Below are 57,671 nucleotides of genomic sequence, written 5' to 3'. Positions count from 1 at the left end.
ATGCCAAACAGCAAAAGCCCCTGGTTACCGGTGTCGACCACACTGTGGATGCCTTCGGAAAACATGGCTGAAGAGCCTGTGAATATGGCCGCGCCGAATTTAGTGACGGCGATCAGGAAGTTACCGACCAGCGCCGCGTAAATGACTTTCTTGGAAGCGTGTGATGACATGGTATCCCCTGAAATATCTGTTGTTTTCCGAGTTGTAGCATACTTCGCCGGGGTCACGGAAATAAATAAAAAACCTCATCTACACCAAAGCTTCACAGAAGCATCACAGTGCAATGATAAACATCGGCCTGTGTTAATTTCCAGGAAGTGTATGATGAAATTTTTTAAACTGATTATTGTTGTTTTTTCAATATCCGTTGCCGCTCTGCCCGCCCGGGCGGCCGAGCCTAATGAGCTGAAAACGGAAAATGTGATCCTGATCACCCTTGACGGCGTGCGCTGGGAAGAGGTCTTCCGCGGTGTGGATAAAAAGTTCTTCGACCAGAAGGACTATAACGCCTATCACAAGACCCACGGGGACTTCAAAAAGACCTTTGATCTGGGCAACGCGAATAAAAACCGCGCCGCCGTCTTTCCCTTTTTCTGGTCGGTGATCGCCAAACAGGGCCAGCTCTATGGCAACCGGGACAAGGGCAGCGCCGCCAGCCTCACCAACCCCTATCACTTCTCCTATCCCGGTTATAACGAGATCCTGACCGGCCTTGCCGATCCGCGTATCGACAGCAATGACAAGGTAGAGAACCCCAACGTCAACGTGCTGGAGTGGGTCAACGGCAAGGACGGGTTCAAGGGACTGACCGCCGCCTTCGGCTCCTGGGATGTATTCCCCTATATCCTGAATGAGAAACGCAGCGGTGTGCCGGTTAATGCAGGTTTTGAGCAAATGAACGGCCTGAAGGACAACAAACAGGTCGCGTTCCTCAATGAGCTGCAGAAAGAAGTGCCGAGCCCCTGGGATACGGTGCGGTTTGACGCCTTCACCTTCGGTTTCGCCTTTGAGTATCTGAAGGAGCGCAAGCCGAAAATGCTTTATATCTCCCTCGGGGAGACCGACGATTTTGCCCATGAGGGCTTTTACGACCAGTATATCCTGGCCGCCCGCCGCGCCGATGGCTTCATCGGGGAACTCTGGAACTGGGTGCAGTCCGATCCGCGCTATAAGGACAAGACCACGCTGATCATCACCACCGACCATGGTCGGGGTGAGGCCCTGGAAGCCTGGAAGCACCACGGCCGGTTTGAATATACCGACGAGAATGGCGAGAAGAAACTGAGCGACTTCCCCGGTGACACCGCCATCTGGATGGCCGTGATCGGCCCGGACACCCCGGCTGGTGGAGAAGTGCAGAATACAGAGGAAGTGTATCAGAACCAGATTGCGGCCACGGCAGCAAAGTTCCTGGGTCTCACCTACGTGGACAGCCACCCGGAACTTGAGGCCGGAAAGCCGATCGACAGCATGTTCAAGTAGATTATCTACCCCAACTGAAGAATAAGGCCCGGTCGTTTGCCGGGCCTCTTTTTTTGGGATGATTATTTGAAAGAAAGGCTCGAGAGCAGAATACTGTGCTGCAGGACCCGGGTGCCTTTGTTGTCGCGCACTTCCATGACCACCATGGGATCATCCTGTTCCCAGTCGATATAAATGCCGCCGAAATTCTGCCCGGCGAAGCTTTTATCGTTCCAGCGGTAGACATTGGGGCTGACATTGGGCCAGGTCTCGGTCAGGCCACTGGAGGTCAGGTCCCAGAGCGGGTAAGGCGCACCCTCGGTCTGGCAGCTCAATTCCGCCCAGTGGGTGTCACCACTGATAAAGATCACGCCCTCTGCCTTATGCTTTTCAATCAGATCGATAAGCCGCTTGCGCTCATGGGGAAAGTTGCTCCAGCATTCCCAGCCGGGCTGACTGGAGAGAAACTGCAGGCTGGAGCCGATGATGCGCAGCTTGGCAGGTACCTTGAGCTGTTCCTCAAGCCATTGCCATTGCGCCTCGCCAAGCATGGTTTTTTCTTCTTTCACCGGCAGGTAGGGGCCGAAACCGACCAGATCCCGCTCGCGGTACGCCTCCCGGCTTGTCACGGTGCGCAGGCTATCGCGCATATAACGCAGGTCGGGCAGGATCACCTGGACACGCTGCTCCTCAGGGCCGTACAGCCAGGAGCCGTAAATGCCGTCACCGTCACGGCGGCGCGGGCTGTCCTTGGGCTCATCCCAGAAGTCGAAGAACAGGTCCTTTGACTGATCCCTGAAAGGATATTCTTTTCCGGCGTCATTTTCGCCAAAATCATGATCGTCCCAGATGGCCACTGCCGGGGTCTTTTTCAGCAGCGGGGCAAAGTTCTTTCTCTGCTTGTCATATTTGGCCTTGAGCACGCCCATGTCGCGGCTATCGCCGTAAATATTATCGCCAAGGAAAATGAACAGCTCCGGCTCCAGTTTCAGGATCGGGTCCCAGATCGGCTGGGGTTTGTTCTGATGACAGCAGGAACCGAACAAGATGCGCTGCAGGGGCTTCCCGGCCTCCTCTGCAAGTGCAGTTCCTCCTGTCATCAGCCCGGTGGTGAGAGCCGTGGCGCCTGCCACAGTAGCCGCTGCACCGAGATGGAATTCACGCCTTGTCATATTATTTTTGGTGATATTACTCATGATATCTTCCCCTTGAATGAAAAAAAGGGGAAGCCCGGAAGCTTCCCCCAGTTCAGTTCTGTGATTAGAATTTCATGGTCATGGTCGCCAGTGTCTGGCGTGCCGTACCCAGGAAGTAACCACCCGGTGTACCACCACCGAGATAGTCTTCGTTCAGCAGGTTGCTGACGTTGAGGCGGAAGTCGATGGCCTCCAGTCCCATGGCGCCTTCGAGAGTATATCCTACCCACATGTCAACCATGGTAAAGGAAGGCAGACGATCCAGATTAGCCGTCGGCGTGCCGGCATCGTTGGAGGTAAAGTTACCCCAGCGCTTGCCCACATGCTTTGCGGAAATACCGCCATTGAAGCCCTCTTTATCATAACTCAAAGTACCGACAAGCTGGAATTCCGGCGCCAGGGCTACCTTCACATCCGTACCTTCATATTTTGAATCGTTAAGGGTCAGAGCAGAATAGAGTTTCCAGTTGTCATTGAGTCTGATGTCAACAAAAGCCTCGATCCCTTTGGATTTCACACCGCCAACGTTGGCATAGGTGCACTCATCATCACCGAGATAATCGATACCGCTAACGTTGTTGGAACAGATGGCCTCAATACGGTTATCGAACTTGATGCTGTAACCGGTCAGGCTGAAACGGATCCAGTCGTTGGAATACCGAACACCGAGATCAATGTTGTCGGCGGATTCCGGCTCAACGCTGTCGATTGACGCCTGGATACCGGCATTGCCTGATCCGGCCAGATCGGAAAGATCTTCGATCACACCGTCCTTGATGGCGGCATAGTTCTGGGCAAAGCCACCGAAGACCTCAAGTTCCTCGGTGATGTTGTATACGGCGCCAACCGAGAAAAGAACGTCTGAGTTGCTGCTTTTGCTGAAATCTGCTTCATTGCCGAAGTCATCCTTACGCTCGATATCGACGAAGAATTTCTTCAGACCGGCACTCAAGGTCAGATCACCGATCTTATGAGTGTCCTCGGCATACAGCAAGATGGTGTCGGTGTTGAAGGTGAGGTCATACTGACGCCAGTAAGCGGTTTCCACAAAGGCGTGGGAGGCAAGCGGGTTGATGATCTTATGCCAGTCGCGCCATTCGTCACGCTTTGTGCTTTCCAGCCAGCCGCCGACACGCAGTTCATTGTCTTCAATCAACTGGGCCTGTACTTCGGTGGTGAAACCGAGGCGACGTTTGGCATAGTGGGTGTGACGGTAGGACATGGCCGGTGCACCGTCTATTTCGTTAACAGCCTCGGTGTAGCTGCCGCCGAAGGTGGTACCACTCGGCTGAAGTTCACCAGTGCCGTCCAGAAGAACCATATATGGCGGCGCCCAGTCACCACGACCGTTCTGCTGATGGAAATAAGGCGTAATATGGGCTGAGAAGTTTTCGCCTTCATAGGCGGCCTTAAGGTAAGAAAAGAAGTTTTTCCGCAGAGTAGACCAGGACGGGCGGAAATTCTGGTCAATTGCCGGAATGCCGGTCAGCTGATCAGTCAGACGGTCCCAGTCAGGATTTTCATAGAAAGAATCCAGGCTGATACGCTGATAGTTGTCTTCGTTGGCATCATCATAGGAGATACGGCCAGTCAGGGTCCAGTCCTCAAGCTCGGTGACGAACTTGGCTTCAACATGATCGCGGTAAGTGCCGCCGGCATTGCCGATCCACGCTTCGTTGTCAGTGTGGGAATAGCTGACATAAGCCGTCGTGTTCGTGAAAATTTCGCCAGTGTCGTAGCTAACAAACATACGCTGCGCGTTGTTGTCGCCGTAAGAAAGACCAACACGGAACTGTTCATCTTCCAGCGGAGTGCGGGAAATGAAGTTCATGGTGCCGCCGAGGGCCTCATGGGAGGGAGAGCCTACATCTGCAGTTCCCTGGGAGACTTCTGCGCGTTCCATATTTTCGGCATCCAGGTAACGGTTGGCTTTGGAACCGCCGCCGTAGTTGGAGTTACCGTTCGGCAGGCCGTCAACGGTGGTCCCGATCTGCTGCTGGTCAAGACCAACGGAGAAACCGCGCATGGTGACTGTGGTTGACCAGTCATCTGACCCGAAGATACCGCCTTCGCTCACCAGTACGCCCGGCAGGCTGTCAATCACAGCAAGAACGCTGGAAGCAGGAGCTTTCTGGTCCAGCATAACTTTGTCAGTGGCGTTGTTGGCGAAGGTTGCTTTCTTGCCGGTGACCATAATTTCTTCATATTCTGCGGCATCGTCTTCGTAGACTTCTTCCTCTGCCTGAGCCGTTGCCACGGCCAAAAGCGCAACGGCGCTCACACCCAGCAACATGGATTTTCTTGAAAGCATTCTTGTCATGACTTTTCCTCTCGAACGAACAATGAATGTTTTTTATTGAATAAGCGTTCAGCTTAAAACGCAGGAGGAAAATTAGTCCCGGGCAATGACTCTTTTGTGACGCTTCATTGACGGGAAGATGAAAAATGAAGTTGCTGCGGCTTTCTATATTCGGCTGTGACAAATTTGCCGCACCGCAGCAATTTTTGATCAGGATTTAGCTGGCTTCTTCGCCCTAGAGATGTGAATGGATCATATGATGAACCATGTTGCGGGCCTCGGTCGGATCAGTCGCCTGATGGGACAAAACCGACCTGAGCCAGTAGCCGTCGATGAAGGCAGCAATCAGTTCCGCCAGAATATCCACTCTTTTGTGAACCCCAAGTTGTTTGAGAACATGGCGGGTATTGGACAGCATCCGGCGGGAATAAATATTCTGTATCCTTTGCAGAGAACCCGAAAATGGCACCTGGGCCCAGAAGGCCAGCCAGGCGGTCACCACCTCCGACTGGCTCTGGTCGGGACCGAGAATGGTTTCAATCATGGCTTCCAGCCGTTCTTCCGGGGAACTGGCTTCCCGCAGGTTATCCGCCAGTTCCCGATGCAGGGAAAACAAAAGATGCTGCATGGTGGCTTCCAGAAGACCGTCCTTGCCCCCAAAGTAATGGGAGATGATTCCGACCGACAGGCCGGCAGTCTTGGCGATGCGGCTGACAGTGGTATCCGCATAACCATATTTATTGATGGTTTTGATGGTTGCTTTGATCAGCTGGGCCCGGCGAATGGGCTGCATTCCCACTTTTGGCATTTTGGTCCCGTCAGTTTCTGGCCGCCCTGAAGATGGCGTTCCGTTTTGAAAAGACTATCTGAGAGGCCAGATGAATGGCAAGTATCAAATGGGCAAGCAACAGAAGAAGAAAAAAGCCGTTGTTTCCATGTTCCATCAAAAGACCGCACCAGAAGGGCCCCACAGCCGACCCCAGGCCGTTGACAAGCAACAGGGCCGCACTGGCCGACAAAGCTGCGCCCGTCGTTTTCAGATTGTCATAAGCATCGGTGACACTGAGTGAATAGACAGGGAAGCTGAAGCCACCAATCAGGAAAGCACCGGCCAGCAGTGGCAGAAAACTGCCATCCGGCAGCCAGTAGCCGCCCAGACATATCATGGCACAGGAAAGTGCCAGGAAGAGTTTCAGACGGGTTCTTTCTACCCGGTCACCGAGCCAGGACAAGGGAAACTGAAACACAGCCGCCCCAAAAATAAAGGCCACGCAAAAATAGGCTACCTGCTGGATGGAAAATCCAGCCGTATGGGCAAAAACCGGCGCCATGCCGCAGATACAGCCGATGGATACCCCGATCAGAAATGATCCGGACAGGCTGGTGGTCCTGATTTCCGCAAGATCCGACAATCTGAAAGGCCGAAGGATTACCCCCTTCGGCGGCCGCACCAGAGGATGAGACAGGGAAACCAGGGACAGACCGACAGCGACACAGACAATTCTGAAATAACCGGCCAGGTCTTCCAGACCGACGGACAGGGACACCTGCCCCATGGCAAGGCCCGCGTACCAGCACATCATATACAGGGCGAATAAAAACCCGCGGCTCCTGCGGCGGGACTGCAAATTCAGCCAGCTTTCAATGACCACATAAATGCCGCCCATTGAAAGCCCGTTCAGAACCTGCAGAATGCTCCATTCCACAGGGGATGCACTTTGGCCAAGCAGCCATGCCGTCAACATGACAGCCACGGCATAAAACCGGAAAGTCCAATCGTGACGCAACTGGGAGATGAGGCGGGGCGCCAGAAAAGTCCCGAATAGAAAACCGACATAGAATGACGTCATGACAATCCCGGCCGTCCTGCTGTCGTAACCGGTCACGGAAGTTCTGTAACTCACTACCGTTTCCAGAAGACCGCTGCCGACAAACAGCAACAAACTGGCCAGAAATACCGGCCAGGTCTTTTTCAGATCTCTATGGCAGACAACGTCCATACCTCATCCCGCAACAAAGTCAGCGAACTCCACTCATAATAGCGGACAAGATGACAGTTTGGTTTCAGGGCGGACGTTTTTTGAACGATTATTCAGATAACGCCATTCTCGTCAGGAAATTCCGTCAAGGGCATATTCCCTGAGCCTGTCGGCGGCTTCCCGGGACGCCTTGCGGGCCGCTTCAAGAGCCTTTCGGGCAGCTTTCTTGGCTATTTCTGCTTCCTCGGGAGATGCATTGCTTTGCGCGCGATATTCTTCAAGCGCCTGGTTCGCCGCTTCACGGGCTTCCCGTGCGGCAAGCACAGCATCATCCACCTGGCGGGTGTCAGAAGCCACCGCATGAAGGGGGGCAGTCATACCCGCCGCCGTCAAAAAAATACCTGCAAGCAGTGAAGCTGTTTTCAGTCGAGTCATGTGCCGTAGTTTCCTCTCCAAAGGACAATAAGCGCTCAGGGGCTTGCGCCGCGATTCCGGCCACAATAACCATTCCCGGTTTAACGGCACATGAACAACTACATAGGGTTTTATTTAAAATACAGGCAGATTTTACAGGTTCAAAATTTAAGATTTCTATATTGTTTTCAATATCCTGCGGAAAATTTAGCCTCTTCGCCAGTTGTGGTATTTTTCGACCCACTTCAGGAGCCCTTCAGGCTTGTGTTTTTTCTTCCACTCCCCGGCCACATATTTATTGGCCTCGTTCAGCGTGGGATAGAGATGAATTGTCCCGAGAATCTTGTTGAGCCCGAGTCCATGCTTCATGGCGAGGATAAATTCACCGATCATTTCCGCCGCGCCTGCCCCAACGATGGTGACCCCCAGTATACGGTCCTTGCCGGGCGGGGTGAGGACCTTGACAAACCCCCGGGCCCGGGATTCCGCAATGGCCCGGTCCAGACCCTCAAGCTCGTACCGGGTGACTTCATAGTTCAGGTTCCGGGATTTCGCCTCTTCTTCCGTAAGGCCGACAGTAGCCACCTCCGGATCGGTGAAAACGGCCCGGGGCACCACAGCATAATCGACTGCAAACTTTCGGAAACCGCCAAACAGCGCATTGACCGCCGCATACCAGGCCTGATGAGCCGCCATATGGGTGAATTGCCAGGGACCGACTATATCCCCGCAGGCAAATATGTTGGGATATTTTGTCCGCAGATATTTATCCACCTCCAGGGTGCCCTGTGGCGTGAGCGCCAGTCCCAGGTCGGCTGCATCAAGGCCGTCCAGGCATACCCGGCGTCCTGTGGCCACCAGAAGAGCGTCAAAGGAAAGTTCTTCCCTCACACCCGCTGTCTCCAGATCGGCGCTCTTCCCCTGCGCGCCAGCCCGGAACGCGGTCACTTCAGAGCCTGTCCTGACCTCAATCCCTTCCGCCGTAAAAACATCTGCCACAAGCCCCGCCGCAGCTTCATCCTCCCGTGGCAATATCCGGGAAGCGCCCTCAACAAGCGTCACCTCGCTGCCCAGCCTGCGGAAGGCCTGGGCCAGTTCGCAGCCGACCGGCCCCGCGCCCAGCACCAGAAGCCGCTTCGGCGCTTTCGTCAGAGACCAGACCGTATCGGTTGTCAGGTAACCGCTGTCCTCAATACCCGGAATGACTGGTACAAAGGGTTTCGCACCTGTCGCAATGATAATATTGCAGGCAGTGAGCTTTTTTCCCCCGACCTCCACTTCCCAGGGGCTGATAATCCGCGCCTGCCCGGAAATGCAATTAACCCCGAGCTCCGTATAGCGCTCCACACTGTCATGGGGTTCGATTTTGCCGATCACATCCTGCACACGCTTCATCACCGCCGGAAAATCAACTTCGCCTGAAACATTCTTCAGACCGTATTCCCCGGCATCGGCCAGCATGCGGCTGACACGGGCGGAACCGATCAACGCCTTGCTGGGCACACATCCCGTATTCAGGCAGTCGCCGCCCATCCGGTTTCCCTCTATCAGAGTCACCCGTGCCTTGACCATGGCGGCGATATAGGCACTGACCAGCCCCGCCGCCCCGCCGCCAATCACAATCAGATTATTGTCAAATTTCCGCGGTTTCCGGTATTTTCGATAAAGGCGATAGCGGGTGATCCGGTTCACGATAGCGCGGGCGATCCAGGGAAACAGCCCCAGAAGAAGAAAAGCACCGATCAGGCCGGGCGACAGAATACCGCCGATACTCTCGATTTCGGCAAGACGGGTGCCCGCGTTGACATAGACAAGCGTCCCGGCCAGCATGCCCACCTGGCTGACCCAGTAAAAGGTCCATGTGCGAATCGGGGTCAGAGCCATCACCAGATTGATCACAAAAAAAGGAAACAGAGGCACAAGCCGGAGAGTGAACAGATAAAGGGCGCCATCCCTTTTCATCCCCTCATTGACTTTGTAAAGCGATCGTTCGAACCTGTCCTGCACCCAGTCCCTGAGCAGGAAACGGGCAATCAGGAAAGCAAGTGTCGCCCCGATGGTGCTGGCGAAGGAAACAATCAACAGCCCCGTCCACAGACCGAACAGGGCGCCGCCGACCAGGGTCATAACGGCCGCCCCCGGCAGGGAAAGAGCCGTGACAACCACGTAAATCAGAAAATAAACCAGAACCACCAGCAGAAAATGCTGTTCCCGGAAGCCTTCAATGGTCTCTCGACGGCTTTCGAAAAAGGCGGGATCAAGATACTGGCCCAGGTCAAAAAGGAAGAATGATCCGGCCAGAAGGACAAGCAAAATCGCCAGACCGATTTTTTTTACAGACTTTGCCGTCATTCCTGCCTGCTCCCCTTCCCGCTTCGGGCGCGCTTGCCACGTTCATTGCCCAAAACCTATCAGGCTGGAGGGGAAAGGTCATCTGAATATGACTCAACAGTTTGTGATCTGCCGTTCAGGCGGTGTCGGCCGAGAGGCTGCTGTCGATGACAAGAGACTGGGGAAAAATAATGGAAACCATGGTGCCTTCGCCCGGCTCACTCTCGATCAACAGGGTACCGCCCTGCAGTTCGACAAAGGCGTTCACCAACGGCAGGCCGAGGCCGGTTCCCTGATGTTCGCGGGTCAGATAGGATTCCACCTGACCGAAAGGTTCCATTGCCCTGGCTATATCCTTTTCCGTCATACCGATACCTGTATCTGCGACGGCGATCCTGACACCGCCGGTCGGTAAAACTTTGTTCAGTACCGTGACTTTCCCCCCTTCCGGGGTGAATTTCACCGCATTGGATAGCAGGTTGGTCAATATCTGCTTCGTCAGCCTCTCATCCAGCTTCAGGGATGGGAAATTCCGGTCGATCCGGCAGGAAACGATAAGATTCTTGGCATTGGCTGCTTCCCGGATCATGCGCAGGGATTGATCTGCAATCTCGTCCACCCAGACCTCACCAAGCTGCAGGACATATTTGCCAGCCTCGATCTTTGACAGGTCCAGAATGTCGTTGATGATTTCCAGCAAATGCCTGCCGCTCGAGTTAATATCTTCGGCATATTCATGAACGGTTTCCGGCCTGACATTATGGGATGCCTTTCCCCTGAGTATGTCGGAAAAGCCGATAATGGCATTAAGCGGTGTCCGCAGTTCATGGGACATTTTGGCAATAAAGGCGGTCTTGGCCTTGTTCGCTTCCTTCTCCTTTTCCAGGGAACGCAAGCGGCGTTCATTTTCCTCGATATTATCCATCACACGGTTGAAAATCTCGCCCAGTTCGCCGGCTTCGTCTCCCGGTTCGATATATACCCGCCGGGAAAGATCCGCATTGCCTTCCGCCAGTTCACACATGGCCCGCTGCAGGACGCCGGTACCAAGCGTCGCCCCATGTTCAGACACATTGAGGCCTTCCAGTTCATGCGCGGGCGGCACCCTGAGACCGTTGGGATTGCCCCGGCCTGAAAGCAGGGATTTGAGAATGCGCAAAAATATATAGCTGGTCCCGAATGCCCAGGCAAAACAGATGATGACACCAAGAGCCTGGACCCCGATTTGCTGTAGTCTGGAAGCGGCATGTATCTTATCCGGTGATGCCAGGAAACCGACCATCAACGTCCCCCAGGCCCCGGCAAAGGCATGAACCGAAATCGCCCCGATCACATCGTCCAGTTTCAGTCCTCTTTCCAGATACCGTGCCCCGTAAAAACAGACCAGGCTGCTGCTGGCGCCAATAAACAGGGCATTCCATGTGGTCACCGCATCACAGCCCGCCGTGATACCGACCAGCCCGGCCAGAACACCGTTGATGGTGCGGTCAGGGTGATAAAGTCCTTCGTAAAGACGACCGACAAGCATCTGGGCAATGCCGCCAATGGCGCCCGCCGCCAGTGTGTTCATGATGATATGGGCAAAGGCCGAAGTCCCGGCTGTGGTGGATCCACCATTGAAACCGATCCAGCCGACCCAGAGGATCATGGCCCCCATGGCGGACAGGATGGCGTTATGCCCCTGAATCTGGCGGGGGTTCCCCGCCTCGTCGAATTTTCCGATCCTGGGACCGACAAGCACTATCGCAGCCAGTGCCGACCAGCCACCGATGGAATGCACCACGGATGATCCGGCAAAATCGATGAAGCCAAGCCGGGCAAGCAACGGAGTATTATCAGGCTCAAGAAGGTTCCCCCAGGCCCAGTGGCCGTACACCGGATAGATAAAGGCACCGATAAATATGGCCATCAGCAGGAACACCTCAAGCTTCATCCGTTCGGCCACGGCACCGGACAGCACCGTCACGGCTGTCCCGCAGAAAACCACCTGAAAGATAAAAAAGGTAAAGGTCCAGTCGCTGACCCTGTCGAACATCAGCAGGTCCGGATTAAAACCGAACAATCCCCCCACTGACGAACCGAACATGATCATGAAGCCCACGGCGCCAAACACCAGTGTGGAAAGAATAAAGTCGGTGATGTTTTTCTGGGCCACGTTAATGGAATTCTTGGCCCGCACCATGCCGCTTTCCAGCAGCAGGAACCCGGCCTGCATCATAAAGACGAGACCCGCTGCCGTAATGGTCCAGACATGGTCCAGACTGCTTTGCAAAGCAAACCGACCTGACGGGTCGGCCCAGGAAACAGCCGGAATGAACAACGTTATGAAAGCCGGGAACAGATATGAAATGCGCCTGATTGCCTTAGTCATCACCTTCTCCTGCGCACAGGCGTCCCTCAACCTGCGCCACATATTGATTGTGTGACAAAATACAGGATCAGTTCCTAAAGTTTTATGAACAATCCGGCCTGAATTTATATTAAATAGTTCTTATATATCTGAAGGTTAGCACAGTTGCGAAGGGGTCAGAAATTGTACCTCAGGCCGGCGTAAATGTTGCTGTTATCCTGGAACTGGCCAAAAAATGTATGGGTCTCGGACCCGTAAAACAGGTTGCCGCCGCCTTCCACTTTCATATTGTCGGTAATCTTATAGGAGACATTGAAGCGCAGGTAACCGTCCTTGTCCGATGGGGAATAGAAATTGAACAGGGAAACCGTCATGGTTTGCTGCTTCAGAAGTTTGGTCAGGCGCAGGGTAATCAGGTGACGGTTTTCATCATCCCTGACAGCACCCGGGGGAAGACTTGCCAGGTAAGCGTCATAATCCAGCTTGCGTTCCAGATAATACTGCACGGCGGCCGTAAGCTCTGTGGCGATTTCCTGCTCATATCCGGCCAGGAAGCGGAATTCGCTGTTGCGGATCAGCGGATTGGAACCAGCCCCTTCCGCGCTCCTGTAATAGCCCGCTTCCAGATTGGCGATGCCTTTGGCCACCGGTCCGCGCACACTTGCACCAAAGACCTGAAGTTTCGGGAAGGTTGCATTGCCGGTCAGCATGTTCTGGCCGCCCGGGCTTTTCCAATAACCGTTGTAATAATAAAGGGCCGTCTCGAAGGCGCCGAAAGACCGGTAAAGCCTGAGCGCAAGCTCGTCATCGCTGAACCAGTCATCGGGAAGGTCCGTCCGCACCTCATTTTCCCGGCCACGAAGGTCATTCATTCCCCGGTCAAAAAAGGAAATCCTGTGCCCGTCAATAAAACGGTCATGATCGAAACGGGGCGTATAGATGACATCAAGGTTGAAATTTTCGAAGAAAAAGGCGGTCTTCAGCGCATCGGAGGGGGCTTTCAGATATTCGGTGTCCCGGCCGATGAAAAAGCTGTTCCAGTCCTTGGGAAACAGGTCGTTGATGAAAATCATATCACCGGTGCCCCAGGTCAGGATCTGGCGGCCGGCCTTCACATCCATAAAGTCCAGCGGGCTGAAGGTTACATTGGCTTCGCGCAGGTCAATGAGCCCTTTACCGCTTTCCAGGTTGACGTCATAGTCATCCGCTACCGGATCCAGGATAAAGTCGGTGGTCAGACTGAAGGTAAACATGTCGACCGCTTTTTCCATATCCAGCTGCAGCCGGGTTTCGCCGATGCTGGCAGACTTTTCATGATCGTCTGACTGGGTGCGCACGCCGATACGGCCTTCCAGAAATCCGGTCAGGTCAAAGGGAAGACCTTGTTTGTTCTTTTCTTTTTTGGTTTCTTCCTCTTTTTCCCCGGTTCCCAGGCCAGTCAGGCCTTCGGGCAGCTTTATTTCCTGGGCAGAGACCGCAACAGGCCCCGCCCCCAGCCAGCAGACGAAACCTGCGGTAATAAGTGCGGCGGATGTTTTCATCATTTCACTTTTATTGTTATTTCAGATACTGACGGGGCGCCTTGCGCAGATATCTTTCGGTAAAGATGTCTTCCGGCAGACCCACATCATATTTGACCTCACTATAGCTCATGGTGGTTTTGCCGCCACCGGTATTGTCGCTCATCTGGGAGGCGGTCACTGTAGGATGTCCGTCGACCATTTCCACCTTCAGAGCGGTATAGGTTCGATAGTTGCGGTCATTGTCGTCATAATATTCCGTTTTGATCGGCAGGGACGAGCTTTTGTGAATCCAGTTCTTGTAATAGGCGAACTCGGTCTTGCCCTTGTCCTTGGGTACGCTTTTGATCACATAGAGCTCGTCAGTCTCCTCGACCAGTTCATGGGTGTCTTCGTCAATGCCGCGACCGGAAACATCTTCATAAAAGAAATGGGAGCCGACAAAGCTGGTCCGCTCGTCGCTGGCGGCGATGCGTTTGACCAGATCCAGAGCCGGCAGGTATAGCCAGCGGTCGTCATCCCGATCAATGTTCTTCCAGACCATAAAGGCCATTTTTTTGACATCTGCCGGCTTGTTGAAAAAGACGTAGAATTTTTGTCCGGCATCTGCCTCGCCATCATCCCGGCGCAGGATGACAAACTGGCGTGACCGGCTGCGACCCTGATCGTCAAGAATTTCCATATCCACCATGGCACGTCCGTCAGTACCCTGATAATAGGACGTGTGGTTGGCTTTTTTAACGATTTCCATCACATCCTGGGCCTGTACGGCTCCAGCGATGAAGAATGTCGCGAAAATTACGGCAGCGATAAGTTTTTTCATATCCTGACCTTTCTATTTCTTGAATAACAGATTTTCCATCGACCGGATAAATGCCGGCAGGATGGTCAATGTGGCCACACCGGCCATAACCAGAATGGCGGAAATAAACATTCCGACCGTCTGATAGGGCACCAGCGGCGCCGCCAGCAGTGGCAGGAAGCCGATACCCACCACAATCACGTTGCGGGTAATGGCCCGGGCCGGTTCGCCAAATACCGCCGCAGCGGTGCTCCGCCAGTCCGGATGATCCTTCTTCATCTCCCGGGCGCGGGCCAGGAAGTGAATGGCATAATCCACCGCCAGGCCAAGGCTGAGGGAAGACAGCACCGCCACCGGCATATCGTAATCCTTGCCAATCAGGCCGATAATGCCATAGATCATGCCGATGGTGAACGTAAGCGGTACCATCGCCAGCACACCCCACAGGAAACTGCGGAACAGGAAGACCATCATCACCAGCACGATGACAAAACTGCCGATGAAGGCCTCTGCCATGCCGCTGACCATTTTATCCTGCCAGATCATGTTGATATAGGTAAGACCGAACCATTGCGGTTTGACGTCCAAAGGCGCCGGATTGGCGGCAAAATAATCATCGACGACGGCCACAACCTTTGACATATCGATATTATCGCCGCTTTTCAGCTGCAGCCACATGGTGGCTTTTGTGTAGTCCGGCGTGACAAAATGCCACAAATCCTGAGGCCTATGACCGCTCTGGAAGGTAATCAATGTCTGGGCCACCGCAGCCGGTGTGTCAGGAATGCGGTAAGCTTCCGGATCACCGGCAAACAGTTCCCGGTGCACGGTCTTGACCGCATCGGTAACGGCGCTGCTTTTGCCCACCAGACCGCTTTCCACCAGATGATCCTGCAGGCTGCTGATATATCTCAGCACCTCGGGATTTTTGAAGACTTCGCCTTCATTGGCCAGTCCTTCCACGAAAGTGAGCGCCTCGTCCCAGACATCCCACTCCGCATCTGAAGCATTGTCCAGACCGACTTCAGTCTTTTCCACCAGACCGGCAATAAGCTCTTGCTTGTCTTCGGCCTGTGCGGCCAGACCGTCAACCTGCGGCGCCAGTTTCTGCAGCGGAGCAAGTTCACTGGCAGACAGGCGTGTTTTCAGGTTGGCGGCATAGTTTTCCAGGGTTTCGCTTTCCGTAGCACTCTCCAGCTTGAGATAGGCCATATAGGTGCCGGAGAAACGGGCGTTCAGTTCCTTGTCAGCCACACGGATTTCATGATCCGGCGCAAACCATTTCACCGGATTGTCATTAATCACAATCTGATTGATGCCGTACCAGGACACAAATCCCAGCAATATCAGGCCGCCAATGATCAGCTTGTTATAATTATAGGTCCAGCGCCCCATGCCGGTCAGGAACCGGGCCAGCGGCGCACGGTCGTCGCTTTCCTTGTGGGCCATGCCGAAATCCGCAAAGCTCTCTTCCTTCATCAGCATGATGTAGGCGGGAATGAGCGTCACGGTAAAGAACCAGGCCAGCACCACACCGATAGATACGAAAATCCCGAACACCTGCACCGGCGGGATCGGTGTGAAGGCCAGCGAGGCAAAACCGACCGCCGTGGTCAGCGTGGTGTAAAGCATCGGCTTGGACAGCTCTTCCATCACGTGCCGGATGGTCTTGAGCCGGTCCTTGTACTGGGGATAGCGGTCATAAAAATCCGACAGGATGTGAATGGCATCCAACACCGCAATCGGCATGATGAAAATGGGGATCATGCTGCTCATGATATGGACGGTATTGCCGGTGATCACCAAAAGACCCATTGTTACAATCACCGAGGCCATGGCCACGATCATGGGGGAGATGACCAAACTCAGCTTCTTGAAGAAATACCACAACAGCAGAAAGACCAGCAACATGGCCATGGGCGCGGAAATGGCCATCTGCTTGAACATTTCCACCCCGAACACATCCTGGGCCACCGGCATGCCGGTGATATGATATTCGTCTTCGGATTCATACTGCTTGATATGCTCACGCAGTTTTTCCACCACATTGTAGCTGATGTTCTTGGCAGTAATGGGCAGGTAAATGGCCACCGCCATGCCATCATCGGACACGATCGTGCCGTTGAGCATGGGCAGGTTCTGCGCTTTTTTGCGGATTTTCAGCGCTTCTTCATCGTTGGCGGGCGGCGTGTTCATCAACCATTCAAAGCGCACAGACCCGATCCCGCCGGGCTCGATATTATCCACGGTGGACGGCGCCATCACATCGCCGGCAATCACCCCCTGGGTCTTGCCGTCATCATCGGTCCACTGGATATTCTTCGCGAAAGTGGTCAGATCGTGAATATCAGTCAGGGACTTCTTGTTGAAAACGCCCTGGGGGTGGGTTTTGTTGACCACTCCGACCACAACCATATCGTAAAGTGAGAAATCCTTTTTCTGGGTATTATGGAAAACCCTGACCGGCTCTTCGGGAGACAGCATATTTTCCGGGTCTGTATCGATAGTAAGCGGACTTAACATACTGAAAGAAGACGGCCAGAAGGTGGGCAGAACGACCAGTACAATCATCAAGGCACTGAGCAGGCCCGTCAGCCAGAAGAACGTTTTTGGTGTCTTGCTGGCCTTTTCCGAAAGAACGATCATGGATTTCTCCCTGAGATATGACTTATTGTTATTTACTTGCTACCTGATCAGTTGAAGGCCTGCCCCGGTTTTGCGCCGAATTTTTTCAGAATCATGGCCAGCGGGCAAAATCCCGTAAAAGCCGCCTGAAAAATATTCAGTCCGACAAAAATGGTCAGCCCGATCCAGTAGGGGTGCACATAGTAGGCAAGAGCCACACCCACCAGAACCATAATACCGGCAAACGCCATTACCAATCGATCTATAGACATGATATTTCTCCTGTAATCTTTCTATGTTTCTCTATAACCCATAAAAACTTCAAGCCATTTGATCCCGATCAATTCACAACGAAAAACTGTAAATAACAATCTGGGAACTCACCAATGCAAATTCAAGTGTACGCATTTCCACCCTTCAAGGATACAGTTGACCTGCATCAAAATGATTTTCGGCAGTGTATGGTATGAGTAATACAAATAACAGCTGATTTGTGTTATTAATGAACGGATACGGGTATCCAGGGAAGGCAAAGTCGAAAAGGAAATCACAATGGCAAAAGTACTTATAATTGGCGCAGGCCTTGGCGGCATGCCCGCCGCTTATGAAATCAGGGAAGAGCTCGACAAGACTCACGAAGTTATTCTGATCAATGAAAGTCCAAAGTTCAAATTCGTCCCCTCAAATCCCTGGATCGCTGTCGGCTGGCGTGAGGCGGATGAAGTCAGCTTTGATGCGGAACCCTATCTGGCCAAGAAAAACATCGGCTTCATAGCCGAACGGGTGACAAAAATCGACCCGGACGCCAATCAGATCACCCTCGCCTCGGGCGACAGTATCGATTACGACTATCTGGTCATTACCACCGGCCCGAAACTTGCCTGGGGGAATATCCCCGGCGCCGGTCCGGACGGCTTTACCCAGTCGGTCTGTACGCTGGAACATGCGGAAAAATCCTATGTGAATTTCAAGGAGCTTGTGGAAAATCCGGGCCCTGTCATCGTCGGTGCCTTCCAGGGGGCAAGCTGCTTCGGGCCGGCCTATGAATATGCCCTGATCCTGGACAAGGCGCTGAAAGATCACAAGGTGCGCCACAAGGTGCCGATGACCTATGTCACCAGCGAACCCTATATCGGCCACCTTGGTCTCGGCGGCGTTGGGGATTCCAAGGCCATGCTGGAAAGCGAACTCCGCTCCAAGGATATCAAATGGATCTGCAATGCCAGCGTCAAGGAAGTGCAGGACGGCAAGTTCCAGGTGGAGGAATTCAACCAGAACAAGGAAGTGGAACGCACCCATGAGGTGCCCTTCAAACATGCAATGATGATCCCGCCGTTCTCCGGCGTGGACCCGGTCGCCTCGGTCGAGGGGCTCTGCAATCCCAAGGGCTTCGTGCTGATTGATGAATATCAGCGCAACCCGAAATGGGCCAATATCTATTCCGCCGGGGTCTGCGTGGCCATTCCGCCGGTAGAAGACACGCCCGTGCCGACAGGGACGCCAAAAACCGGCTATATGATTGAGTCCATGGTCACCGCCATTGCCCATAATATCGCCGCAGACCTCAAGGGGGAAAAACCCTACGCCAAAGCCACCTGGAACGCTATCTGCCTTGCTGACATGGGCAATACAGGGATCGCTTTCGTGGCCATGCCGCAGATCCCGCCCCGTAATGTCACCTGGTTCAAGAAAGGCAAATGGGTGCATCTGGCCAAAATCGGTTTCGAAAAATACTTCATGAACAAAATGAAGAGCGGCACCAGCGAACCGATCTATGAAAAATATATTCTGAAGTTATTCGGCATCGAAAAACTGGAAAACTGAGGCGGCACATCTAAACCCCCGGAAAAATTCCGGGGGTTATCTTATCGCACCGTCAGGCGGATCGGAGAAAACAGGGGATCAAACATCCCGAGCAGTTCCTCCAGACGCGTTTCGCTTCCATCCACCTGCAAAACCCCTTGTTCCATAAGTTGCCCGACAGAGGCTCGCCCGGTCAAAAGACCGACAAGTACCAGTCTTGGTGCCCGGACAGTCAACTCAGCTCTGTCCGGGATGGTTTCATGAAACTGGGCCACAGCCCGCCTGATCTCCAGGGCATGCGCCTCCCCCGTGTCCGTCGCGACAAAGGCAAGGGTTGTCTCAAGGTCCAGGGTCTTGTCCGGGGCCAGCCTGGGGCCAAGTCCTTCGATAACCCTGGCCAGCGGCCAAGCCGCAACGATATCGGGGGAGGAAAAATAACCGGCAAATTCCATCAGATGGCCAACCGGGTCAATATCCCCTTCCAGTTCCCGGGCAGAGGTCAGATACCAGTTCCGCCAGTTGCTGTTCATGCTGGCATAGCCCAGATGCCTGAAAGCGGCGGCCTTGAGCAGACGGGCCGCCCTGTCATCGTGATTGGTCCTGACCAGATGGGTGGCAAGCTCCGCCGCCCACTGGACTTCGCCATCTTCATAAGCTGTGCGGGCGACCGCAAGTACCTTGTCCCGTCCTCCCATCAGGGCCACATAGCGGTGTGATGCCTCAACCGACGGCAGCGGGTCCAGGTCAACCGGGTCTCCCTCGAACCAGCCGAGGTAACCCGTATAAATCTGCCGCACCGCATGCTTGACCGTACCGTAATATTCCCGGAGGTAAGGTTTCGAGTTGGCCAGATAGTCAGGAAATACCACTGTCTGCGCCAGTTCGTCAGGCGTCAGCCCCTTGTTCATATGGCGCAGGGTCTGGTCGTGAATAAACTGGATGCCGTCCCGGGTCAGACGCAATACTTCCTCTACCCTGTCCGCACCATATATGGGCTGGCCATGGGACGGGACAAGATGATCCGCTCCAAAAGCCCGCAAGCGGTCAATGCTTTTGTACCATTGCAGGGGATCACGGAATTTGGTCCCGCGCAGGGTATGAATATTGGGCAGGGTCGGGCCCTGTATGGTTTCCCCGGACAGAAGAATCTTTTCTTTCTTCAGATAGACGGAAATCTCGTCCGGCGCCTCGCTCGGCACATGCACCATCTCCATATCCACGCCGGCAATAGTCACCTCAAGCCGGTCAGCGAACACATCGGTGGGATAGATAAATCCGGATATACCTTGGGTGACTTCCGGGCCGATGCCCTCGTTCATGCCTTCCCTGTCTTCCGGAGGCAGACCAATACCGAAGCTGTAACCACTGCGCATGGCCAATATCGGTCCAACCGCCCCGCCCTGATGAATGACATTGCTGACCAGGGTTTCATGGGCGAAAATGCGCACCTTGCCGGAGGCCACCTCCTCCGGCGAGACAATCGCCTTCACGCCGCCCCAGTGATCGGGATGGAAATGAGTATAGACCACCGCCCTGACCGGCTTTTCGGAATGTTTGCGCAGTTCCCGCCAGGCTTCCGCCGCCTCACCGGGGTGGGTGCCGGTATCGACAACAATCACGCCGTCCTCACCCACAATCATAATCACATTGCCGAGACTATAGCCAACGGCGGAAAAGACATTACCGCCAATCTGATAGACCTTTTCCTCAAAATGAGGAGTATGAGCGGCAAGCTCCGGATGAATGGAAATTTCCGGTCTGGCGATTTCCGTCGCGCTGGTGACAGAGGCCGAAAGGCAGGCAAAAATCACATATCCCAGAAAATATGGATGAAAACGGTTCCGAACGGTGCTCAGTGACATGACGCAACTCCCTGTATCTGTTCCCGACCAGGAGGAGTTTACGTCAGCCTTATAATTCCATATAATAATATTAATTCGGTATTTTAATAACTTTTTGGAATATAAATGATCGAGCTTCAGGAACTCCGGCTGGTTACAACTCTTGCAGAGCAAGGCAGTTTCAACCGGGCCGCAGAGACTCTCGGCATGTCCCAGCCCTCCCTGACCAAGAAAATAGCCCGACTGGAAGACAGGCTTGGCGTTACCCTGTTCCATCGTTCACGGCGGGGCGCAACACCGACCGCCTTCGGAAACTTTCTTCTGGAGCGGGGGCAGGCGCTTCTGGGTCAGGGAGAAATGCTTCAGCGGCAGATGACCCTGATGGCCACTATGGAGCTTGGCGAATTGCGTCTTGGCGTCGGCCCGGTGGTCGAACAGAATCTTCTGTCCCTGGTTCTGTCCCGTTTTCTTTCCCGCTACCCCCGTATTTCCATTGATGTGCGGGTGGATTCCGCGGAACGGCTGCTCGGCGACCTGAAAAAGGCGAAGCTCGACATTGCGGTGGGGGCATTCGAAACCGGAGAAAAGCTGGACGACCTGCAAGCAACTCCGCTCGCGGATCAGGACCTGATTTTCGCCGCCAGAGCCGGGCATCCCCTGCTGGCGGAAAGATATCCGGGCACAAAGGTTTCCGTGGGAGAACTTCTGGGCTATCCCCTCGCCGCCCCTAAAATTCCGGACTACATCCAGGACTGGTTTTCCAGGGTCCAGCCGGAAAGCGGCGTCCCGCTGATCCAGGGCGTAAAATGCGAAAACTACGCGGTCCTCCGCGCCATATCCAAAGTCACCGACCACATCACCGGCGGTCCGGCGCATCTGTTCCGGGAGGATTTCGCCCGCGGCGAACTCTGTCCTGTGCCGATGGAAAACAGGACCGAAGTCAGATCTGCAGTCCTGGTCAGGAAAGAGGCCCTGCATTACCCGGTGGTCGGGATACTGACAGAAATTTTTTCCGAGGTTTCCGCAAATCTTGCCATTGAAGAAAATCCGGCCTGCTAGGCTGAACCTTCCAGTCTGGAGAGAAAATTCCGGGTTTCTTCCGCCCCGATCTCGATGATTTCCGCAGCCCGGTCAAAATCCATGGTGCCGCAGATGTTGCGGCTGATTTCAATGGTCGCGTCCGGCGGATAGGCCGCCAGCTTCTGACGGGCGATGGTGCTCTGCATGGTGTCAAAGGCCTGGTTGGCAACGCCCAGCGACCCCAGTTTCTTTTCTTTTCCCTTGTTGCCATCCTCATCGGATTTGAGAAAGGAAATAAACTTGCCGATCTTTTCATGCATCGGGGATTTATTGTCAGGATTTTTGAGTTTTCCTGCCTTTTCCAGCTTGCTGACACTGTCCCGGTCCTTGCGGCCGCCAAGGTGTACGGCAATGGTCATGTCCGTCTTGTCGCGAAAAGTGGGCGCAATGGGTACCGGATTGAGAACACCGCCGTCGATGAGAAACCCCTTGCCATGTTTAACCGGCGTGAAAAACAGCGGCAGCGACATGGAGGCCCGGATGGCATCGAACAGGGGTCCGGAACTGAGCCAGACTTCCCTTTCGTGAGTGATATCCGTGGCAACGGCCGTAAAGCTCACGGGCAGGTCCTCGATCTTTTTGTCACCGACAAGGTCCACAAGGGTATTGATGATCCGGTCGCCCTTGATTAATCCGTTCTTACCCCAGGAGATATCCATCAGTGCCAGAATATCGACCTTGGTAATCGCCCTCACCCATTGCTCGAACTCATGAAGACGTCCGGCGGCAAAAACACCCCCCACCAGAGCGCCTATGGAACAGCCGGATATGGATTTGATCTCGTAATCAGCCTTCTGCAGCTCGTGTATGACGCCGATATGGGCAAGGCCGCGGGCACCGCCGCTGCCGAGCACAAGAGAAACTGTTTTGTGTTTTTTGTTCGTCACTGGTTCCGCCCCCCCTCAATCAGTGCCAGACGCCAAACCAGGTGATCAGCAGACCGGCACCGGCACTGACCATAAGCGGCAGACTGACACGAATACCGATATTCCTGCCGCCGATCACGGCGGCTATGGCACCCTTGATAAGATTGTTACTAACCGCCGCAATGACAATACCGGTCACGGCAATCTGCGAAGACAAGTCGATAAGGCTCATCCGGGACAGGGACAGGGTGATGGCATCCACATCCGCCACCCCGAAAGCAGCCGCCAGGGCAAGGATACCCGCCTCCCCAACCCAGTCGCGGGTTGCCCTGCCCAGGACCATCACTACAGCCAGCAGCAGACCAAACCCGATAGCGGGCCAGAGTTCCAGCGGATTGGTCAACGTGGACACGGGCCCTGCATTGTCGTCTGAATATTTTTGCCAGTAATAGAAGGCAGGAAGATAAGTCAATACCGCCATGACCACAATTGGCAGGAACAGAACCTGAAACAGGGAGATATTTATAATGGAGGCAACAAGCATGATCCGAAGATAGGTCGTGCCGCAGGCCAGCAAAATGCCGGTGCCCAGTACCGGTGACAAGGCAGGAGTACGCCGGGTCATTCGGGAAAAATGCATTGTTACCGCCGTCGAAGAGGCAAGTCCGCCAAAAAGGCCGGTAAAGACAGCACCATGCCGCGCACCGCCTATTTTGATGGCGAAATAACCGACAAAGGAAATAATCGCCACCAACACCACCATCCACCATATGGCATAGGGATTGAGCGCCTGCCACGGACCATATCCCTTGTCGGGCAGCACCGGTAGCATCACCACCGAGATCAGCAACAGCTTGAAAGCCGCCTGTAATTCCACGGCCTCCAGCTTCCCGACCCATTTATGAAGCAGGGGCTTGTGACTGAGGAGCAGCACCGCCACCACAGCGACGGATACGGCAATACTGACATGGGACATGACCGCCAGGGCCCCGAGGATGAAAGTCAACAGACCGGCAACAAGGCTGGTGATCCCGGCATCATTTCCACGATTGAGATTGACCGCATAGACCACCGTGAGGACTGCAGCAACGGCGAAAAACGCCAGACTGATCACCAGTGAGCCAAAATGTCCCGCCACCAGGGCGGAGGCACCGCCTAAAAGTCCGAGCAGTCCGTAGGTCCTGACCCCGGCGATCCGCTGCCCCTCGGCAGCCTCTCGTTTTTCCCAGCCGCGTTCGATACCGATTAACAGACCGATGGCCAGCGCCGCCCCCATCTGGAAAAATACAAGTTGTGCCTCACTCATTGGCAATGATGTGATCCCTTTTTGCCTATTGATTTGAAAATCATAACAGAATTTTTTGACTTTCACGCCGCTTTTTCCATTTCCTGAATGCGGGGCTGACTTTTCCGCTCGCTGTGGCATTATAGGGTCAGTCAGACAATTGTTCGGGAACGGATCATGAGCAAGGACCACAGTGATTATAAATCTACTCTGAAAAAACTTCAGATCGAACTGGTCAAGCTGCAGCGGCATATTATCCAGTATGACCGCAAAATTCTGCTGATTTTCGAAGGCCGTGATGCGGCAGGCAAGGACGGCACCATCAAACGGATCGTCCAGCACCTTAGCCCCCGGGAAACCCGGGTGGTGGCCTTGGGAAAACCCACTGAACGGGACCGCAGTTCCTGGTATTTCCAGCGTTTTGTGGAACATCTGCCCGCGGCCCAGGAAATGGTCCTGATGAACCGCAGCTGGTATAACCGGGCCGGGGTCGAACGGGTGATGGGTTTTTGCAGTAACCAGGAATATGAGGACTTTATGAACTCCGTCGTCACCTTTGAACAGATGCTGGTCCAGTCCGGCATCAAAGTCTTCAAATATTATCTTGATATCTCCAAAGGCGAGCAAAAGAAACGTCTTGAGGACCGCCGGGTCGACCCTCTGAAACAATGGAAAATCAGCCCCATCGATGAAGTGGCCGTGAAACACTGGGAAGAATACAGCCAGGCGCGCAATGACATGTTCGAGCGTACCCACAACCCCATCACTCCCTGGGTTATTGTGCGCTCCGATGATAAAAAGAACGCCCGGCTCAATGTCATCCGCCATCTCATGGCGCATATGGATTGCCCGGACAAGGATATGCATGCAGCCACCCCGGACCCGGAAGTGGTCTTCCCCTATCACCCGGAACTTGTCGTCAGCGGCCGTATCGCGGAATAAAAACAAACAGAGGTAAAGTTGGGTATATTTGAGCGTTATTTAACCGTCTGGATCGGCCTGTGTATCGTCGCCGGGGTTCTTCTGGGCAATCTGGTACCGGGATTATTTACGGTGGTTGCCGGGCTGGAACTGGCCCACGCCAATCTGGTGGTGGCCCTGTTTATCTGGGTCATGATTTATCCCATGATGGTGCAGATCGACTTTTCTGCTGTGAAGGACATCGGTAAAAAGCCCAAGGGCCTGTTCCTGACCGTCATTGTTAACTGGCTTATCAAGCCCTTCACCATGGCCGGGCTCGGCTGGCTGTTTTTCCGCGTCCTGTTTGCCGACTGGGTCGACCCGCAGTCCGCCGGGGAATATATCGCAGGCATGATCCTGCTGGGGGTCGCCCCCTGCACCGCCATGGTCTTTGTCTGGAGCCAGCTGACCAAAGGGGATCCCAACTATACCCTTGTCCAGGTGTCCGTAAACGATACCATCATGGTGTTTGCCTTTGCGCCGATCGCCGCCTTCCTGCTGGGCGTCAGTGATATCGAGGTTCCCTGGGAAACGCTGCTGCTGTCTGTAGTCCTTTATGTGGTGCTGCCCCTGACGGCCGGTATTCTGACCCGCCGGCACCTGGAAGCAAAAGGGAACGGGGAACAGCTCGACCGTTTTGTCCATGTCCTGAAGCCCTGGTCTGTTCTGGGATTGATGGCGACAGTTGTCCTCCTGTTCGGATTCCAGGCCGAAGTCCTGCTGACCCAGCCCCAGACCATCGGCCTGATTGCAATCCCCTTGCTGCTGCAGACCTATGGCATCTTTGCCATTGCCTATGTAGCGGCAAAGATCCTCCGGCTGCCGCATAATATCGCCGCACCCGCGTGCCTGATCGGCACCTCAAACTTTTTTGAACTGGCCGTCGCCGTGGCCATCTCCCTGTTCGGCCTTCATTCCGGCGCCGCGCTGGCGACCGTTGTCGGGGTGCTGGTGGAAGTGCCGGTCATGCTGTCGCTTGTCGCCTTCGCCAACCGCACCCGGCACTGGTTCCCTGCCAGCTGAAATCATCCGCATCGTCAGTCCCCGGCAGGGCTTCAGAACCATCAGTCAACAACCTTTTCTGATTGCATTGAATATTTACAAACACACTCCATAAGATTACCCTTTTAGGAGTTTGAGTTTGCGACAAGTTCCACAGGAGTAGACAGAATATGGCCTGAACTCAAATCACGGGAGAGAAAAAATGGCTGAGAACCCCGGACTTATGTCATCCATTGCCAAATATTTCGATCTGCAGTCGGAAACACAGGAAAAGGACGACCAGACAAAAGCATACGATCTGCACACACTTGCTCCTCCGCCCGGCGGGAGCGCCGAACCACCGGAACCTTCACACTCGCCGATTTTGCCCCAGTATCTGGCCTTTACCTTCGGAATTATTATCGAACCACCGCTCAGGCACTATATCGAAAATGGATTCTGGAAGTTCGACAGCAGTTTGCTCGGTTGGGGTCTGGCGGCCCTGATCCTGGGTATTATCCTGCTTCCTTCGGTCTACAAGTCCTCATTTGATCCCAAAAAACCCGTTGTCATCCAGCTGATTGCCCTGTGCCCGATGGGAATGGGCTGGCAATCCCTGTTCAAAACAGCGACATCACTTGCAGGTGCCGACGGATAACCAGTTCAGGTGAGTACCAGTTCACAATCCTCGGGCGAGGTATAGGGGCTGCAACGCAGCCATGACGTCACATTGCGGGTCAGGCTCGTTGGGCCGACGATGGAAAGATCCTCGTCCTTAAGGGCGCGGCGGTAGGTATCATGCCCAAGCCAGACCTCGCACATGGTGCGGAGTTTTGTCTGGAAAAAGATATCCACATCCCGGCCCGGATCCTTGACACAGACTTCGGTACGGTCGTCATTAACCACAAGCCACCACAGGGGATGTTGCTTCAGGTCGGTAAATTCGAACCTGATCACTGTTTCCCGACCCACCAACTGGGTATAGTCAATGCTGCGCTGGAGATAGAGCATCAGAAGATCAACATCGAAGTCCTCTTCCACAAGATTTTCCTTGGCCCATTGCATACCCCATTCACCCAGGGAAAAAAGTGTTGGCTGCAGGGCCTCGGCGCAGGAGGTGGGAAAATATTCATATCCCCGCTGGCCGGGGATACGTCTTTTGGCCACAAGCCCGTGTTTTTCCAGTTCGGTAAGTCGTTTGGTCAGCAATGCCGGAGAAATCATACCAAGCCCGCGCTGCAGCTCGTTAAAGCGCCTGCCGCCCACGATCAGTTCCCGAAGGATCAGAAGCGTCCAGCGTTCACCCAAAATATCCAGCGCCTTGGCTATGGGACAAAATTGTCCATACCCCATATCAGATACCTCCACAGATTGTATTCTGCCGTTTTCTCCACCCATATTGTATAACTTCAGAATCTATAGTGCAAAGCTTCATTTTGTGTAGTGCTTTACTTCAGATTGCGAAGTATTCGCCCACACCTCCCCACCCTATCTTGCCCTCAACGCCGGCGATCCTGCCGGTAGTACCGAAACCCAGGATTTTTGAAGGAGATTTAAAATGACTATTGATATGCAACAGACTGAAGCTTTTGCCGGTCAGGTGGTTGGCGATGTGGCAGCCGCCCTGTCCGGAGTAATGACCAACCTGGGGCACAAACTGGGACTTTACAAGGCCATGGCCTGGGCCGGCCCGATGAGCTCTGACGAACTGGCGAAAAAAACCGGCCTTCATGAACGTTATGTACGGGAATGGCTCGGCAACCAGGCTGCCGGCGGTTATGTAACCTATAATGAAGTGACGAACAGCTATATCCTGCCCGACGCCCATATTCCGGTACTGGCCGACGAAAACAGCCCTTTGTTTCTGATTCCAGCCCTGGAAGTCGCCGCCTCCCTTTGGCTCGACGAAGACAAAATCCGGAATGTTTTTCATACCGGCGAGGGCATTGCCTGGGGTGAACATCACCACCGGCTGTTCTGCGGCACTGAATCCCTGTTCCGGCCCGGTTATGGCACCTTCCTGACCACAGAATGGATCGGGGCCATCCCGGGGCTCAAGGAAAAGCTTCAAGCCGGCGCCAAAATTGCCGATGTGGGCTGCGGGTACGGCGCCTCCAGCATCCTGATGGCCAGGGACTTCCCCAATAGTACGGTACATGGATTTGACTTCCACACGGAATCCATTGAAACCGCCCGCCTTCGGGCACAGGAAGCGGAAGCCGGCGACAATCTACATTTTTCCGTCGCTGCTGCCAAAAGCTATGAGGATACAGGCTTTGACCTGATTTGTTTTCTTGACTGCCTGCATGACATGGGCGACCCGGTCGGCGCCGCCCGCCATGCCCGCGAAGCCCTGAACCCGGATGGCTCAATCCTGCTGGTGGAACCCGCCGCCGGGGACAGTGTGTCGGAAAATATCAACCCGGTGAGCCGCCTTTATTATGCCGCCTCCACCGCCGTCTGCACCCCCTGTTCCAGGTCGCAGGAAGTGAAGACTGCGCTTGGCGCTCAGGCCGGCCGGAAGAAGCTCGCAGAAATCTTGGGGGAAGCCGGGTTCGGGGAAGTCAACTGCGTCGCCTCCACGCCGTTCAACATTATTCTGGAAGCTCGTGTCGCCTGACCCCTGGGTGACAAAACTGACCGGTTCCGGAAGTTGGAACCGGTCTTTTTATATTCAGATCACAAGGTGATGTCCCGGTCGACAAGCGTGTGGGCGCTAATCTGTTGTTCTACAGCATTGTCACTTTCTTTGTGCTGTTTTTCCTCTGGGACTCCTTTTTAGAACTGGACAGGGAAATGCTGCCCATCATCCCGGGCATGGTCGCCGATGTGAACATCGTGCACGGCAAGAAAACCATTTTGCAATATCTGATCAATCCGGTCCTGAAACTCAGGGAAAACGCCTTCCGCGAGAGGTAGGACCTAACTGCCTACAGCCTGCTTCATATAGGCCTTCAAGGCTTGCTCCACCCTTTCCAGTTGTTCGGGTAGGTTCTCTATCAAACTTTCGTAATCTATGTCTTCACCCTTGCGGGCATTGAGTTCAATCTGTTCCGCTGTATCAGCAACCTCCTCGGCGCCGATCTGCTTGCTGGTTGATTTAAGCGGGTGGGCAATGTCGGCCATTTCCTTCAAATCACCTGCCTCAAGAGCTTCACGAAGACGGATCACATAGTCCCTGCCGTCGACCATATATTTTTCCAGCACCTCAAACAACATGTCCTCCATATAGAACTTAAGCTGTTCAAGACATTTTTCGTCCAGAATAGTCATCGTCTTTCCGTTCTTTTTCCCTGTTCCTGTATTCGGATGAACCGCAAATTCAGACCCGGACAGCCACTTTACCAGCATCTCCTCAAGCGCCGGTTGCATGACCGGCTTGGCAATATAATCATCCATCCCGGCAGCGATGCATTTTTCAGCGTCGCCTTTCATGGCATTGGCGGTAAAGGCAATAATCGGCGTTCTCGTTTTTCCTGTTTCCTGTTCCAGGCTGCGAATGGCGGCTGTCGCCTCATAGCCATCCATTTCCGGCATCTGGCAATCCATGAAAATCAGATCGAAAACATGTTTCCGCGACAGCGTCAGGGCTTCCTTGCCGTTGCCCGCCGGGGTGACATGACAGCCATATTTTTCCAGCATGCTGGCGGCAACCATCTGATTAACCGCGTTATCTTCAACCAGCAGGATCTGCCGTCCCGTCAGGTTCAGATCCGATGAGTTATCACGGCGCCTGCCGTGTTGTGCTTCGTTGATGGTGGCGCTGGTCACCAGCGGCAGTGTTGTGCCGTTTACTTTCGCAGACCAGATCGCACACAGCGCCCGGATGATATCTCCTCCCCTTACCGGCTTGGTCAGAAAACCGGAAAAACCCGCCTGTTGCATCCGTTCATTATCACCCCGGGAGGGAACAGAGGAAATCATCAAGAGCGGCATGTCACAAATTTCCGGCTCGGCCATGATCCTGCGGGTAAGCTCCATTCCGTCCATTTCCGGCATCATGTAATCCAGTACGGCTATCTGATAGGGCTCGCCCTCCCCGGCAGCCTTGCGGAGTTTCTCGAGCGCCATGGTTCCGGAGGAAGCTACATCAACCCTCATCCCGGCGGACACCATATATTCCACGGCAATAATCTGGGCAATCCGGTTGTCGTCAATGACCAGTCCCCTGACACCGGTCATGTCATACTCCAGAACCGGTATTTCCCGGCTTTCCCGGTCCTCGTCAATCCTGAGCTGGATGGTAAACCAGAAAGTGGACCCGACCCCGGGTTTGCTGGTCGCCCCCACTTCCCCTCCCATCAGGTGGGTAAGTTCCTTGCAGATGGCAAGACCTAGACCGGTACCGCCGAATTTGCGGGTGGTGGAATTGTCCGCCTGCAGGAACTTGTTGAAGATATAGTTGATCTTGTCTTCCGGTATACCGATCCCGGTATCTTCCACCCGGCCATAATAGGTGACATATCCATCCCGGACTTCACGGGCCTCCAGACTGATCAGCACATGCCCTTTTTCGGTAAATTTCAGGGCATTGCTGGCCAGGTTCAGCAATATCTGCCGGACCCGTCCCGGATCCCCCATCACAAACCTGGGCGTGTCCGGTGCATATCGGACCAGCACCTCGACCCCCTTTTCCTGCGCCTTAATGGCAAGAAGCTCAACCACTTCCTTGGCCAGAATCTCCATATCAAAGGATATGATTTCCATATCCAGCCTTCCGGCCTCGATTTTGGAGAAGTCGAGGATATCATTCACAACCTGTAAAAGATTGTCGGCGGAACCGGCAACCGTTTTGGCATATTGCCGCTGTTCCTCGTCAAGACCGGTATCGAGCAGAAGATTGGTCATGCCGATAATACCGTTCATCGGGGTACGTATTTCGTGGCTCATATTCGCCAGGAATTCTGACTTCAGACGGGTGGACTCTTCCGCCCTGTCTCTCGAGACCTCCAGTTCTGCCGCATAGGTTCTCAGTTTTTCCTCTGTTGATTTACGGTCGGAAATGTCATGCAGGATGCCGACAAACATCCGGACATCATCGACCATCATCTCATTTACGCCGAGCTCCATATGGATAATGCGTCCGTCCGTATGCAGCGCCTGAACTTCCCGGTTAAAGCCGACAGTTTTGGCATCTTCGGTCCTCAGATAATTCTCAAGATACCCGTCATGGGCGCTGCGGTAGGGTTCCGGCATCATCATGGAGATATTCCTGCCGACCACTGCTTCCGGGGAATACCCCAGTGTTCTGGTTACCGCTTTATTGATGGCCTGAACTATGCCTTTTTCATTGATCACGATAATACAATCAAGTGCCGCATTCAGCACCGTCCGCAACTCAGCTTCGGTGCGTCTCTTATTCCGTTCTTCCTGATTGATCCTGGTCGTCAGCCTTCGTCCGTAATAGATGGTCGTCGTCACAAAGAGCAAGACGATAAAAATCGTCACATAGCCCCAGTTTCGGAATTCATTAGCCAATGAAATATGTTCGTCAAGACGGGACTGCTCCACCTGTGTGGCGAGGAAAGAAGCCTCCGTTAAATGGCCGGCAAGCCGTGCATACGCCCGGTCCATCTTGGACATATGTCTTGAAGCGACGTCCAGATTACCAGTCTCAAATTCACGAAAAACGGCCTCGACTTCACTGTTAAGCACGCCCAGTTGAGCCCTGGCCCCTGCAAACTGCTCCAGTATAGGATTCATGGGGCCGCCATGATTTATTTTTCTGGAACTCTCCTCCAGCTTATTGATGGCCAAGATAAGACGGTCATAAACCTCCTGGTATTTCTGCCTTTCCCCTGTCACATCCTGAGTTTCAAAAATTTCATTTCCGGGTGCATTGACCTCCACCCCAAGTTCGGTGAGCTCCAGGATCTCCCTCTGAAAAACAGCCCATTCCCGATCCTCCCCCGCAGCCTCATTATACATCTCGATGATCTCCCTGTTGAGATACAGGCTGATCATAACCACAAAAATTGCAAAAACCGTCAGGGCCACGTAGGTCGTGTACCATTGAGGCATTTTTGCCCACAGGGAGGCGGGTCTCTGATTTTTGGATGACTTAAGTCTGATTTGTGTCATGGTGCGTCCGGCTTAATATATCCTTATTCCTTCACCAAACCCGGCGAATCTGCTGGTAACAAACGGGAAATACAACAGACAAACAGCTTTCCGCCCTCCGGTCAGAGGAAAGAATAAAGCCTGTCTATTTAATTTACATATTACTTATATTTAATTAACGGACTGAAATCGCACTAGTTCCGACCCCGGCGGAAATTTCAAACTAGAATAGTATAAATTCCCTTCATCCGAAAGATGAACCGTGAATGTCGGGATCAATAGTTCTTGATCGACTGCCCAAACCCTGACGGAAAACAGAAATAAGAGAACATGTAATATGAGTATTCAGAAGACAGGCACAACCGTTTATACATTAGCACTTATTAATACTTTAAACCCCGGGAGTTATAGACTTTTGTCGTAATAAGATTTCGGATAAAATACGCTATAAACGGAATCTCATGCACTCTGGAATAAAATAAATGGAGAATGGCGGAGTGACAAGCACCCTCAAAGACGAAGATGTTTTCCAGGCTGTTGCCTCGGAAGCCGGCGGGCTCGGCATTGAAATTGCCGATATCTCAGGCGTTGTCGAAGAAGTCAGCGCCATGGTCAGTCAGCAGGCGCAGGCCTTCCAGAACCTCAGGGACAAGGCCCGGGAAATATCGGAAAGCAACCGTAATATCAGCGAGATTTCGGAAAAAACCCGGAACCGGGTCAGCGAGACCCGCCAGAACATGTCCCATTCCGGCGAAGTGGTGGAACATACTCTCGGCGATATTCACAAGCTGATTGCTTCGGTCGGCGACTTTTCCGAACAGCTTAACGACCTGCAGAGTGCGCTCGACGAAGTGAGCGCCGTCGCCTCTACCATTAACGACATCGCCAGCCAGACCAACCTGCTGGCGCTCAACGCCACCATCGAGGCGGCCCGGGCCGGTGAAGCGGGCCGCGGCTTTTCCGTGGTCGCCAACGAGGTCAAGGCCCTGTCAAACCAGACGTCGGAAGCCACCGCCAAGATCGGCGCCACCGTGGCCCTGCTGGCGGAAAAAATCACCTCCCTGATCGGCTCTGTCGGCCAAAGCACAAAAAACGCCGAAAAAGTCCACGAAAGCACCAGCAGCTTCTCCACCATGGTATCTGAGATGGACACGATCCTGTCCGACATGGACCAGGAATCCAAGACCATCGAAGAAGCCACCCGGAACAGCGACCAGACCTGCAGTCATTTCATTGACACCCTGGACAAGATGACCGGTGACGTGAGCGCAGCGGATTCAAGCCTTGCCAGCGCTAAAGACAGAACCATCAACCTGATCTCGTCCGCTGAAAAACTGGTACAACTGACAGCGGACTCCGGGATCGAGACCGTCGATACCCCGATGATCCAGAGGGTCAGGGACGTGGCTGAAAAGATTTCAAGCGCCTTTGAAAAAGGCATCGCCGACGGTGAAATCAGCGAACAGGATCTGTTTGATTTTTCCTATACCCCCATTGAAGGGACAAATCCGCAACAGCTTATGGCCAAGTTTACAGACTTTACCGACCGGGTCCTTCCGGACATACAGGAACCGGTACTGGAGCAGAACGATATGGCCATGTTCTGCGCCTCGTTCGATATGAACGGCTATCTGCCGACCCATAATCTTGTCTTCAGCAAACCGCAACGGCCGGATGATATTGAATGGAACAAGGCAAACTGCCGCAACAGGCTGATTTTTGAAGACCGCACGGCGCAGACTGCCGTCAAAAGCACAGCTCCCTTCCTGCTGCAGGTTTACCGCCGGGATATGGGCGGCGGTAATATCGTCATGCTCAAGGATGCCTCTGCGCCGATCTATGCCAATGGCAAACACTGGGGCGCGGTCCGGATCGCTTACAAGGCCTGACCAAGCCTTCCACCACCATAATTCAGAAAAGCCCGGCATCCTGACGATAACCGGGCTTTTTTCCACCCTGACCTTTTGGTTCTCCCTCCCCGTATATTCCATTAGTCGTAATGCAACGCAGTTCAGAAGGACCAAAAGGTCAGTGGCATGGAATAGTCAGTTCCGAATTTCCTCAACAAAAGTATTCACATTGGCGCGCATTCTTTCCACATTCCTGTCCAGAACTTCCATTGCTCCCGACATTTGCTCGGCAGCCCGGCCATTGACAGATGCAATCTGGGTCATTTTTGTGGACCCCTGTGCAGCTTCGGTCATTTCAGTGGCAGCCATGCTGACACTGCGTGAAATTTCCTGTGTTGCCGCACCCTGTTCATCAACGGAACTGGAAATTGCGGCAGAAACTTCATCCAGTTTCCGGATCACCTCGGTAACTTCATCAATCATTTTAACCACATCACCAGTAGCAGCCTGCATGGCGGAAATCTGGTCACCGATCTCGCCGGTGGCTTCCCCGGTCTGGTTAGCAAGGTTCTTGACCTCGCTGGCCACAACAGCAAACCCTTTACCGGCATCTCCGGCACGGGCCGCCTCGATGGTGGCATTCAGGGCCAGCAAATTGGTCTGCTCGGCTATATCATTGATGATGGTCACCACAGCACCGATACGCTGTGACATTTCGTTAAGCGAGACAACACTTTCGGAAGACCTGCGGGCAGCATCCACTGCGCTCCCGGAAAGCTGGGCTGCACCGGTAACCTGACGGGAAATCTCCTGTATGGATGCAGACATTTCCTCGGAAGCCGCCATCACATTATTCATACTGGATGTCACATTTTCCACAATCTTGTGCAGGGATTCACTGGTCAGGTTATTTTCTTCAGCACTGTCGCGTACTTCATTCACATTTTTGAGAACGGACATTACAGTAGCCTGAAGTTCCTCGACAGTCGAGTTCACCGACTTGTCAAAATCATCGGCAAGTTTATTCATCATGGCGCGGCGTTCCGCATTTGACTGTTCTTCAGATTCTTTCTGGCGAAGCTGTTCCATACGTTCCCGCTCCCGTTCATCTTCCAGCCGGCGAAGTCTTTCTTCCTCCGCCTTCTGACGTTCGAGCCGCTGCTGTTCTTCAAGTTCTTTCCCCTGTATAAGTTCAGTTCTGAACAGTTTCAGAGAGTCAACAATCTTGCCCAGTTCATCCTTGCGTTCCAGACGGTCGAGGTCGACATCATAATTTCCGGATGCCATCTCGGCCGTGACATCTGCAAGTTTGGAAGATGATCTGACAAAGTTGAAGATAATAAAAGCAGAAAGGGCAATCACGGAAATTGCCGAAATAACAGCAATGATGATAAAGGAGGCCTGCACACTTGAGGCGTCTTCCCGGCTCTCAACCAGGCTCTGCTGGGACAGTTTCTGGACTTTGCTCACAGCCGCCTTGGTCTTTGCAATCAGTTCAGCGTAATTTTTGCGGAAGGGTTCAATGACGGATACGGCACTGTTAAAATCAATATCCATCAGTTCTGCAACCACATCTATGGTTTCCTTGTAGGTCTGAAGTTCGGCAGGCAGTTCACCGATCTGCTTGCCCGCTTCCGCATCGAGCTGTGAAACTTCAACTGCAAGCTTGCCAGTGGTGTCAATCATCCCGTCGACCCGAGCCTTAACCTTTTCAAAGCCTGCCTTGGTATCAAAATTTTCCACTTGGGCGGCGGTAGACGTCATAACGTTGTAGAATTGCCCGTCGGTCGCCAGAAGTTCAGCTTCCAGCTCTTTCAAAGATTCAGAAACTCCCACATTCTCGTTCAGGACACGCTCGAAAGTACCGACCTGATATTGCAGACCGTTCAGTCCAAGAACGGTAATCAATATCGCTGCCAGCAGTGCAAAAGCCGGCGGAAGCCCTACTTTTACTGCCAGCGGCCAGTTCTCAACTACAAATAAATTAACCATTATAACGAATTCCTTGTTTAAGCTTTGGCCCTGTTAGGCGACACTAGACACCGTCACAAACTCCTGATCAAAGATCTTCAACAGATAAGGACCGGGGCGGAACAATTGTGATGCCCGCCCCGGAAGATTTTAGTATTTAAACCCAATCCCGCCGAGAAAACGTCTCTCGGCTTCGAATACGGACAATCCCGCGGCATCATTGGCAGTCAGGTTTTCACCAACCGCCCAGACAGAAACACCGTTTTCAAAGGTATAGGACAGCTTGCCGTCAATCGTGATTGCTTCATCCAACTCCGCATAGGTGCCGGCGGCCGGCATGCGCTGAACCGTGGCAGACCGGTAGCGACCGACCACATAGGCGCCCCAACCGTCTTTTGAATAATCCAGCTTCGCATTTATTTTGTGGGTGGGTGTTCCTTCATCCATAGTGATCCCGGTTTCCAGGGCATCTGTCAGGAACTCTTCCGTCACCCCCGTGGCCGTATAGTTCACTGCCCAGCCAATTGCATTGTTCATGGTGCGACCGTTCACTGAGGCCTCAACTGCCCAGGTCTTGAAATCACCAACTTGTTCATCCGTCAGGACAAGCAAACCACCCTCGGTCACGGAGTCCACTATTGCATGCTGCGACGCCGCCATAAAACCTGTGGTTTTTGACGTGGAGACTGTCAGGTTAAATGCGCCGTTAATCTTTGCAATACTGTGATCAAATGCAATTTCATAAGATTCGGTCACCCCTGGTTCCAGATTGGGATTCCCTGCGACAACAATACCGGGAGCGATGACAGAAACCCCCAGGGCATTCAGTGAGGGCGCCTGGATCCCCCGGGCAGCCCCGACACGGATACGGCTCTGATCATTAATGGCAAAGGACATAGAGGAGTTATAGCTCAGTTCCGTATAGCTTTTGTCATAATCGGCCACGGTTCGTGGATACAGGGGTTCATTGATTTCGCCATGGCCCAGGTTAAGCCGGTCAACACGAACCGCGTTGGTCAACGTCAGGCGTTCGCTGATCTTCCATTCCCACATCGCACTACCGGCAAATACGTCATAGAAGGTCTTGCCTGATGCATTTTGCTTGATTTCATATTCATTCCGGCGATATTCCACACCGACACGGAAACTATGATCAGAACCTGCCTTGAACAGGTCTTCCAGCTTCACAGACAAGATATCATTCTTGATCCCGAAAATATCGCTGATTGTCGGTACATCCTGATCAAGTTTGTTGAAAAAGACCTGGGCCTTGATCAGGCCGGCACTCGTGTCTGCAGCAACCACACCATTCAAACCATGAAGCGTGCTGTCAACCTTGTGCATGGCATAACTGTAGGCCTGATCAATTTGTACTGCGTCCGAATAGGTATAGGAAAATGTGCCGCGGATATTGTCCGCAAGCTGGGAAGTCACTTCAGCAGAGAAATTCTGCCGTTTCGGTTTACCGTCAGCAGCCGTGATGCTGTCCCATTCCTCTGTTTCCTCGAGACCGCCGGAGACTTTAAAACCAAGCCTGTCGCTCGCCTTGAAGGTTCCCACAAGGGAGACCCCGTAGGTATCGTCTGTACCGCCTTCCGCCTTGGCAGAAATGCTGTTGCCCCGGGTCAGGGCATCAATCGTGATAATATTGACCACACCCGCCACTGCGTTAAAACCAAACAGGGCGCTGTTCGGACCCTTGACAACCTCGACCTGCTGAATCTCACCAATTTCAACACCAACGAGATTCCAGTCGGTATAACCATAATGATCAAGGTAGGTCTGACGGCCGTTGACCAACACCAGCAGGCGCGGGCTCAGCGGCAAGTTGGCGCCGCGCACGGTCACCTCACGCTGGCTTGTGGAATAGCGATTGACATCCATACCGGCATAATTCTGCAGGATATCCGGAATGGTACGGGCTCCGGACCGGCGCAGTTCTTCGCCTGTCACAATAATCATGGAAGCTGGTGCTTCGGACTGGCGCTGGGGTTTGCCGGTCGCGCTTGTGGTGACCGGTTCGCCGAAAAGATCCTGAAGATCGTTATAATTGACTGTCTGCCCATGGGCCGCCGCAGCGAGACCAAGCGGCGCAAGAGCCGTCGCAGCCATAAGAAACTTTTTCATTGAATTAACTCCTGAAGATAAACTTTTTTCATATGTCATGGCTCAACGCTCCTTCACCATCATGAGAAAAGCGGAGCCGAAACTCAGGCTGGACGCCTGGGTTGCGGATTTACTGACAACGATGGAAACCTTCGGTGAAGATTCCACACCGACAACACACAGATCACTCTCGACACAGCTCATATCATTGGAAATGGTCAGAATACCGCTCTGTGCGGCAGCAGAGGCAACAGCCGACTGATGCCCGCCCATACCATGGGTCAGGAAAGCGACTTTTACGGAGCTCAGGGCGCCAAGATTGCTTACATCAACCAGGGTGGGTTTCAAGGTACTGTTTTTGATCTGCAGTCCGCCCCCAATTGCGGCAGCAATTCCGTCCGCATCCGCCTTGGATTCAGGATTGGAAGAGTCATACACAATTGCTGTAGGAACATCCCCGCTGAGTGCAGGTTGAACAAAGGCCGCGGCCTTGCCGCCAACCTGGATATCTGTTTTCGTGGTTTCAGCTTGAACGCTGATGGGGTTTCCAAGTAAAATAGCACCCAGCAACAACATGCCGCATTTTGGGTTAACCATTATTTTTTTCATAGGTATACACCTTTGGTTATTAATTAAGTCTATGTCCCTCAAGACGAATTATTTCTATGATTTATTATATAATAAATAGTTAATATTCTAATTAAAAATAGTCCCTCCTGCATGAATGGCAATCTGCGAGGCGTTCCCCGAACTATCTGAGCGCCCGGCGGACGCAGCTAAAACAGACGTCCCGAAATATCTCCTATCGACTCCGGGGCTTTTTGGCAGTAGAAGCCTGAACAGCTCAAATAACGAGAAACTGGATATCACCGGATGGCGGAAATCGGAAAAACACAATCGCTGGAGATTGTCAAACATGTGGACTTCGGGGTCTACCTGGACGGCGATATGGAGGAGGAAATCCTGCTGCCGCAGCGCTATCTGCCGGAAGATCCCAAAGAGTGGGAAGTCGGCCAGTTCATTGACGTCTTTGTCTATCTAGATTCAGAAGACCGCCCCATCGCCACCACGGAAACCCCGTTGGCGGAAGTGGATGAGTGCGCCTGCCTGACCGTGATCAACCGGACCAAATTCGGCGCGTTCCTCGATTGGGGACTGTCCAAGGACCTGCTTGTTCCGTTTAAGGAACAGCGCATACCGATGGAGCCCGGCAAATCCTATGTGGTCTTTCTTTATCTGGACAATACCGGCCGTATTGCCGCCACGTCCCGCCTGAGCCGCCATCTCAGTGAACTGAATGATGATGAATTCAAGGTCCGCCAGAAAGTGGACCTGTTGGTCGCCACCCGCAGCGACATGGGCTATAAGGTTGTTATCAACGGCACCCACCTGGGTCTGATCCACAATGACGATGTGACACGTCCGCTCCAGATCGGTGACCGGCTGTCCGGTTTCATCAAGAAACCGCGTCCGGACGGCCGCATCAACATCACACTGCAACGCCCGGCCAATGAACTGCGCCACGAACTGGCGGATCAGATCATGGAGTATCTTCAGGAAAATGACGGCCGGTGTGAATTGACTGACAAAAGCGATCCGGAAGCCATCCGGGCCACTTTCCAGACCAGCAAGTCCACTTACAAGAAGGCCCTGGGGAAACTCTACAAAGACAAGAAAATCATCTTCGAAGCGGACTGCATCAGGCTGGCGAAGAAGTAAAGCCGGACGCCGGGGAAAGCCCCGGCACTGCATCTGGCTCTTCAGTCGCCTTTTATATTCTTGGCCCAGGCATCAATCTTGATGGACAGATGTTGGTGTTCGTCCTCTATATCGCGCTTGAAATGCTCGTCATATTCCTTGCCTTCGTCCGCCAGTTTTTCAACACGTCCGGAAAAATCCTTGAGCTGCGCGACCAACTCTTCATACTCGGCTTTAAAAGTTCCACCGTCTTCTGCATCAAAGACCGGATGCTCGGAATGGTCCTCAAGGAATTTTTCCCGGGCCCTGAGACCCTCGGCAAGTTTGTGCAAAAATGTGCTCATTATTCATCCCCTGTATTTTTGAGTTCCCGTAAATTGTAACAGTCACAAACGGTTTGTCCATTGATATCCATCAATCACAAACCGGCAACAGCCCTTTAATATTTCCCGGAAATATAGAAAGTAATCAAGCTGGTCGTCCCCTGTCCATGCTGGTACTATAAATAAAACCGGAGGGATAACTAAATGAATGAACTCAGCCCGCTGCCACTGGATGCCTTATGCTGGAAATGCAGTCCCGAAACACTGAAATTTGACACCACCGGGCAGCTGGAGGACCTGGGCCAGGTACTGGGACAGGACCGGGCCATAGAAGCCATCCGTTTTGGCACTAATATGTCTCACAAGGGATATAATATTTTCGCCCTGGGGCCGGACGGGCTGGACAAACATGAAGTGGTCATGTCCTTTCTGAAAGACCGGGCGCGGGAAGAAACCGTGCCGTCTGACTGGTGTTATGTCTATAATTTCCAGGACCCCAGACGCCCAAACGCCATCGCCCTGCCGCCGGGACGGGGGGTCGAATTCCGTCAGGATATGAGCCGGCTGGCCGAGGATATCCCCTTCGTCCTGAAGAATGCCTTTGAGAGCGAGGAATACCAGACCCGGTCCAACATGATCCAGCAGGAGGTCAAAAACGTCCAGGACGAGGCTCTCTCCACCGTGGACAAGGAAGCGCGTCAGAGAAACGCCGCCCTGAAAATGACCCCGCTGGGGTTCACCTTTGTCCCGATCAAGGATGGCAAGACACTCAGTCCCGAGGAATTTCACAACCTGCCTGAAGAAGAACGCAAGCAGATTGAAGAGAATCTCGAATATCTGAGAGAAAAACTGGAAAAAGCTCTGGAAATCATGCCCGACTGGCTAACCGAAAGCCGGGACAAGATGCGGAAGCTGAACGAGGAGACGGCCGGACATGCCATCGGCCATCTGGTGGAGGAGCTGAAAAAAAAATACAACGGTTTGCCTGAAATAATCGACTATCTGACTGCTGTTCAGGACGACATCATTCAAAATGTCCAGCAGATCGTACATGGGGCTGAAGAGGATGCCATCCATGAGCCGGGGCCGGAAGGCCCACAACAGCGGAGCTTCGCCCTGGAGCCCGGCCGCTATATGGTCAATCTGGTGGTGGATAACAGCGAAGCCAAACATGCACCTGTCATCCATGAAGACGAACCCACCTATGACCGGCTGCTCGGCCGGGTGGAATATCGCTCGGAAATGGGCACCCTGATGACAGATTTCCGTCTGGTCCGGGCCGGGGCACTGCATACGGTCAACGGCGGCTATCTGATGGTGGAAATCCTCAAGCTGCTGCAGCATCCCTATGCTTATGAGGCGCTGAAGCGAACCCTCAAGTCCGGAGAAATCAAGATTGAATCCCTGGGCCAGGTTCTGGGCTTCATCAATACAGTCGGTCTGGAGCCGGAACCGATTCCGCTGCAGGTAAAGGTGGTCCTGCTCGGAACCAGGATGCTTTACTATCTGCTTAGCAGCCTGGATCCGGAATTTGTTGACCTGTTCAAGGTGGCCGCCGATTTTGATGAGCAGATGGAGCGCTCGGAGGAAAATCTGCAGCTTTACGCGAGAATGCTGGCCTCCCGCATCCGTCAGAAGGAGCTGACCCCCTTCTCCCGTGACGCCATCGCCCGGATACTGGAGCGCGTCGTCCGTTACAGCGGAGATTCGGAAAAACTGTCTACCCGGCTCAAATATGTGGGCGACCTGCTCAGAGAAGCCGACTATCACGCCCGCCAGGACAAAAAGCAGCAGGTAGAGGCCGTTCATGTGGAACAGGCGGTAAAGGCCCGCGAACATCGCCAGAGCCGCATGCGCGAACGTATGCTGGAGCAGACCGGCCAGGGCACCATCCTGATCGATACCGCAGGCCAGCAGACAGGACAGATTAACGGCCTGTCGGTGCTTGATCTGGGCAGCTATGCTTTCGGCCGTCCGACCCGCATCACCGCCCGTATCCGCCTCGGCAAGGGCGAAGTTGTCGATATCGAGCGGGAAGTCAAGCTGGGCGGCCCGATCCATTCCAAGGGCGTGTTGATCCTGAGCGGCTTCCTTGGGGCACAATACCAGCCGGACCACCCCCTGTCCCTGTCGGCAAGCCTGGTTTTTGAGCAATCCTACGGCGGGATCGAAGGGGACAGCGCCTCCATTGCCGAACTCTGCGCCCTGCTGTCGGCCATCGCCGATATTCCCCTGAAACAGGGCATGGCCATCACCGGCTCCGTCAACCAGTTGGGACAGGCCCAGGCCATTGGCGGGGTGAATGAAAAGATCGAGGGGTTCTTTGATCTCTGCGCCCTGCGTGGTCTCGACGGCAGCCAGGGTGTCATCATCCCTGCCTCCAACGTGCGTCACCTGATGCTGGACCAGCGGGTTCTGGATGCAGTCAGTGATGGCAAGTTCAATGTCTATGCAGTCAAAAATATAAATGAGGCCCTCACCCTGCTCACCGGCATGGAGGCCGGGGAAAAAGACGGGACGGGACAGTATCCCCAGGGCAGCGTCAACCGGAAAGTCCAGGACCGGCTCGAGGAATTTTCCACCCGCTGGCGCAAATTCGCCCGTGACGGGTCAACCGGGAAACAGGGTGACGGGGAGAATAGCTCATGACGACGCCCCGCCGCATACTTTTGGGTTTCGCCACCGGCGAGGAATGCCGGTCGGTCCTGGAAACGGCGCTCGGCATGGCCCGGGAGACGGAGGCAGAACTGGTCGCCATTCTGGCCCGGGATGAAACCCTGACGGCAGCCTCCGGCATTCCCTGCGTCTCGGTGCGCAGCCTGGCCTATTCCCGCTGGGAACAGATTGACGAGGGCGTCATGAAACGCGCCTTTGCTGCCGAAGCCGTTCGGCTCGAGACCCTGATCGCCAGCGGTGCACAAGCCCGGAACGTGCGCTGGTCGTTCCGCACTGCAAGCCCCGAACGGGTGCAGGAAGACTGGGGCGAGACCGATATTCTACTGCTGCCCCGAAGTCTGCGGCTTGACCAGGACACTCCGGCCGAAGCGAGATCGGAAACCGGCCCTCTGACCCGTTATATCCTGAGACTGGAACGAATTGGTTATCGCGTCATATTAAAACCGTCTACCACCGGGAATAACCCAGGCAGCTAGTCGAGGCTCCCGTCTCTGCGGAGGCTTCATGCCCTTGCCCCCGGCCGGGTCCGTCTGGTCACCCCCGGGAAGGAAGGCACTTTTGGTCGGATCGGCCATAACCACACCCCTTGTATTTATCCATTCCAGAAGGAGGCCGCAGAATTTTATATAACGCAGCCTCTAGGACCTTTTTCACATTCACTGTACCATGTGATCCGACAGAAACATGCATTGACGTACCTCAAGGTGACTTATGGATACCCAAATCTCCCTAAGCCAGGAACAGCAGCAGCGAGAGGCCCTGAACCGTTACCGGATGATTGCCACCGGCATGCTTCTGGCTATGGCTCTCCTGTTTGCCCTGACCCATCTGCTCCCGCAACCTGGTTTCGGGATATCCCTGCTCAGGGCCGGCAGTGAGGCCGCCATGGTCGGTGGACTGGCAGACTGGTTTGCCGTAACGGCGCTTTTTCGACACCCGCTGGGCCTGCCGATCCCGCACACGGCTGTGCTGCCCAAAAACAAGGACCGCCTGGGCGAGGGCATCGGCAACTTCGTGGAACGACATTTTCTGGAGCCGGAGCTTCTGTCCGCCAAGCTGCGCTCTGTAAATGTGGCGCAAAGGCTTAGCCAGTGGCTCGCCAGGCCGGATGTCTCTTCGCGGATCGCAGATCGCATCATCGGCGCCATCCCCCATATCCTGAACTCGATCAATGATCGCCAGATCAGGAACTTTTTCAAACGCGCCCTCGAGGATGAATTGAAAGAAATCGACCTGGCGGCCCTGTCCGGCAACTTCCTTGCCCTGGTGCGCGACAGTGACCAGCATCACGAGCTGCTGGACCATGCCCTGGTCGCCGCCCGCCGCTATCTTGAGGAAAACCGGGAAACCATCTTCGGCATGGTGACCGAGCGCAGCCGCTGGTGGGTGCCGTCAACCGTCGACCGGCGGATCGCCGAGGCCCTTGTCGATGGCATTGCCGAACTGCTGGGCGACCTCTCCCACCGTGATCGCCGCATACGTCACGAATTCGATACGGCATTCGCCGACCTGATCGAGAAGCTGAAACACGACCCCGATACCCGCCGGAAAGTGTCCGACATGCAGAACAGACTATTCGAAAGCGAGACGGTGCAGCGCTATCTCATCTCGTTCTGGGAACACCTGCGGACACGCCTGAGCGATCCCGCTACAACACAGGGAAAAACCCTGAAACCTGCACTGGGTGAAGCCATCCGCTCTGTCGGCAGGGCCCTTTCAGAAGACCAGGCCATCCAGGTCCGGTTCAATCGCTGGGTCTTCACAATGGTACGGGATAATATCGCCCCCTGGCGCCATGAAATCGGCCTTTTTATCCGCGAGGTGGTCGACAGCTGGGAAACAGAAACCCTGACCGAACGGGTCGAACTGGCAGTTGGACGCGACCTGCAGTTCATCCGTATGAATGGCACCATTGTCGGCGGCATCGTCGGCTGCGGCCTGTTTCTGCTATCCTATCTGCTTGAATTCTAATGCGGCTTTACCTGACCCGAACCCCTTTATAGAGCGTCTTAAAGGATCTTTTTCAGTCGCTCCGCAACCTTCTCATAAAGTCCGGGATCTTGCTCTTCCAGATGGGCCAGCCTGTGGACAAGTTCTTCCACGCCGCCGGGGGAAAATTCCTCTAACAGGCTTTTCTCCTTGTGGGCGCGGATGGCCTCCATCATGGCTTTGAAGTCATCCATTTTCCCCTGCTGTTCCCGGTTAAGCTCCTTCTCCGGCATCAATTGCAGCATGATCTCCAGAACAGCTTCAATTGTAGAAAGCTGCATGCCATAACCGGCGACCTCGTGAACGATTTTATGTTCCAGTCCGGGATTGCCGCTTTTGTAAGTATTGATATTGATAAAGCCGGTCGTATTGTCCGTGCTTTTGAACATCCAGCTCCAAGGATTTATGGCCTGGGATAAATTGTCAGGTGCGAAATAAGTCATGGCAGTTCCCCTTGCGTTAACATTGTACGACAATAACTTATAACCGACTGATGTGCAAAAGAAATCACTTAAGGGATAGCAACTGTCGGAATATTTTACAGCCCCTTTAATTTAATATTTAATACGCAACCTATTATAGAAAAACAACAATCTTCCACCGAACTTTTGTTGGTATTTCACACAGGCAGAAGAACTGTAAAAAAAACTTTACAGTTTATACTTTCACAAAACTCAATGTAGCTACCTACGCATATTTTTTATCTCATAAATTCAATACCTTATACTTTTATTAGTTACTTCTTATTTTATGGCACGATTTATGCAGGTTTAATCTGTAAAGTCCTTAACCAATCACAGTAAACGTATACCCGACAGGCACAGGCACTTGAGCCTGTGACGATAAACATCTTTTGTTTCCCTTGAAAGGAGAAACCTAATGATCAACTTACGCGTTCTGAAAGTACTCCCCTTCCTCCTAACGATCATGTCAGCCAATTGGGCAACAGTCTCCCATGGCAATATAATTGATTTAAGTGCGGGGAGCGGCTGGCTGGCCACCGATGATGGAGTTATTGGCAGCAGGTGGGCTTCAGGAATTGTCAATCCGGGAGAAGGCGCACCAGCAACAACACCTTATGGCAATGTTTCCACAGCACTCGGCAAAGGCAGCATGATGTGGTACTGCGGCAATGATGGTAGTTTATGTAACGTAGATGAGGATGGCAATTCATCAGGAGATGGTCCAACAGAAGCGTTTTTTCTGCGGTCTTTTTATCTTAAAGCAGAAGCCATCGCCGGTGCTTTTGCCATAATTGCAGATGATTTTCTGGAAGTCTGGCTCAATGGACAATTCGTGTTCAACGGCCTACTTACCGACAACATGAATGGAGGACAACCTGTACCTTTCATTGTCGACGTAAATGGAATGGATCTAAGCATTAGCAGTGGTAACACCCTGCATCAAAGTGAACCAACAGGTTTTTATGAAAACATCCTTCAGGTAGGTTGGAACACAATGGCCGTCAGGGCTATGGATGGCAGCCTTCTGGGGACAAATGAACAATGTCCGCCAGGAACCACTTCCCGAAATATCACAGGAGGTGATATATTCTGCAGTTATAACAACTTCTATGAATATCTTTCCATAACAGGCAGTCTGGCTGTCGTTCCCGAACCCGCGCCACTGGCCCTGCTTGGGGGCGGTTTATTACTTCTGGCCTTCTCCCGCAGACGAGCCTGACCTTACACCAAGCCCCCTATCGTTTGGGGTAGAGAGGATCTGCCTTTCGAGATTAGATCCTCTCATATACAGGGCACTCTGTAGCCGCACTGAAATATGATAGAAGACAATCAATGGCTCAGGCTGTCGGCTGGCTCTAATCGCATAGTCAGGACTGTATATCCAGAGCCACTGTTTTCGCCCATTTCCCGTCCCACCAATCTCTTAAAAAAATCCCCAACGAAACAACGCCTTAACTCTTTTTCTTGCAATTAACTTATTCGTGAGTTAATTAATTTCTGTTTTCATCCACTGCCCTATTCCGGCGCATAACAACAAAAAGAAACCGTCAGGAGAAGGCTTCCAGAAAGGCTATGTCACTATGTCGAACGATGGTATCGCGCTAAGCTCCATTCTCACTCATCATGCCCGTAAATCCCCTTCCCGGCCTGCATTGATCTTGGATAACACCTCTGTCAGTTATGACGAGTTTGATGCACGCACCAACCAGCGTGCACATATGCTGGCGGCACAGGGCGTGGAACATGGCGACTTTGTATCGGTGGCACTTCCCAATGGCCTTGAGTTTTATGAAACCTCCTTCGCCCTCTGGAAGCTGGGCGCCATTCCGAACATCATCTCTGCCAAACTCGCGCGCCCGGAAATGGAGGCAATCCTGGACATCGTCCAGCCAAAGCTATTTATCGGTACACCACCCGGTCCCGGTATTCCGGCACTTCCTTCAGGCCAGGGATCGCCTGAACAATATTCAACTGATCCGCTGCCGGAAGTCATCTCACCGCATTGGAAAGCGATGACCAGCGGTGGGTCCACCGGGCGACCAAAAGTAATCGTGGATGCCCTCCCGGCCAGATGGGACCCGGAAGAAGGTTTCCTCGGCCAGCAGCCCGGCGATGTCATCCTCAATCCCGGACCGCTTTACCACAATGCGCCATTTCACTGTATTCACATGGGCCTGTTCGTGGGCGCCACGATTGTTGAAATGGGTAAGTTCGATGCGCTCCGTTCGCTCGAATTGATCGAGGCCCACAAAGTGAACTGGGTAACCATGGTGCCCACCATGATGAACCGCATCTGGCGGCTGGGCCCGGAAGTCCTGTCCCGCATTACGCTACCCAGCCTGCGCATGATGCTTCATATGGCTGCCCCATGTCCATCCTGGCTCAAGGAAGCCTGGATCGACTGGCTCGGTGGCGAACGGGTCTGGGAATATTATGGGTCGACCGAAGGGATTGGATCGACCATGATCTCCGGTGCAGACTGGCTGGCCCACTATGGTTCTGTGGGGCGTGTCCGCGAGGGATATGAAATGAGGATCCTTGATGAGGACGGCAAACAATGTCCGAGCGGCGAAGTTGGCGAAGTCTTTTTCCTTCCCGAAGGGGGTGCGGGTTCAACTTATCACTATCTGGGCAGCCCATCCCGGCGCATCGGCGACTGGGAATCCACCGGTGATCTCGGGTCGGTAGACGAAGAGGGCTATCTTTACCTCTCCGACCGTCGCAACGACCTGATTATCACAGGCGGTGCGAATGTCTATCCGGCGGAGGTTGAAGCAGCGATTGACGAGCATCCTGCAGTTCGGACCAGTGCGGTGATTGGGCTTCCGGACGAAGACTGGGGCGCACGCGTGCATGCAATTGTACAACTGGCTAAGGGCGCCGATCTGGATGAAGAGGAATTGCTCGGCTTTATTGCCGAGCGGCTCACACGTTACAAGCTGCCCAAGACTATTGAATTCACCAGCGAGTCATTACGTGACGAGGCCGGCAAGGTGCGCCGGGCAGCGCTTCGCGACGCGCGGCTGGAAACTACAGGATAGATTTTCTCGTCTTGATTTTTGGAGGAAGACGGTTAGCGATGATCACTCCGCCTTTGCTTTCCTGCTCTTGTACAGAGCGTCGAAACCACCGGCCATGAAAGTTACAAACCGCTCGCGAACCGCCTCGAAATCGTCGGACGCACACAAATTATCGGACAGACGGTCAATACGCCCGGTCCGTGACAGGATCAGCGTATAGGCGCCTGAAGTGAATTGAAAGCTCCAGAAGAGATCCTCGGGCTCGGCGTCGGGTAATGCCTTCCTCAGAAGACCGATGAGACGCAGGACCAGGGGATCGAAATAAGTATCCATCTTTTCCGCACCATAGCCGGGGGCATTGTTTACCTGTGCGAAGATGCGACCAAAGCTGCGCCAGCCTTCGTCCCCGTTGATATATACGTCGAACGCACCGTCATAGTAGGCACGAAGCGCTCCTTCGACCGTTGGATGATCGCCGACCTCCGCCTCGTATGCGTCCAGCCCGGCAGTCCGGGTGGAAACCGCATAGTCCATGCGGCGTTCAAAAACAGCATCAAACAAGGCCTTCTTGCCGTCAAAGTAATAGTGGATCAGCGCGGGATGGATGCCCATTTTGTCGGCGACATCCTTGATCGTCACCCCGAAATAACCGAGCTGGGCGAACAGGTCTTCGCTGGTGTCGAGGATCTGCTTCATGGTCGCAGCCCGCATCTCGGCGCGCGTGCGGCGCTGCTTGCGTTTCGGCGCTGCTGCCATAGCCTCCTGCCTTCCTGATCGGACCCGCCGAAAGGACGCGATCCATCTGATTATTATGAAGGGATCATAGGGTGACGGCCTTATCCGGTCAAGCGTTAACCTGCCCGTAAACAAACTAATTTAGTCGTGAATAAATAAGTTGACTGACTGCCCTCCTTGAGATATTAGGTTTGATAAGGGAGGAAAATCACCACATGATTCTGTGGATTATTTTGGCTTTAGCCCATCAGGGTGCGCCTATAGGGAATATAACCAGCGTGACCTTGAGTCAGGCAAATAACAAGCCATAACGCTTCATCAATATTACTGGAAATTTTCAAATTTCATGTCCGCACAGGCACGTCACTCCAGCACGTGAAAAGCGGACCCAAATGGGAGGAAAATGAATATGATTTCTAAACTTATTTCTTCAGTTTCGGCGATAGCCTTCATGACGGCCAGTGCTTCTGCTACCTATGCACAGCAGACCGACACGTCTGCACAGGCATCGGAAGAGGCATTCGTTTTTGACGAAATCGTCGTCACCGGAACAAGTATCCGTGGGGTACCCCCTGTCGGATCGAATCTCATCGGCGTATCCCGCGAAGATATCGAGACGATCGGTGCCGCGACTACTCCGGATCTGCTCGCGACCGTACCGCAGCTGAACAGCTTCAACACAGCACCCCAAGCCAGCCGTGACGGATACGGTTCCTTTGCGCCGGGCCTGCGCGGTTTGCCGACAAGCGCGACACTGGTGCTCATGAATGGCCACCGACTGGCCTCCGGCGCCGCCAATGAAACAAGCCCCGATTATCCGTTTCTTCCCAGCCTGGCGATTGAGCGGGTGGAAATTGTTGCAGACGGCGCCTCGTCAATCTACGGCTCGGACGCCATTGCAGGGGTTGTGAACTTTATTACCCGCAAGCGCTATTCGGGCGTCGAAGCCTCTGTCAACTACGGGATGGCAGACGACTATGATGCCTTTACCATCAACGGCCTGGTCGGTCATGAATGGGAAAAGGGTTCTGTTCTGGCCGCTTATCAATATATGGAAAACGACAATATCACTGGCGGTGAAAGAGACTATCGCTCCCTGGATTACCGGGAAGCCGGCGGCATCGACGCCCGCTCGACAAGTTGTGCTTCGCCCAATGTACTGGTCGATACAAGCTTCTATCTGGTGAATTATGCGGCCCCCGATCTTGCCCCGAACACGGTAAATTACTGTGATAACGGCGCCGTGGCCGATCTGTTCCCGAAATCCCGCATGCACAGCGCCTTCGTCACGGCTCAGCAGCAACTGAGTGAAGACATCACCTTGTGGGGTGAACTTCTCTATTCGGACCGCAAGGACGAAATTCGCGTTGCTCCGGCCGTCCAGACGGTGGTGCTCACCAATACGAACCCCTTCTTCCAGGCCCCTCCGGGCAGTGGCGCGACCACAGAGCTGGTTCTGTTCCGTCCCGACAATCTCGTCGGAGCCGACCATCGCATTAACAGGGACCACAAAAAGGTCGGTAACTCATCCGCCGGTATCGATGTGACCTTGCCGCGCGACCTGAATCTGAGCGTCTACGGCACCTATGACTGGGCCACAAACGACGCCTTCATTCCTACTATCAACACCGCTGCACTTGGTGCGGCAGCCGCTGGCACAACACCTGAGACGGCCCTGGATCCGTTCGGCAACGGCACCTCTCAAGCGGTGATCGATGCCATCCTGGATTCTGCAACCTATGTGACCGTCAAGCAGCGGACCTACATGGGCGCCGTTAAAATCGACGGACCGCTTATGGATCTGCCCGCAGGTGAACTGAAAATTGCCGCCGGCGCCGAATATCGTCGCGAGACATTCCAGCAACGTGGTTTTGTCGGCACAATCCCGGTTCCCGAAGACCTGGACCGCAATATCTATTCGGTATTCGGGGAACTGTTCGTCCCGATTATCGGTGAAGACAGTGATACGCCGTTCATCCGCAGCCTTTCTCTATCTTTGTCCGGGCGCTATGACCATTACAGCGACTTCGGTTCAACGACCAATCCAAAGATCGGGGTTAGCTGGGAGCCGATGGAAGGTGTAACCGTCCGTGGTACATACGGCCGCTCCTTCAAGGCGCCGGGCATGCGCGAAATCGGCGCAACCGTTGGGGCCTATTACCTCACCGCTGATCAGGCGGCATCCCTCGCCCGCGATCCCTCACGCGGCGCAGCACAGGTCAACACAGTCTACCTGCTTGGCGGCAATCTCGACCTGCAGCCGGAAAAGGCCCGCACCTATTCGTTCGGTGTTGACTGGCAGCCGACTTTCCTTCCGGAGATTCGCACAAGCCTGACGTTCTATGACATCAGATATACTGAAGTGATTGGAACCCCGCCGGTATCCCTTATCTTTACGGATCCGACATTCCAGACTGTTGTTTACCGCGATCCGACTGTGGCAGAACTTAATGGCCTGCTGTCAGGTTCCAATGCGGTCCCCGTCAACCTGCCAAGTCCGCTGCCCGCAATTGGCAACCTGCTGGATCAGCGCCGCGGCAACTTCGGCGTTATCGAGACCAAAGGTATGGACTTCGATATCAACTATTGGCAGTCAACGGACTTCGGTGCGATCTTCGCCGGTGTAGCGGGGAACTATATCTTCAACTATGAGACACGGCTCTCACCTTCCGCGCCTGTGACGGATAACCTGAAATTCGGCATTCCCCGGGCAACGGTCAGGGTAACTGCCGGGTTCGCTGCCGGTTCAGTCGGTGTTTCCGCCTTTGTCAATTATCGCGATGGCATTACCAATACCTTCGCCACTCCCACCGGGACAAGCGAATATAAGTCCGGTTCCTACACGACAGTCGATCTGCGTGTCTCCTGGACCCTGCCGGATACAAGCTTTGCTTCGGGAACGCAGCTCAATCTGCAGGTCAACGATCTGTTTGACAAAAAGCCGCCGTTCTTTCCCGGAACAGACGGCATCGGCGGAAACTATAATCCGATCGGGCGCTACATCGCCCTCAATCTGAAATCCAGCTTCTGATCCAACAGAAGTAATTGATTGGGATAGTTACCACACCAATTCAAAGCTTCGCAGGAGAGCGTGACCAAAAGTCGCCCTCTCCTGCGGCACAGCAGACAAGTTTTTAAACCGAACGCCGACCGCCCGATTGTGACCTCTGTACAGCAGGAGCCCCCAGTTAATGACCAGCGACAGCCTATCCCGTGCTCATGGTTTCGATCCCGAAAAGCTCGCCATGGTCGGACCTGCTCTCCAGGAATTTGTCGATTGTGGCGAACTCGCGGGTATTGTGACACTCACCTCGAGAGGCGGCGAGATTGTTCAGTCTGAAGCGATAGGCTGGAGCGATATCGAAACGCACACCCCGATGCGGCCTGACACTCTGTTCCGCATTGCCTCGATGAGCAAGCCCATCACTTCGGCGGCGGCTCTTATGCTGATGGAAGAAGGCAAGATCGCCCTCGAAGATCCGATCTCGCGCTGGGTTCCGGAGCTCGCCAACCTGAAAGTACTAGTCGATCCCGCTGGTCCGCTGCAGGATACGGTGCCTGCCAACCGCGAAATCACCATCGAGGATCTGCTCACCCATCGTTCAGGCATTGCTTACGCCCCCTTCTCGGAAGGACCGCTGCAACAGGCCTATGATGATGCGCTCGGCGATCCCGGCATGAACCGTAAAACCCCGGATGAATGGCTGGCTGCATTGGGTACATTGCCGCTTGCCTTTCAGCCGGGCGAACGTTTCCACTATGGCCATTCGACGGACGTTCTTGGTTTCCTGATCGGGCGCATCGAAGGCATACTGCTGCGCCAGGTCCTGCAGGAGCGTATTTTTACGCCGCTCGGCATGGTCGAGACGGACTTTTGGCTTCCCAAAGAAAAACGGCGCCGTCTGGCGAGCCTGTACCGCTATGAAGAACAGACCGGTGGGCTCGTGAAGGTGGAAACCGAAATGTACGACGAACCGCCGGGCTATACCCCCGGAGGCGGCGGGCTGATTTCGACCGCTGAAGATTATCATCGCTTCGCCCGCATGCTGCTGAACGGCGGCACCTTTGAAGGACAGAGATTGCTGCAGCCGGAGACCGTAGCGCTGATGCAGACGAACCGGCTCACCGACGAACAGCGTCATATTCCTTTTGCCGGCATGCCGCTATGGCAGAAATCAGGGTTCGGTCTGGGGCTGTCTGTTGCCGAGGATCTGGTTGACAACCCCTATGCCATTGGTGCACAGGGTTCGGTAACCTGGCCCGGTATATTCGGCACCTGGTGGCAGGCCGATCCTGTCCATGATTTGGTCATGATCTATCTAATTCAGCATCAGGTTCCTGTTTCCGCAAATTCAGGATCAACTATTGCTACGGGGCGCGGCGCCGCCGGCCGCCGGGCTTTGCCTGTTTACCAGCGCGGTATTTATGCTGCGCTGGAGGATGGGTCAGGATTTGAACCACAGGAGCCAATAACATGAGTGAACCGCCGCATGCCCTCACCGACGGGTACGTCGATGCAGCAGGCCATCGCATTCATTATGTTGAGAAAGGGAGCGGATTCCCGCTCCTGCTCATCCACGGTGCTTTCGGCAGTGGAACTAATTTCCTGCAAAATCACCTGGGCTCATATCTCGCTGAGCATTTCCACATCATCGCGCCGGACTCACTGGCACATGGGGAGAGTGACGCCCCAAATGATCCGGCGCTCTATGGCGCCCGCCAACGTGCGCTTAATCTGGCATCCGTTCTTGATGCACTCGATATAGATCGCGCCCATGTGGTCGGATATTCCATGGGCGGCTGGATGGCATCTGCACTGGCAACGCATCACCCTGAGCGTATTGCCTCCCTCTCCATCGGTGGCTGGGACGTGGTAAAAGGCATGTATACACCGGCTGCTGCCTGGGGTTTGCCCGAGATCACCTATGACATTCTGGGGGCGATGGTGCGCCGGGATCGTCCCGATATGCTGGACTGGCTTCAGCCGGAAAATGAGTCTGCCCTGGCTGCGGCAGTCAACGGGATGAACGACCTCACTGGCCTGGCGGAAGGTGTTGCGGACTGCCCGGCCCCGGTCGCCCTCTTTATGGGGAAAGAGGATCTCTATTTTAATCCGACCAAACAGTTCGCAGCCGATCATGATATCCCGTTTCTTCCGCTGCCCGGGGATCACATTTCCCTGATCGAGCAATATGGTGCCGAGGCGGGCCGGCAAATTAGCGACTTCATTGCAAGGAGAAAACCGTGACCGAATTTAGCATCACTGTCACTGAAGAGACCGCCCGGGCCGCGCGCAGTACGCCTCTCACACGGCGTTTCAAGGCGCAATATGGTGTCGGTGCCATGGCCGATGGTTTTGTGACAGCGGGGTTTGGCTTCTTCCTGCTTTTCTATCTGACGGCGGTCTGCGGCATGTCCGGGGGTATGGCCGGCCTCGCCAAGATGATCGCCCTGCTGGTTGATGCCGTTGTGGATCCGGCCATCGGCCTGGCCAGCGACCGGGTCCGGTCACGTCTGGGACGACGGCTCCCCTTCATGATCATCAGCCTGCTGCCGATTGCCTGCGCCTTTGGCCTGCTTTTCTCCATTCCGGATTCTCTTACCGGCGTTTCACTGTTTATTTATGTCACCGCCTGCCTCATCGTCTTACGGGTTTCAACCTCCTGCTTTGTCCTGCCCTTCACAGCGGTCGGCGCAGAAATTACCGATGATTATCGCGAGCGGGCTGGCATTGTCTCCTATCGTCTTTCCTTTCAGAACGCGGGCATCCTGTGCGCCGTGGTGCTGGGGCTCGGTGTCTATATGTCCGGCCCTTCCGGCCTGATCGAGCGTGAAAATTATGTCCCCTTTGCCTGGACCAGCGCCGCTGCCATCGTGCTCACCGGCCTAGTCGCGATCTGGGCCGTGCGGCGCGCCCTGCCGCGGTTGCATAGCGCCCATCCCAGCGAAACTCATTTCCTCGCCGGTTTTGTCCGCGAACTGGTCGAACTGGTGCAAAACCGCTCGTTCCTTATCCTGTTCGGCACGGTATTGACCTATTTTCTCGCCTATTCCACGTCCGTTTCGCTTGCGTTGCATGCCACCCGCTACTTCTGGAAACTGGATAGCTTTGCCATCCAGATGATCCTGCTGAGCACCACACTGGGGCCATTGCTCGGCGCACCGATCAGTGCAATCGCCTTGCGCTATATCGAAAAGCGAACACTTGCGATAGGCGCATTTCTGTGCATTTCACTCTTCCAGATATGGCCGCCGCTGTTTCAACTTTACGGACCGTTCCCCTTCTCGCCCTCTACCGCAGCCGTAGTCCTGTTTTTCAACGGGCTTCTGGTCGGCACGGCCATCATGGTCGGCGGCATTGCCTTCCAGTCCATGCTCGCCGATACGGCCGACGAACATGAGTGGATGTTCGGGGTCAGGCGTGAAGGACTGTTTTTTTCCGGCCTGACGCTGGCCTACAAGGCTGCCGCCGGTCTGGGCGGCCTGATTGCCGGACTGGCGCTGGACGCGATCATGTTCCCGACCGATATCGCCGCAAAGGGGGATAGCCTTGTTATCCCGACCCAGGTATTGGACAAGCTGGGATTGATCTCAGGGCCGCTCCCGGCGGCCTTTGCAGCGCTTTCCCCACTGTTCCTGTTTGGATATCACCTGACAAGAAAGAAACACAAGCAGATCATCGCAGATCTCGAACAGCGCAATGCGGAAAATAACCGGACCACCACCTGAACCGGATCAGACTCAATGATGCCTCGACATTACTAAAGTTTACTCAAACTCCATTGATATTGTTTGCCACATCAACGGCGGAATGTTAACTTTCTTTCACGTTCGAGCGTGTCATATAGACTACCTGTGGCTTGCGTTGCGGCGTTCATTTTCCATTGTTTTTTGGGAAGGTGGCGTACGTATTCGCAATCGGACAAACCTTCCCCTACACTCTATTCAGGAAGGTTAAATACAGTGAATGATCGTTTTATAAATTTTATACCCCATTTTTGGCTATTCGTTTCCGCTTGTTTGGCGCTGGTCGCGCCTCAAGCGTATTCCATGCAATCTGAGCCATTATCTACACGTATAACCAAGGTAATGGAGGACTTCACCAGCGCAGCTAATTTTCATGGCTCAGTGCTCGTTGCCGACAGGCAGGGCAAGGTTATTTTTGAAGCAGCTTATGGCCTGGCGAATGATGCTGCCAAAGTACCCTTTCTGGTTGATACCGCTGTCGATATCGGATCAAATTCCAAAGCTTATGCTGCCGTCGCAGTACTGACACTCGTACGTGATGGTCATTTATCCTTGGATCATCGTCTCCCCCAGTATTTTCCTGATGTACCGGCTGACAAGAGTGAAATTACCATTCACCAACTCCTGACACACTCGTCTGGATTGCCTGATGAATATGACCGGTCCTACGAGACTACAACGCGGGAAATCATGGAGAAGTCCATATTGGCCCAACCTTTACTATTTAAACCTGGCCAGGATTTTTCATATTCGGATATGGGATACGCCCTGTTGCATGCCTTAATAGAGCGTGTTTCGGGCCTAGCATATCAAAAATACGTCGAACGTTTTGTGTTTACACCTTACGGCCTGACGAATACGGGCTTTCTGGAATCTCCGATGTGGGATTTCAATGGTGGAAACGCACCTGTCGCAAGGGGGTATACCAATGGTGAGGAGCGTGATTCACCGATCACACTACCCAAGGACACCTGGATGCCAATAGGTGGCGGGACTATTCTTTCCACGGTAAAAGATGGCGTCAAATGGCATTCCGGGCTGGTTGCCGGACGTGTTTTGGGAAATGACTTGTCAGCTATGATCTTTAGCAGGCACAGAGAGATTCGAAAACATAAAAGCTGGTATGGCTATGGATGGGGGATAGTCAATTCTCCAACTCGAGGAACGGTGTATGCACACTCGGGAGCGACAGCTTCCCATAACTATTACTCACAGTTTCTTGCCGATCATGGTTTGTTTGTCATTACAGCCAGCAACCGTATCGACGGCAGCTATGATGACAAAAATCAGAACGGTTCTATAGAAGACGATGAAATCATTAACGAGACGATCTATGCAATAGATATAGGAATTGCATTAGCTAAAGCACTCAGTGCCAAATAAGCAAAACAGATTGAGATGGAAGGTGTAGAATAAAGTACTATTGTGGAGATATACATTGTGCTTATAGGGTTCAAAGCTCCCTGCATCTGATCAGGCGGCTGGTTTCCACCGCCGCCTGGCGATGCCTGACCGCCTGGCGGTAGGCGGGGTCCCCGATCATTTCAAGAAATGCCGCGGCATCGGGATAGCGGGCAATAAAGGCCATATCCCATTTCTCCTCTGACGGACCGATCAACATCAGCTCCGGACTGCCTTTCCACAAAATGGATCCGCCGACCCGTGCGAAAATCGGTCCGCTTTCCCGGCTGTAAAGACCATAGGCTTCGGCACCCGTCACCTGACGCCCATCGTCATATTCGGCCCGCTCTTTGAACCGGACCAGGTTGAGCATGGCAATCGGCTGGTCTTTTGGCAGTGCCAGGAAGGCTTTAAAATCCTCCTCTGTCGGATCCATGTAGCTGTCCATCGTAGTCCCCTCTTTATTACAGGAAGAAGTATAGGATGAAGCGCCGCAGGTTCAGAGGTTGTTTGGTTAAAACCAGACTCCTTTACTGTGCTTCCCCCCGCGCCCTGTGCAGTTTTTTATAGCTTTCAATTAATCTCAGGTGCTTGTCCAGTCCTTCGAGTTTAAGGCTCGTCCTGGTCAGGCCGGGGAACCTGATCTCCCCTGTTACTACGCCCAACACCTGTTCCATGACATCCGCGCCGAACATCCGGCTGAGGTTCGGCACATAATCCTCGATCTCCAGGTCATCATCAATGGTGATGTCGAGCACGGCGGCCAGGGCCTGATAGAACAGGACCCGCTCCACTGTATTATCATTGAAATTCAGGAAGTCGCCCACCAGTTCCCGCG

At 53.8% G+C, this 57,671-nt stretch carries 45 protein-coding genes (2 of these 45 cut by a window edge); 20 read left to right on the top strand and 25 right to left on the bottom strand.

Features of this window, described 5'->3' with window-relative positions:
* Positions 1–170, bottom strand: the start of a protein-coding gene (locus ACN0YD_RS03460) for a cation diffusion facilitator family transporter (protein WP_417317250.1). Its footprint begins 760 nt before the window's first position; 170 of the gene's 930 nt are visible here — the first part of the coding sequence; it begins with the start codon at positions 168–170; the stop codon falls past the left edge of the window.
* A gap of 151 nt (positions 171–321) precedes the next feature.
* Here ACN0YD_RS03460 and ACN0YD_RS03455 point away from each other — a divergent pair, with 151 nt between their 5' ends.
* A complete protein-coding gene (locus ACN0YD_RS03455) occupies positions 322–1,482 on the top strand; it encodes an alkaline phosphatase family protein (protein ID WP_417317249.1) in 1,161 nt (386 codons plus the stop codon).
* Between the two features lie 62 nt (positions 1,483–1,544).
* Here ACN0YD_RS03455 and ACN0YD_RS03450 read toward each other — a convergent pair whose 3' ends face one another.
* From ACN0YD_RS03450 to ACN0YD_RS03400, 11 genes are all read right to left on the bottom strand, one after another.
* Positions 1,545–2,657, bottom strand: a complete 1,113-nt coding sequence (locus ACN0YD_RS03450) for an alkaline phosphatase D family protein (RefSeq protein WP_417317248.1) — start codon at positions 2,655–2,657, stop codon at positions 1,545–1,547.
* Positions 2,658–2,721: 64 nt separating this feature from the next.
* Entirely contained in the window at positions 2,722–4,977 is a 2,256-nt protein-coding gene (locus ACN0YD_RS03445; protein ID WP_417317247.1) for a TonB-dependent receptor, read from the bottom strand.
* A 214-nt stretch (positions 4,978–5,191) separates the two neighbouring features.
* Positions 5,192–5,764 (bottom strand): choline-responsive transcriptional repressor BetI, encoded by a 573-nt coding sequence (gene betI, locus ACN0YD_RS03440; protein WP_417317246.1) that lies wholly within the window; start codon positions 5,762–5,764, stop codon positions 5,192–5,194.
* 10 nt (positions 5,765–5,774) lie between these two features.
* Positions 5,775–6,956, bottom strand: coding sequence for an MFS transporter (locus ACN0YD_RS03435; protein WP_417317245.1), 1,182 nt, complete (start codon positions 6,954–6,956; stop codon positions 5,775–5,777).
* A 111-nt stretch (positions 6,957–7,067) separates the two neighbouring features.
* The gene (locus ACN0YD_RS03430; RefSeq protein ID WP_417317244.1) at positions 7,068–7,370 is read right to left on the bottom strand and encodes a hypothetical protein; all 303 of its coding nucleotides are present in this window, start codon (positions 7,368–7,370) and stop codon (positions 7,068–7,070) included.
* A gap of 186 nt (positions 7,371–7,556) precedes the next feature.
* Entirely contained in the window at positions 7,557–9,701 is a 2,145-nt protein-coding gene (locus ACN0YD_RS03425; protein WP_417317243.1) for an FAD-dependent oxidoreductase, read from the bottom strand.
* Positions 9,702–9,816: 115 nt separating this feature from the next.
* Positions 9,817–12,051, bottom strand: a complete 2,235-nt coding sequence (gene amt / locus ACN0YD_RS03420) for an ammonium transporter (RefSeq protein WP_417317242.1) — start codon at positions 12,049–12,051, stop codon at positions 9,817–9,819.
* 155 nt (positions 12,052–12,206) lie between these two features.
* The gene (locus ACN0YD_RS03415; protein WP_417317241.1) at positions 12,207–13,574 is read right to left on the bottom strand and encodes a hypothetical protein; all 1,368 of its coding nucleotides are present in this window, start codon (positions 13,572–13,574) and stop codon (positions 12,207–12,209) included.
* A gap of 13 nt (positions 13,575–13,587) precedes the next feature.
* Entirely contained in the window at positions 13,588–14,373 is a 786-nt protein-coding gene (locus ACN0YD_RS03410; RefSeq protein WP_417317240.1) for an outer membrane lipoprotein-sorting protein, read from the bottom strand.
* A 12-nt stretch (positions 14,374–14,385) separates the two neighbouring features.
* Positions 14,386–16,998, bottom strand: coding sequence for an efflux RND transporter permease subunit (locus ACN0YD_RS03405; RefSeq protein WP_417317239.1), 2,613 nt, complete (start codon positions 16,996–16,998; stop codon positions 14,386–14,388).
* Between the two features lie 47 nt (positions 16,999–17,045).
* Entirely contained in the window at positions 17,046–17,249 is a 204-nt protein-coding gene (locus ACN0YD_RS03400) for a DUF2892 domain-containing protein (protein WP_417317238.1), read from the bottom strand.
* A gap of 280 nt (positions 17,250–17,529) precedes the next feature.
* Between ACN0YD_RS03400 and ACN0YD_RS03395 the strand changes: the two genes are divergently transcribed.
* Positions 17,530–18,801 carry an NAD(P)/FAD-dependent oxidoreductase gene (locus tag ACN0YD_RS03395; protein WP_417317237.1) on the top strand — a complete coding sequence of 424 codons (1,272 nt, stop codon included), beginning with the start codon at positions 17,530–17,532 and terminating at the stop codon, positions 18,799–18,801.
* Between the two features lie 41 nt (positions 18,802–18,842).
* Here ACN0YD_RS03395 and ACN0YD_RS03390 read toward each other — a convergent pair whose 3' ends face one another.
* On the bottom strand, positions 18,843–20,642 hold the full coding sequence (locus ACN0YD_RS03390) for an alkyl/aryl-sulfatase (protein ID WP_417317236.1): 1,800 nt from the start codon (positions 20,640–20,642) through the stop codon (positions 18,843–18,845).
* Positions 20,643–20,747: 105 nt separating this feature from the next.
* Between ACN0YD_RS03390 and ACN0YD_RS03385 the strand changes: the two genes are divergently transcribed.
* Positions 20,748–21,680: a LysR family transcriptional regulator gene (locus tag ACN0YD_RS03385; RefSeq protein ID WP_417317235.1), complete on the top strand. Its 933-nt coding sequence runs from the start codon at positions 20,748–20,750 to the stop codon at positions 21,678–21,680.
* Here the strand turns inward: ACN0YD_RS03385 and ACN0YD_RS03380 are convergent.
* Together ACN0YD_RS03380 and ACN0YD_RS03375 are read right to left on the bottom strand one after the other, a co-directional pair.
* Complete coding sequence (locus ACN0YD_RS03380; RefSeq protein WP_417317234.1) at positions 21,677–22,588, bottom strand: patatin-like phospholipase family protein; 912 nt, start codon at positions 22,586–22,588, stop codon at positions 21,677–21,679. The two genes, ACN0YD_RS03385 and ACN0YD_RS03380, sit on opposite strands and share 4 nt — an antisense overlap.
* A 19-nt stretch (positions 22,589–22,607) precedes the next feature.
* Positions 22,608–23,873 (bottom strand): MgtC/SapB family protein, encoded by a 1,266-nt coding sequence (locus ACN0YD_RS03375; RefSeq protein ID WP_417317233.1) that lies wholly within the window; start codon positions 23,871–23,873, stop codon positions 22,608–22,610.
* A gap of 156 nt (positions 23,874–24,029) precedes the next feature.
* On the opposite strand from ACN0YD_RS03375, the gene ppk2 reads away from it, so the two are divergent.
* The 3 genes from ppk2 to ACN0YD_RS03360 all read left to right on the top strand — a co-directional run bounded on the left by ppk2 (position 24,030) and on the right by ACN0YD_RS03360 (position 26,451).
* On the top strand, positions 24,030–24,794 hold the full coding sequence (gene ppk2 / locus ACN0YD_RS03370; protein WP_417317232.1) for a polyphosphate kinase 2: 765 nt from the start codon (positions 24,030–24,032) through the stop codon (positions 24,792–24,794).
* Positions 24,795–24,812: 18 nt separating this feature from the next.
* On the top strand, positions 24,813–25,835 hold the full coding sequence (gene arsB, locus ACN0YD_RS03365; RefSeq protein ID WP_417317231.1) for an ACR3 family arsenite efflux transporter: 1,023 nt from the start codon (positions 24,813–24,815) through the stop codon (positions 25,833–25,835).
* 181 nt (positions 25,836–26,016) lie between these two features.
* A complete protein-coding gene (locus ACN0YD_RS03360) occupies positions 26,017–26,451 on the top strand; it encodes a hypothetical protein (RefSeq protein ID WP_417317230.1) in 435 nt (144 codons plus the stop codon).
* 5 nt (positions 26,452–26,456) lie between these two features.
* On the opposite strand, the gene ACN0YD_RS03355 is transcribed toward ACN0YD_RS03360, so the two are convergent.
* Positions 26,457–27,146: a winged helix-turn-helix transcriptional regulator gene (locus tag ACN0YD_RS03355; protein ID WP_417317229.1), complete on the bottom strand. Its 690-nt coding sequence runs from the start codon at positions 27,144–27,146 to the stop codon at positions 26,457–26,459.
* 205 nt (positions 27,147–27,351) lie between these two features.
* On the opposite strand from ACN0YD_RS03355, the gene ACN0YD_RS03350 reads away from it, so the two are divergent.
* Both ACN0YD_RS03350 and ACN0YD_RS03345 read left to right on the top strand, forming a co-directional pair.
* Positions 27,352–28,413 carry a class I SAM-dependent methyltransferase gene (locus tag ACN0YD_RS03350; protein WP_417317228.1) on the top strand — a complete coding sequence of 354 codons (1,062 nt, stop codon included), beginning with the start codon at positions 27,352–27,354 and terminating at the stop codon, positions 28,411–28,413.
* Positions 28,414–28,502: 89 nt separating this feature from the next.
* Positions 28,503–28,712, top strand: coding sequence for a hypothetical protein (locus ACN0YD_RS03345; protein WP_417317227.1), 210 nt, complete (start codon positions 28,503–28,505; stop codon positions 28,710–28,712).
* Between the two features lie 3 nt (positions 28,713–28,715).
* Here ACN0YD_RS03345 and ACN0YD_RS03340 read toward each other — a convergent pair whose 3' ends face one another.
* Positions 28,716–31,874 carry a response regulator gene (locus tag ACN0YD_RS03340; RefSeq protein WP_417317226.1) on the bottom strand — a complete coding sequence of 1,053 codons (3,159 nt, stop codon included), beginning with the start codon at positions 31,872–31,874 and terminating at the stop codon, positions 28,716–28,718.
* A 461-nt stretch (positions 31,875–32,335) separates the two neighbouring features.
* On the opposite strand from ACN0YD_RS03340, the gene ACN0YD_RS03335 reads away from it, so the two are divergent.
* A complete protein-coding gene (locus ACN0YD_RS03335) occupies positions 32,336–33,742 on the top strand; it encodes a methyl-accepting chemotaxis protein (protein WP_417317225.1) in 1,407 nt (468 codons plus the stop codon).
* 156 nt (positions 33,743–33,898) lie between these two features.
* Here the strand turns inward: ACN0YD_RS03335 and ACN0YD_RS03330 are convergent, their stop codons facing one another.
* From ACN0YD_RS03330 to ACN0YD_RS03320, 3 genes are all read right to left on the bottom strand, one after another.
* Positions 33,899–35,695: a methyl-accepting chemotaxis protein gene (locus ACN0YD_RS03330; RefSeq protein ID WP_417317224.1), complete on the bottom strand. Its 1,797-nt coding sequence runs from the start codon at positions 35,693–35,695 to the stop codon at positions 33,899–33,901.
* Between the two features lie 129 nt (positions 35,696–35,824).
* A complete protein-coding gene (locus ACN0YD_RS03325; protein ID WP_417317223.1) occupies positions 35,825–37,801 on the bottom strand; it encodes a TonB-dependent receptor plug domain-containing protein in 1,977 nt (658 codons plus the stop codon).
* Positions 37,802–37,843: 42 nt separating this feature from the next.
* Positions 37,844–38,389 carry a hypothetical protein gene (locus ACN0YD_RS03320; protein ID WP_417317222.1) on the bottom strand — a complete coding sequence of 182 codons (546 nt, stop codon included), beginning with the start codon at positions 38,387–38,389 and terminating at the stop codon, positions 37,844–37,846.
* A gap of 264 nt (positions 38,390–38,653) precedes the next feature.
* Between ACN0YD_RS03320 and ACN0YD_RS03315 the strand changes: the two genes are divergently transcribed.
* Positions 38,654–39,499: a S1 RNA-binding domain-containing protein gene (locus ACN0YD_RS03315; protein ID WP_417317221.1), complete on the top strand. Its 846-nt coding sequence runs from the start codon at positions 38,654–38,656 to the stop codon at positions 39,497–39,499.
* Between the two features lie 41 nt (positions 39,500–39,540).
* Here ACN0YD_RS03315 and ACN0YD_RS03310 read toward each other — a convergent pair whose 3' ends face one another.
* Entirely contained in the window at positions 39,541–39,822 is a 282-nt protein-coding gene (locus tag ACN0YD_RS03310; RefSeq protein WP_417317220.1) for a hypothetical protein, read from the bottom strand.
* 183 nt (positions 39,823–40,005) lie between these two features.
* Here ACN0YD_RS03310 and ACN0YD_RS03305 point away from each other — a divergent pair, with 183 nt between their 5' ends.
* From ACN0YD_RS03305 to ACN0YD_RS03295, 3 genes are all read left to right on the top strand, one after another.
* The gene (locus ACN0YD_RS03305; protein WP_417317219.1) at positions 40,006–42,450 is read left to right on the top strand and encodes a Lon protease family protein; all 2,445 of its coding nucleotides are present in this window, start codon (positions 40,006–40,008) and stop codon (positions 42,448–42,450) included.
* A complete protein-coding gene (locus ACN0YD_RS03300) occupies positions 42,447–42,953 on the top strand; it encodes a hypothetical protein (RefSeq protein WP_417317218.1) in 507 nt (168 codons plus the stop codon). The genes ACN0YD_RS03305 and ACN0YD_RS03300 overlap by 4 nt, the downstream gene beginning before the upstream one ends.
* Positions 42,954–43,188: 235 nt before the next feature.
* The gene (locus tag ACN0YD_RS03295) at positions 43,189–44,448 is read left to right on the top strand and encodes a DUF445 domain-containing protein (RefSeq protein WP_417317216.1); all 1,260 of its coding nucleotides are present in this window, start codon (positions 43,189–43,191) and stop codon (positions 44,446–44,448) included.
* A 38-nt stretch (positions 44,449–44,486) separates the two neighbouring features.
* On the opposite strand, the gene ACN0YD_RS03290 is transcribed toward ACN0YD_RS03295, so the two are convergent.
* The gene (locus ACN0YD_RS03290) at positions 44,487–44,909 is read right to left on the bottom strand and encodes a hypothetical protein (RefSeq protein WP_417317215.1); all 423 of its coding nucleotides are present in this window, start codon (positions 44,907–44,909) and stop codon (positions 44,487–44,489) included.
* A gap of 436 nt (positions 44,910–45,345) precedes the next feature.
* Here ACN0YD_RS03290 and ACN0YD_RS03285 point away from each other — a divergent pair, with 436 nt between their 5' ends.
* On the top strand, positions 45,346–46,149 hold the full coding sequence (locus ACN0YD_RS03285) for a PEP-CTERM sorting domain-containing protein (protein WP_417317214.1): 804 nt from the start codon (positions 45,346–45,348) through the stop codon (positions 46,147–46,149).
* Positions 46,150–46,510: 361 nt separating this feature from the next.
* The gene (locus tag ACN0YD_RS03280; RefSeq protein WP_417317213.1) at positions 46,511–47,971 is read left to right on the top strand and encodes an AMP-binding protein; all 1,461 of its coding nucleotides are present in this window, start codon (positions 46,511–46,513) and stop codon (positions 47,969–47,971) included.
* Between the two features lie 42 nt (positions 47,972–48,013).
* On the opposite strand, the gene ACN0YD_RS03275 is transcribed toward ACN0YD_RS03280, so the two are convergent.
* A complete protein-coding gene (locus tag ACN0YD_RS03275) occupies positions 48,014–48,706 on the bottom strand; it encodes a TetR/AcrR family transcriptional regulator (protein WP_417317212.1) in 693 nt (230 codons plus the stop codon).
* Between the two features lie 388 nt (positions 48,707–49,094).
* Between ACN0YD_RS03275 and ACN0YD_RS03270 the strand changes: the two genes are divergently transcribed.
* The 5 genes from ACN0YD_RS03270 (at position 49,095) to ACN0YD_RS03250 (ending at position 56,815) form a co-directional block, all read left to right on the top strand.
* Positions 49,095–51,716 carry a TonB-dependent receptor plug domain-containing protein gene (locus ACN0YD_RS03270; protein WP_417317211.1) on the top strand — a complete coding sequence of 874 codons (2,622 nt, stop codon included), beginning with the start codon at positions 49,095–49,097 and terminating at the stop codon, positions 51,714–51,716.
* 160 nt (positions 51,717–51,876) lie between these two features.
* A complete protein-coding gene (locus ACN0YD_RS03265) occupies positions 51,877–53,163 on the top strand; it encodes a serine hydrolase domain-containing protein (RefSeq protein WP_417317210.1) in 1,287 nt (428 codons plus the stop codon).
* Entirely contained in the window at positions 53,160–53,933 is a 774-nt protein-coding gene (locus ACN0YD_RS03260; RefSeq protein ID WP_417317209.1) for an alpha/beta fold hydrolase, read from the top strand. The genes ACN0YD_RS03265 and ACN0YD_RS03260 overlap by 4 nt, the downstream gene beginning before the upstream one ends.
* Complete coding sequence (locus ACN0YD_RS03255) at positions 53,930–55,414, top strand: MFS transporter (RefSeq protein WP_417317208.1); 1,485 nt, start codon at positions 53,930–53,932, stop codon at positions 55,412–55,414. The genes ACN0YD_RS03260 and ACN0YD_RS03255 overlap by 4 nt, the downstream gene beginning before the upstream one ends.
* 234 nt (positions 55,415–55,648) lie before the next feature.
* Positions 55,649–56,815 carry a serine hydrolase domain-containing protein gene (locus tag ACN0YD_RS03250; protein WP_417317207.1) on the top strand — a complete coding sequence of 389 codons (1,167 nt, stop codon included), beginning with the start codon at positions 55,649–55,651 and terminating at the stop codon, positions 56,813–56,815.
* A 70-nt stretch (positions 56,816–56,885) separates the two neighbouring features.
* On the opposite strand, the gene ACN0YD_RS03245 is transcribed toward ACN0YD_RS03250, so the two are convergent.
* Complete coding sequence (locus ACN0YD_RS03245; RefSeq protein ID WP_417317206.1) at positions 56,886–57,281, bottom strand: DUF1330 domain-containing protein; 396 nt, start codon at positions 57,279–57,281, stop codon at positions 56,886–56,888.
* An 82-nt stretch (positions 57,282–57,363) separates the two neighbouring features.
* A protein-coding gene (locus ACN0YD_RS03240) for an OsmC domain/YcaO domain-containing protein (RefSeq protein WP_417317205.1) crosses the window boundary here: on the bottom strand, positions 57,364–57,671 show its final stretch. It continues 1,864 nt past the right edge of the window; 308 of the gene's 2,172 nt are visible here — the last part of the coding sequence; its start codon lies beyond the right edge, outside the window; the stop codon is at positions 57,364–57,366.

This window comes from Emcibacter sp., from assembly GCF_048269205.1.
GTDB lineage: Bacteria > Pseudomonadota > Alphaproteobacteria > Sphingomonadales > Emcibacteraceae > Emcibacter.
The sequence above is the reverse complement of the archived record's forward strand: the minus strand, read 5'-3'. Positions and strand labels throughout refer to the sequence as shown.

Bases quoted from the DNA above. Each gene is read 5' to 3' on its own strand.
- ACN0YD_RS03335 (WP_417317225.1), top strand. From the start codon at position 32,336: ATGGAGAATGGCGGAGTGACAAGCACCCTCAAAGACGAAGATGTTTTC.
- ACN0YD_RS03305 (WP_417317219.1), top strand. From the start codon at position 40,006: ATGAATGAACTCAGCCCGCTGCCACTGGATGCCTTATGCTGGAAATGC.
- ACN0YD_RS03275 (WP_417317212.1), bottom strand. From the start codon at position 48,706: ATGGCAGCAGCGCCGAAACGCAAGCAGCGCCGCACGCGCGCCGAGATG.
- ACN0YD_RS03400 (WP_417317238.1), bottom strand. From the start codon at position 17,249: ATGTCTATAGATCGATTGGTAATGGCGTTTGCCGGTATTATGGTTCTG.
- ACN0YD_RS03340 (WP_417317226.1), bottom strand. From the start codon at position 31,874: ATGACACAAATCAGACTTAAGTCATCCAAAAATCAGAGACCCGCCTCC.
- ACN0YD_RS03445 (WP_417317247.1), bottom strand. From the start codon at position 4,977: ATGACAAGAATGCTTTCAAGAAAATCCATGTTGCTGGGTGTGAGCGCC.
- betI (WP_417317246.1), bottom strand. From the start codon at position 5,764: ATGCCAAAAGTGGGAATGCAGCCCATTCGCCGGGCCCAGCTGATCAAA.
- ACN0YD_RS03310 (WP_417317220.1), bottom strand. From the start codon at position 39,822: ATGAGCACATTTTTGCACAAACTTGCCGAGGGTCTCAGGGCCCGGGAA.
- ACN0YD_RS03280 (WP_417317213.1), top strand. From the start codon at position 46,511: ATGTCGAACGATGGTATCGCGCTAAGCTCCATTCTCACTCATCATGCC.
- ACN0YD_RS03395 (WP_417317237.1), top strand. From the start codon at position 17,530: ATGGCAAAAGTACTTATAATTGGCGCAGGCCTTGGCGGCATGCCCGCC.
- ACN0YD_RS03385 (WP_417317235.1), top strand. From the start codon at position 20,748: ATGATCGAGCTTCAGGAACTCCGGCTGGTTACAACTCTTGCAGAGCAA.
- ACN0YD_RS03315 (WP_417317221.1), top strand. From the start codon at position 38,654: ATGGCGGAAATCGGAAAAACACAATCGCTGGAGATTGTCAAACATGTG.
- ACN0YD_RS03295 (WP_417317216.1), top strand. From the start codon at position 43,189: ATGGATACCCAAATCTCCCTAAGCCAGGAACAGCAGCAGCGAGAGGCC.
- amt (WP_417317242.1), bottom strand. From the start codon at position 12,051: ATGACTAAGGCAATCAGGCGCATTTCATATCTGTTCCCGGCTTTCATA.
- ACN0YD_RS03330 (WP_417317224.1), bottom strand. From the start codon at position 35,695: ATGGTTAATTTATTTGTAGTTGAGAACTGGCCGCTGGCAGTAAAAGTA.
- ACN0YD_RS03300 (WP_417317218.1), top strand. From the start codon at position 42,447: ATGACGACGCCCCGCCGCATACTTTTGGGTTTCGCCACCGGCGAGGAA.
- ACN0YD_RS03320 (WP_417317222.1), bottom strand. From the start codon at position 38,389: ATGAAAAAAATAATGGTTAACCCAAAATGCGGCATGTTGTTGCTGGGT.
- ACN0YD_RS03450 (WP_417317248.1), bottom strand. From the start codon at position 2,657: ATGAGTAATATCACCAAAAATAATATGACAAGGCGTGAATTCCATCTC.
- ACN0YD_RS03270 (WP_417317211.1), top strand. From the start codon at position 49,095: ATGATTTCTAAACTTATTTCTTCAGTTTCGGCGATAGCCTTCATGACG.
- ACN0YD_RS03430 (WP_417317244.1), bottom strand. From the start codon at position 7,370: ATGACTCGACTGAAAACAGCTTCACTGCTTGCAGGTATTTTTTTGACG.
- ACN0YD_RS03405 (WP_417317239.1), bottom strand. From the start codon at position 16,998: ATGATCGTTCTTTCGGAAAAGGCCAGCAAGACACCAAAAACGTTCTTC.
- ACN0YD_RS03285 (WP_417317214.1), top strand. From the start codon at position 45,346: ATGATCAACTTACGCGTTCTGAAAGTACTCCCCTTCCTCCTAACGATC.
- ACN0YD_RS03435 (WP_417317245.1), bottom strand. From the start codon at position 6,956: ATGGACGTTGTCTGCCATAGAGATCTGAAAAAGACCTGGCCGGTATTT.
- ACN0YD_RS03415 (WP_417317241.1), bottom strand. From the start codon at position 13,574: ATGATGAAAACATCCGCCGCACTTATTACCGCAGGTTTCGTCTGCTGG.
- ACN0YD_RS03425 (WP_417317243.1), bottom strand. From the start codon at position 9,701: ATGACGGCAAAGTCTGTAAAAAAAATCGGTCTGGCGATTTTGCTTGTC.
- ACN0YD_RS03245 (WP_417317206.1), bottom strand. From the start codon at position 57,281: ATGGACAGCTACATGGATCCGACAGAGGAGGATTTTAAAGCCTTCCTG.
- ACN0YD_RS03350 (WP_417317228.1), top strand. From the start codon at position 27,352: ATGACTATTGATATGCAACAGACTGAAGCTTTTGCCGGTCAGGTGGTT.
- ACN0YD_RS03325 (WP_417317223.1), bottom strand. From the start codon at position 37,801: ATGAAAAAGTTTCTTATGGCTGCGACGGCTCTTGCGCCGCTTGGTCTC.
- ACN0YD_RS03265 (WP_417317210.1), top strand. From the start codon at position 51,877: ATGACCAGCGACAGCCTATCCCGTGCTCATGGTTTCGATCCCGAAAAG.
- ACN0YD_RS03355 (WP_417317229.1), bottom strand. From the start codon at position 27,146: ATGGGGTATGGACAATTTTGTCCCATAGCCAAGGCGCTGGATATTTTG.
- ACN0YD_RS03290 (WP_417317215.1), bottom strand. From the start codon at position 44,909: ATGACTTATTTCGCACCTGACAATTTATCCCAGGCCATAAATCCTTGG.
- ACN0YD_RS03455 (WP_417317249.1), top strand. From the start codon at position 322: ATGATGAAATTTTTTAAACTGATTATTGTTGTTTTTTCAATATCCGTT.
- ACN0YD_RS03410 (WP_417317240.1), bottom strand. From the start codon at position 14,373: ATGAAAAAACTTATCGCTGCCGTAATTTTCGCGACATTCTTCATCGCT.
- ppk2 (WP_417317232.1), top strand. From the start codon at position 24,030: ATGAGCAAGGACCACAGTGATTATAAATCTACTCTGAAAAAACTTCAG.
- ACN0YD_RS03375 (WP_417317233.1), bottom strand. From the start codon at position 23,873: ATGAGTGAGGCACAACTTGTATTTTTCCAGATGGGGGCGGCGCTGGCC.
- ACN0YD_RS03260 (WP_417317209.1), top strand. From the start codon at position 53,160: ATGAGTGAACCGCCGCATGCCCTCACCGACGGGTACGTCGATGCAGCA.
- ACN0YD_RS03360 (WP_417317230.1), top strand. From the start codon at position 26,017: ATGGCTGAGAACCCCGGACTTATGTCATCCATTGCCAAATATTTCGAT.
- ACN0YD_RS03390 (WP_417317236.1), bottom strand. From the start codon at position 20,642: ATGTCACTGAGCACCGTTCGGAACCGTTTTCATCCATATTTTCTGGGA.